Source organism: Streptomyces sp. NPDC096339 (assembly GCF_044762985.1).
In the GTDB taxonomy this organism is placed as follows: domain Bacteria; phylum Actinomycetota; class Actinomycetes; order Streptomycetales; family Streptomycetaceae; genus Streptomyces.
On sequence record NZ_JBIWFI010000016.1, the window covers coordinates 114,112 to 163,849 of the forward strand.

The window sequence follows — 49,738 nt, forward strand, 5'->3', positions numbered from 1 at the left end:
GCGGTCCGCTCTTCTGGATCGCAAGGTTCTCTTCATCAAGGAGCAGGATCTCAGCGTCGAAGAATTTGAGCGTTTTTGCCAGATATTTGGGGAATTGTTCGTCCATCCGACGATGCCGCAGCTGTCCGAGAGCCCGTACATCAACCCCGTGGCGACAGAGCATGGCCCCGCCAAGGACTGGCACATCGGCGGTCCATGGCGCAAGAACCCATTCGTTGCTGAACTCTTGCAACTCAAAATCACGCCGCCGGCAGGGGGTGACACGATGTGGGCTGACCTGCAAGCCGCCTACAGAGCCCTGTCACGCCCCATGCAACGCCTCTTCGATGAACTCACCGCTGTTTACCTGGGTGATCCTGCACAGTACTCGCCGACAACCCGAGCCAACGCGGGCGAGCGCCTCGAAGTCGAGCACCCTTTGGCGATCAATCACCCCGAAACCGGCGAACGTGGCCTGTACTACAGCACATCCGCCGTCCGCATCACCGGCCTGAGCGAGCTTGAGCAGGCCACGCTCAGGCGATTGCTTCTGGAGCACGCCACCCAGCCCCGGTTCGTGGTCCGGCACCGCTGGCAGCCAGGTGACATCGCGGTCTGGGACAATCGCGCGGTGTGGCACTCAGCGGTGGACGATTACGGCGATGCTCCCCGCCTCGGCTGGCACGCATCCGTGACCGCTGATTGGACCCCCAGTTCGCGCGCGGCGGCCGCAACGCGGTCGGAGTGATCCTGGAGTGAAGTCTGGTTGACGAGGGTCTCGCCGTCGTCAACCAGACCATCGGGGCGTTCAACGCTACTGATCGGGCTCCCGACGCAGGTTAGGACCCGAGAGCGGCGTGGTCTTGCGAGAAGAACCTCTGCATCGCCGCGGTATGCGCGGGGAAGGCGAGTTCCACAGCCTCGTCGAGCACGAGCCACTCCGTTGTCTCGGCCGTGGCCGCCGATGCGGGGAGGGACACTGCGTCACGTTCGGGTAGCAGGGCAAACAGGTCGAGGGTGTTGACCGTACTGCCGGCATCGAAGAGTCGGACACGATCCGCGGCAGCATCGAGCCCCGTCTCCTCCTTCAGCTCCCGGACGGCGGCCTGCTGCCAGGATTCGCCCACCTCTATGTATCCACCAGGAAGCGCCAACTGGCCGCGGCAGGGCTCGAGATCCCGCCGTACCACCACCAGTCCTCGCCTGCCGGCCTCGGTGATGACAGGCTGCACTGCGACTGCAACAGGCGCAGGATTGGCCCAGTTCGTCTCCCCGCATCCTGAACAGTCCCTGGGCCACTCGGTTCTTGCGGAGTAGGAAGTCCCGCAGTACGGGCAGTGCGTGACGCTCCGGCCCCGGGTGTATCCCATATCGAACTGTCCTTTCCTCGCCCACCCGACAGTTGGGCGGCATGGTCAAATCCGGCGCGATGCCCTCTGCCCTGTGCCATCAGACATGAGCCTTGGAACGCGTCTGCCCGCATGGGCGTGGACGCCATGCGGGCAGACGCTACAAGTCGGTACAGGTCAGCCGCGGGCCGGCACGAAGTTCACGAGCTTCGGAGCCCGCACGATCACCTTTGCCACGGCTGCGCCACCGAGAGCTGCTCGGACCTTCTCGGATTTCAGCGCCAGCTGCTCCAGGTCCTCTTCGCTGATGTCGGGGGAAACCTCAATGCGGTCGCGGAACTTACCCGCGACTTGAACAACGCAGGTCACCTGCTCCTCGACCAGAAGCGCAGGGTCCGCCTCCGGCCAGCCGGCCTTGAGTACAGAGGGCACCTGACCCAACCGGACCCAACTCTCCTCGGCTGTGAACGGGGCGATGCAGGCCAGCATGCGGACCAGTGCTGCAGCGCCCTCTTGGACGGCAGCATCCCCCGGACCCGGCTGCCGATCGACGGCCAGCCGGAGCATGTTGGTGAGCTGCATCAGGCGAGCGATGCCGACATTGAACCTCTTGCTGTCCATTGCCTGTGTGGTCTCGGCGATGAGTCGGTGAACCCCCCTGCGGAGCTCGAGGTCGCCCGTAGTGCCGACGGGCGCAGGGGCTGCGTTGCCGACGTCGCACGCCAAGCGCCAGACCCGTGCGAGCCACTTGACGGATCCAGCAGGCGACACATCCGCCCAGTCGATGTCGTCCTCGGGCGGGCTGGCGAAGAGCATCGTGACCCGCACCGCGTCCGGGCCGTGCTGGGTGATCTGCTCCTGGAGGTTCACCAAGTTGCCCAGGCTCTTGCTCATGGCCTTGCCGTTCATGATGACCTGACCCTGGTTGGTCAGGCGGGTGAACGGCTCGGTGAACGGGACCAGCCCGATGTCGTGGAGCGCCTTGGTGAGGAACCGGGCGTACATCAGGTGGCCGGTTGCGTGCTCCTTGCCGCCAATGTACTCGTCGACCGGGAGCCAAGCCGCGACACCTGTCGGGTCGAACGGGCCTTCTTCGTAGCCGGGGTTGGGGTACCGGAGGAAATACCACGAGGAGTCGACGAAGGTGTCCATCGTGTCGGTGTCCCGACGGGCCGTTCGACCGCATGAGGGGCAGTCGACCTTCACCCAGTCGGTGGCGGTCTCCAGAGGAGACTTGCCGCCCTCGGGGCGCAGCGTGTAGCCGGTCTCGGGAAGCTTGACCGGAAGTTGATCCTCCGGGACGGGGACCGCGCCACACGAGTCGCAGTAGACGATCGGGATCGGAGTTCCCCAGTACCGCTGTCGCGACAGGAGCCAGTCACGCAGACGGTAGGTGATGGCTCCCTTGCCGAGGCCTCGTTGCTCCAAGTCGGAAATGACAGCGGCGATGGCCTCGTCTTTGCGCAGTCCGTTGAGTGCGGCCGAGTTCATCAGCACACCATCACCGGCAGTCGCGATGCCGGTGTCGGCAGGGTCCGGCTCGCCGGTGTCGACAACAGCGCGGACGGGAAGGTCGAAGGCGCGGGCGAAGTTGAGGTCGCGCTGGTCGTGGGCCGGGACAGCCATGACAGCCCCGGTGCCGTAGTCAGCCAGCACGTAGTCGGAGGCGTACATGGGGAGCTTCTCCCCGCTGACCGGATTGACCGCGTAGCAGCCGAGGAACACGCCGGTCATGGGGCGGTCGATGGCCAGCCGCTCCATCTCGGCCTTGGAGACCAGGCCGGCCCGGTACTCGTCGAAGGCGGCCCTGTGTTCCGCGTCGCACAGTTCGTCGGCAAGTGCGGAGTCCGCGGCTACGACGAAGAACGTGGCCCCGTAGAGGGTGTCGGGCCGGGTGCTGAAGACGCGGACCGGCTCGTCGCGGCCTTCGACCTGGAAGTCGATGTGAGCACCGCTGGAGCGGCCGATCCAGTTCCGCTGCATGCTGAGGATCTCGTCGGGCCACTTGCCCTGCAGCTGGTCCATGTCGTCCAGCAGACGCTGGGCGTATTCCGTGGTGCGGAAGAACCACTGGGTCAGGTTGCGCTTCACCACGTCCGTGCCGCACCGCTCGCACTTGCCCTGGATGACCTGCTCGTTTGCCAGAACAGTCTCGTCGGTAGGACACCAGTTGACAGGGGCTTCCTTGCGGTAGGCGAGACCGCGCTCGAACAACTTCAGGAACAGCCACTGGTTCCATCGGTAGTACTCCGGGTCCGAGGTGTGGAACCTGGTGCGCCAGTCGAAGGAGATGCCCAGACGCTCGAACGACTCCGCCTGGATGTCGATGTTTCCGTAGGTCCAGTCGCGAGGGTCGAGGTTCCGCTTGCGGGCTGCGTTCTCGGCGGGCAGGCCGAAGGAGTCCCACGCGATGGGGTTGAGGACCTGCTGGCCGCGCATCCGCGCGAAGCGGGCCATCGTGTCGCTGATGCTGTACACCTCGGCGTGCCCCATGTGGAGGTCGCCAGAGGGGTAGGGGAACATGCTGACGACGAGGGTGCGCTTCTCGTCCTTCGGGCTTGCAGGCGTTAGCTCCTCCGCCTCGAAGAGTCGCTCTTCCCGCCACAGCCGAAGCCACCTGTCGATGCCGGCGTGGGGGTCGTAGGTCTCCCGGGCGGTGGACCCTTGCTCGTCAGCCATCTGTTCCAGTCCTTGTTGCGGAAAGTGATGAGTCCGTCCGGACTCGTGTGTTGGTCTTGGCTGGGTGTGCTCCGGAAATCACAGTTCGACCCAGCCGTCGCACGGATAGGATATCGCGGCCCACCTCGCTGAAAGGGCGTCATTATGGGCAGCCCTACCGGGTGCTGGGCGCGCGTCGGGGCCAAGCGTCCACGGTGTGAGATGGGGATCAGCCGCGAGGCCTCTCCAGAGCGTGTAGAGCGGGTAGTACCGCCTCGGTCGAAGACACGGGGGTAACCAGCGGATGCTGGTCTCTGCCTGGGGGTGACTGATCGGTGATCCAGACGGCCGGCACCTTGCAGGCCAGTGCACCGAGGACGTCACGGTCGTAGGTGTCGCCGACCATGATCGCCTCTTCGCGCCGGCCGCCCGCGCGCTCGATCGCGAGGGCGACAGCTCGTGGATCCGGCTTGGCGAACCCTGCCTCGGTAGAGATTACAAGATCACGAACGTGTTCCAGCAGGCCCGAACGTTCGAGCTTGCGTCGCTGCCCGTCTCCCGGACCGTTGGTCAGCACGACGAGGCGCCGCTCTTCTTGTACGAGCCTCCCGGTCAGTTCTGCGGCTCCGGGAAGAAGGCGTACGTTCTGGTGACGATGGTTCGCATAGCTGATGCCGACGGTTTCGGCCAGTGCCCGGTCGGAAACCCCGACCCTTTCAAGCGAAAGCCTCCAAGCAGCCCGTCGGAACGCCGGCAGCCACGCCCGTAGCCGGTCCAGAGCCGGGACGGCCCTCTCGAAGTCCTCTGAGAGCCCGTCCCATGCCGATATCCCGAACATGTCGCTGAGTGGGTCGATCCAGGTTGCCTTCCACCAGAGTCTCTGGGCAGTCACCCGAGCCGTGTGCGCGAACCGGTCGGCGTCGATACCGGCACGCTCGTGGACGACCCGCCCTGCGGCCAGGAATGACTGATCGACGGTTCCCCGCTCGTCGATCAGGGTCCCGTCCAGGTCCAGGATCACCACCTCTCTGCGTCTCAACGCGTGCGCAGCCTGTCCAGCCAGGCTGCGACCCCGGGGATCACGGCCTCGTAGCGAAGGTCCTCCGCGAATGCCGCCGCGGCCTTGCGCATCTTCGCCGCGGGTTCATCCTGCAAGCAGGAGAGCATCGCTGCCGCGACATCGTCCGCGGACAGGGAAGCAGTCGTCACACCGAACCCGTGTGCAGACACGAGGTCGCCCAACGCACCCCTGCGCGGGGCTACGACAGGAAGCTGGTAGAGCGCTGTCTCGCGAAGCCTCATGGGCGGGCAGAGGTCCCACAGCACGTGAGGTTCGTACAGGCAGAGCGAGGCCCGCGCCGTCTCCATGACCGCAATCCGGTCCGCCAGGGACAGGCCGCCCTGGCAGAAAGTGACTTGGCGGCCGAGGCGGGGATCCGCAGCCACAGCCTCTTGGACGGCTCGATAGGCCGCGGTCGGGGTGCCGCGCTGCGGGTACAGGAACCACAAGGACGCGTTGCGCCCCGCATCCAAAAGGGAACTCAACCCCCGTACGGCGGTCACCGGGGAGTAGTGGTTCCACAGGCCCCCGTTCCACACGAAGTCGGGACCCAGAGCAGCCGGCTCAGCCGACCTCTTCAACCCCGTCCGCTCGTTTCTGTCGCTGAAGCCCACCGGAAGCAGCCACATGAGATCGTCGAGCGACATGTCCCGGCCTGGCTCGAGGAGAACGTCGGGCCGGCAGGTGGTGAGCATCCCTGTCAGCACCTGCTTCTCCACCTCACTGGCCACGAGGTATCCATCGGCCGATCGCAGACGCGTCAGATATTCGTCTAGCAGCTCACTGTATTCCGCCGATCGATCGCTTGAATTGTGCACTCGCTGGTAGGTCGTGTACTCCAGGGCCCATACGATCGCATCGAATATGCAGGTCACCCCGGCTTCCTTGAATCGCCCGATGACATCTGTGGGGGTTGCAAATCCGTAGAGGTAGATGTCCCGCCCCTTCTTCGGGGTCGGGACGATCTCCTCGCTCCTGACCTGCCAGGGAACTCCGGCCCAGGTCTCCAGGACGTCCACGTGTGGTACGTCGGGCGTGAGTACCAACACTTCCTCGTATTTCGCCAGGGCGGAGGCGAGCTCCCAGGCCCTGAGGCCCACACCGTTCAGACCTGACGACATTTCCACGCCGAAGTCGACGTACAACACTTGGAGCCCCTAGCTTCGAATGCGTATGACCTATGGGTGGCGACTACCCGGCTATTTTCTGCAAACGCACCACCGGTATCACGCGGGATGTGCTGGCTTCATAGCGTGCGTACTCAAAATCGCGCGACACTTGCTGGGCGTAAATCCGATCGCGTTCCTCGCCCGAAAGGTCGACCGCGATTGCTTCGAAGGTTCGGGAGTCGATCTCCACGGTGACCTTCGGGTTGCCTCGAACGTTGTGATACCAATCCGGGGTCTTGTCGTTTCCGCCGTTCGAGGCGAAGACGAAGAGATCATCGCCGTCACGCGCGTAGGCCAGGGGTGTGGTGCGGGGCTGCCCGCTGCGTGCACCGGTGGTCGTGAGGAGGAGGATCTCCCACGATTCCCGGACGCCGCCCAGTCGCCCTCCGTTGGCCCGGAACTCCTCTATGAGCCGGGCTTGCCGGAGGCGGCCGTCGGCGCTCCGTTCACCGGAGGCGTCCGTGCCGAAGTGTGCGGGAAGCCCGTCGCTGAGGATGTCCGGCAGGTACTTCCCCGTGGCGGTCGTCGCGGGCAGCGTGAGTCCGAGACGCTTGGCGTAGGTGAGGGCGAGCGCAATCTCGCGGGCGGTCCGGTCCACGAAGGGATGACTGCCGATCCCCGCAACCAGCGCGTCGTCGTCCTTCTTGCCCCAGTGCTCGAGCACCCAGCTGCTGCCGGTGCTGGAGCGAACCCCGTCCAGCAGGGCTTCACGCGGCACGCCGGCCGCAGCAGCAATGTGCGCCACCTCCAGCATCGCCAGACGGTTGGAGTGAAGGAGCAGGTTGTTGCAGAGTTTGAGGACCATGCCGGCACCGACCGGGCCCGCGTGGACGATGTTGTTGCTGTACAGGTGGAGCGCCCGTCGTGCTTCTTCGATGGTCTCGGCATCACCTCCGACGAACAGGGTGAGGACGCCGTCACGCATGGAGCCGCGCCCGCGGCTCATGCCCGCGTCGATGAGCGTGACATCGTGGTCGGAGAGCTCGCTGGAGAGCGCCGTGCACGTCGCCGGGTCTACCGTCGAGTGGACGATCACGATGGTTCCCGGGCGTGCGGTCTCGATGAGTCCCCGCTCCCCGAAGATCACCTCCCGCACCTGCTCGTCGGTGTGCACGATGACGAGCACGACGTTGCAGCGCTCGGCGGCGTCTGCGGGGTACTGGGCGCGCTCGAAGTACGGGGAATCGAGATCCTCCATTTCCGGATCCATATCGACGCCGACCACTCCATGGCCGACGGAGAGGATCCGACGGGCGATCGTGCCGCCCATCTCACCGAGGCCGATCACGCCAATCGGTCGATCGCTGTTCATCGAGTCACTCCTTTGTGGGTGGCGTGGAGGGGCCGGGCGATGGCCTCCTGAGCCGATGGCGTGCCGGCGGCTCGGGCGAGAAGTTGGTGCCATTCGTCGAGGACGCTGTCGAGGCTGCCATCACCAACAGCACTACTGGGCCTACGAAGGGTGTGGGGCCAGGAGCTCTCCCAGAACTGGCGGACCACGGGTGGCATACGGTGGAGCTTCTCCGTCCGTACCTTTTCCGGGTCTAGGCAGAACAGGGTGGAGCGGTCTTCCGCACGAGCCATGCGGCCCGTTCCCGTGATCGACGGCGATGGCACGTGAGCGAGGTGGTCGATCCGGCCCTGGGCCCCGGTTGCTGTCGATACTGTCCGAGCCGCCCTGATGGCTTTGGCCTGATGGAGATTCTCGGCGACCACGACGTGCTGGACTTCGAGGCCGCCGACCAGCTCCGACAGCACAGACGGCAGGTATGTCACGATGCTTCGCTGGTACTGGCGAAGTCGGGCCGCACCGGGCGGATTCTGCCCGGACTGTGAGGGCCGGATCGTGTACAGGTCGTCCAGGTCCTTCACTGCGACCAGGCCGCTGATGGCATCCACGGCGGTGTCCAGCGTCGCCGACACCGCGTCTGAGTCCGTTCGGATCAGTATGGGTGGGCGCCCGTCCGGAATACAGGCGGCGATGCTGTTGACGAAGGCTTCGAGCCCGTCACCGAAGCGGCGCCACGCGTCAATGCCGATCGATGGGTCGCTGACGATGATCTCTTCACCGATCGGCAGGAACAGAACACAGGGCACTTGGGCCCATGCCGCCAGCAGCAGCGGCTGCACAGTATCGGCTACGAACTCGGCCCGCAGCCGGTCAAGTTGCGCGTCGGTGTTGGTGAGGCAGGCTCCGCCTACCACGACTGAACGGCCGCTGACCGGCGCCTTGAACTGAGGGTTCACGGCGAAGGCCATGCCGGCCTTCACCGGACCGTATTCGACCAGGTCTTGGGTCTCGGTGGCAGAGATGAGTCCGAGCTCGTCGAGGAGCCACGCGCCCGATCGCCTGTAGACGCCGCGTAACACACGATCAGCCATCCGCTCGCCCATCGTGTCTTCGCTGGTTCCGGACATCAGGCTGCCGAGCTCACGTAGGAGGCGATGGTCTCACTGATGAAGTCGACCTCGCCGTCACTGAGTTCCGGGTACACCGGGATGGAGATGACTTCGGCTGCCACCTCGGCGGCACGGCCGAAGCTGTGCGCCCGCAGAGCGTGCCCTTCGAATGCGGGCTGGTCGTGCAGCAGCCATGGGTAGCACACCAGGGTGCCGACTCCTTCGTCGGCAAGGTGCTTACGCAGCCCGTCGCGGTCCGGGACTCGGATCGTGTACTTGTGGTAAACGTGTGCCTCGGTCTCGGTGGCCGCAGGCGTGACGACGTCCGGGGACGAGGCAAAGTTCGTCGTGTAACGAGCGGCGATCTCCCGCCGCCGGGCTATCCATGAGTCCAGGTAGGGCAGCTTCGCCGACAGCAGGCCGGCCTCGAAGGGATTCAGCCTGCTGTTGATGCCCATGCGCGTGTGACGGAAGCCCCCGGCATTGCCGTGGCCGCGCAGGGAGCGGAGGCGAGCGGCGACCTCCTGGTCATTGGTGAGCACGGCTCCGCCGTTGGAGAAGCTGGAAAGGTGCTTCGACCAGTTGAAACTGATTGCGGAGGCAGTGCCGAAGGATCCGACGAGCTGGCCGCCGCTTCGGGCGCCGAGAGCCTGAGCAACGTCCTCGACGATGGCGATCGAGTGCTGGTCCGCGATCTGCTGGAGTGCCGACATGTCGATGGCCTCGCCGAAGAGGTGGACCGGCACGATGGCCGCAGTCTTCGGCGAGATGGCGTCGCGGACCGCGTCGAGGTCCATGACCATCCGGTCGGGTGCCACATCGACGAACACCGGCGTGAAGCCCGCCATGATGATGCTCGCGGCGGTGGCGTAGAAGCCGAAGTCGCAGGTGATGACCTCCGCACCGGGCGGTGCGTCCAGAGCGCGGAGAGCGATGATGAGCGCGTCGGTGCCTGAAGCGACAGCAACGGCGGACCCGACCTGGCAGTAGTCGGCCAGCATGCCCTCGAACCTCTCGACCGTCTGGCCGAAAGCGGTGTCGTCCTTGAGGTCGATGGCACCGAGAGACTCGGATATCACCTCCGAGAGCTCGTCGTGCTGCCTGCTGTTGGAGTGGAACGGGATCACTGCATTGCTCCTTCGGTCAGATGCTTGTGGCCAGTGAGACTTCAGCCTGCTTTACGCGGTCGACAACCAGCTGCCGGAGCACCTGGCAATCGGCAAGGTCACGGGAGAGCCGGGGATCAGAGCTCACCGCCGCTTGCGCCTTCTGCAGGAACTCGCGCCAGGGTCCCTCGATTTCGGTTCCGTACAACCCCAGGAGCCGCCGCCACGACTTCTCGTACGCAGTGACCGAGATCAGCCACTCCTCAAGGGTCCTGCGGGGTGTGTGGCCGCAGGGCAGGTGACTCGTAGCACGGATCGTGCGGCCGACGGCAAGCGCACTGGCTGACAGACTCGGCCCGATGAGGGTGCCGAGGTCCAGGGCCGTATCGATGGCGCGCTCGAAGGCCGGACGGCGAGCCAGGGTTCCGCCGGCCCCTCCTTGGATGTACGGCTTGTTCACGACGCCCCACGCACGTTCCAAGGTACGTATGAACTTCTGAGAGCTCGGGGTCTCCCACATCTCGCAGTGCTCGTGGACAACCATGCCGCTGATCGCGTCGAGGCTCGGCTCGGTGGCGAGGACGCGCTCCAAGTACTCCCAGTGGGCGGTGCCGTGCAGGACCGCATCCGCATCCAGGAAGCCGACCAGGTCCTGCCTGGCGGCCAGATGTGTGGCGAGCCCGATGCCTTCCTGGACGGCTCGGATGTAGCCGACATCATCAGGGATGATGGCCACAGCGAGTAGGGCGGGCTCCCCGCTGAATTCCTTGATCACGAGATCCGGGTCCACGGCGGGCTCACGAGTGCCGTTGAAGACGAGGATGTGGAGGGTCTGTGTGTGGGGGCGCGCCTCCGAAGCGGCGCGCAGGCTGGAGGCTATGGCCGGCCTCGGATCGTGATCCGGTCCGACCGGCACCACGATGGGAATGGCCGAACTCAGCGTCTCGCGTTGGGGAATGTGCAGCAATTCTACGGTCATGCCTGACCCCTTCTCTCGGATCAGCGGGCTTCGATGATGCGGCGTGCTGCGTCAAGGCCCTGTCGAATGGCTTGGTCCATGTTGATGTAGCTGTAGGTGGCGAGACGTCCGGCAGCCACGAGCGGATTCCGCGTGTCGGCAGAAAGCTTCGCCTCGTAGGCGAGTTGAAGCGCCCTGTTGGTCCCGGCGCTGTCGGGAACCGGGTAGTGCTTCGCCGGCGCGCCGGGGTACTCGCGCATGACAACGGTTCCGGGAGTGTCGTGAAGCTTCTCCAGGGCCCACTTGGTCTCGATGGTCCTGGTCCATGGGATGGACAGGTCTGGTTCGTTCACCACCATCGATGCCTGGGCGAGTCGGACATCCGGAATGAACTGGCTTTCAAGACGGACACCGCGCCATTCCAGCGGCCCCAGTTCACCGGTGAAGAAGTCGTCCAGCGCCGAGGTGACCACGACGGGCTCACCAGGAGACGTCAACTCCTCAAGGTCGGCGTAGGTCACATCTTGCCCGAGATTGATCCCTGCGGGTTCGAGGAGAGCTTCCACGAGGTCGGCGTACCCGCGCTCCGGCCACCCTTGATGGGGATCACGGAACAGTCCTCGGTATCCATCGGAGCGGAGTTCAACCCGGTTGGCTGCGACGGATGCCGAGAGTGTCTCGGGGTCGCGCCCCCACTGCTTCTGCGTGTAGTTGCGAACGCAGAGGTTGTAAAGGGTCTCTCCCATGATCGACCGGCAGTGGGTCTCGAAGTTGGTCGAGTCGGGTCGGTGTGGCAGTGACGCCAGTTCCTTCTCCACCTCCGGCCATTCCTCGAGCCGGGAAAGTTCGCTCCGCTGGAGCGGCCAGCTCAACTGGTGGGAACGCACACGGATCGTGACGCGGTGCTCGTACGGCACGAAGTCCGTAAGGCCGTTCACCAGTTGCCACACTTCGGTGTCGTGCGTGTGGAAAATGTGCGCTCCGTGCGGCTCGTAGGGAATGCCTCTGAGCCACTCGCTCCGCACATGCCCGCCGACCACGTCAGCTCGTTCGTAGACGCGAACTCGGTAGCCGTGGCGGGCCAGTTCCCACGCTGCGGTTGCACCGGTCAGGCCGGCCCCGATGATGGCGCAACTCTTGGATGCACTCATCGCGCTCCACCCGACTCGCCCGTAGGAGCGGCCCCTTGGCTGATCTCCGTGGAGGCATGGCCGAATCTATGCCCCTTGATGTGAGTGAGGTCCCCACAGGCCACCAGTGTCGTCATGCGTAGCAATGCCCGATTCTCCCCTTTGGTGCGGGTTCATTCACTCATGTCGTACGTACCGCTGCTGATCAAGGTTCTGAGGTGCGAGCTTACGAGGATGAGCGTCTCCACTCCAGACAAATTTGATCAAGAAACGCTGTTGATGTGATCCAGGTTGAGGTGGCGCTGGGCTCTCGTTCATGCGGCGCGCCCCGAGAGCATGGCCAGCCAGCGTGCTGCCAACTGGCCGCACCCGCCATCACGTTGGTGATATCACTTGCGTGATAACGGACTTGGGCAGACTCACACAGGATGGCCGCCGGACACGTTCAGGGCGCCCTGGGCACCGACGTGTAGACCGTCGCCGACCCGAGGGGGAACCTCCAACAGTGGACACGACTCAAGCGATGGGTGATCTCGGTGTGACCGGCGATCTGCTCGACAAGGAGACATCTCGCCAACTCGACGAGAGGGGCTTCGTTGTTCTCCGCGACCTCCTGTCGGTCCATCAAGTGGAGGAACTGCGCCGTCGGTTGGTCGATCTCCTGGCCGAGGAAGGCGAGAGCGCCGGCACTGAGGTCAACAAGGAGCCAGGTACCGAACGCGTCTCGGACCTGGTCAACAAGGGGGGAGTGTTCGAAGTCTGCTTCACTCACCCTCTCCTCCTTGCCGCGGTACATCGCGTGCTGGGGGAGTTCAAGCTGTCATCGTTGAGCAGTCGTTCGCCATCGACCAGCCAGGGTGATCAGCCGTTGCACGCCGACTGGGGCGGAACCGCACCGGAGCCGGGTGACTACCAGGTCTTCAACTCCATATGGGTGCTGGACGCCTTCACGGTTGACAACGGGGCGACGCGTGTCGTGCCCGGATCGCATCTCTGGGCACAATCTCCTGCCGACGTGATGATGGATCCGACAGCTCCTCATCCTGCAGAGGAGCTGGTCCTGGCGCCGAGTGGTTCCCTCGTTATTTTCAACGGGCACCTCTGGCACGGCGGTACGAGGAACCGTAGTGGCAGGCCCCGGCAGGCCCTCCACTCCTACTTCACCCGGCGATCCAATGCGCAGCAGCTCGACCAGGCTGCGTTCGCGCGCGCAGAGACGCTGGCACGCCTGAGTCTCGCCGCTCGGTTCATCCTCGACGTCTAGTGATGCTTTGTCAGGTCCTGTTCTAGGTATGTCAGGTGGAGGGTTTGGGGCGATGGCGGGCGAGGCGGGTCCGCAGTAGTGCGAGGTGCGAGCTCATCGCCGCTTTCGAGTCCTTGCGTCAGGTCACGGTCCAGACGCCGCTGCAGCCCGTGGCCGGCATGTGCTCATGCGAAGCTAGGGGTGCTGGGAGTGGACCCAGTGGATTGGTCGTCCCGACTGTCGGAGCCGACTCCGGTCCGCATGAGGACCGGCTTGTACTCCGAACAGCGTGAGGGACGCCGCGAGATCACTCTCGCGGGGTGGCACCAGGACTTTGCAGCCTGGTGTCTTCTCGGTTCAACGCTGCGCGCCCCAAACCCGAACGGGAATAGGGTCTTACCGCACCTCCACGAGCATTTATCGTCTCCCCGGTACCCTGGGTGACGTTTCCGATAGCCCGACGGCCGGCACGCATGATGTTGCGTGCCGCATTTCGCTGCCGGGCTATGTCCAGACCGCAATCGCGACAGGTGAACTTGCTGTCCAAGACGGTCACGCGTGAGTTTTGCGTGCCGCATCTCGAGCAGATCTGATGCACGGGTTCATCTGGTGCGAGAGTTATCAGGGTGGCTCCGTACCAAGGAGCCTTGTAGGAGAGTTGGCGCTTTACTTCTCCCAATGAGGCATCTGACAGGCGCCTGTTGAAAAGAGAATCGCTCTTGGTCCCCCGGCGCGGACGATTGGGTGCTGTCGTTCCCTGGGCGATCATGCCCCGGACGCTGATGCCCTCGATGGCAATGTGCGAGAAGCTGGACGTGAGACGCCTCGTGAACCTGTGAAGGTCTGTCGCTCGACGCTCGGCGATTTGGTGATGGATGCGCGCGAACTTGCTTGCCGCCTTCGCTCGCCGCGCTGACCCTTTGGCTGTCCGGGACAAGGCGCGCTGGGCCTTCACCAAGCGATCCATGGATTGATTCAGTCGCCGCGGATGCTCCACCACCGTGCTGCCAGGATCGTCTTGATGCAGCCGATCGGACAGGACGGCAAGGTATGTCGATCCGAGATCGACACCAACTAGCCCACCGGCGCGTTGGCGAGTGGTAGGTCGCTGTGGGAGCTCTTGCCGGACCTTGCACAGGACCGATGCGTTCCAACGGTTCCCGGTGCGTGACACCGTCACGGACTGGATCACTGCCCCATCCCGGGCGATGAGGCGCGCAAGGGGCTTTCCCGAGCCATGGAGCCGTACCTCGCCGAACTTGGGCAGGTTGAGCCTCCGATAGCCCACCAGGCGGATGGACGGACGCTTCGCGTCATGGTGCAGTCGGAAGGAGTCGCGACAACGGCCCTTCCTCCTGTAGCGGGGGTACCCTACCCTGGGCCCATTGCGATCCCCGCGGAAGGATGTGAGCCAGTTCCGCCAGGACGTATCCGCGTCGATGAAGCCCGACTGGAAACAGTAGTTGTTGACCTCTCGCCACCACGGGCAGGAGCCGTCCAAGTCGTGCCGACTGTCGCCTCTTTCAGCGACCCATGCCTTCTGGATGGCCGGCTTTGAAGGTATCGAGATCTTGACCCTCTTGCGGGCCTCCGGCTCGGAGATCCCGGACTCTACGAGGGCGCACACCTCAGCGCGCCACTGCTGGTGCGCCGCTTGTTTGATGCCCATCGCATGGTTGAAAGCCCACCGGGCCGCCCCGGCGTATCGAGCGAGGTTGATCAACTGGGCACTGGAGGGATCCAGGGCGAAGCGGTAGGCGCGCAAAACCTCTTGTGTCCCCATCGCCCCACCTCGATGCCCGGCTGTGCTTGAGACTGGATCATACTGCGCCTCGTCCTGGGCGAGGCCGCCTACAGCAGCAAGTTGCTCGGGGGAGCGTGCAGCAACAGTGTGCCTACGGGTGCAAGTTCATGCGGGCCGCAACGCTGGGCCTCTGTAGGCGGGGGTCAGCGTTGTGGTCGGTCAGCGTTGGGATCCGGGTACTCAATCGCACGGTCGGGCTTGTGGATCCGGACCATCTCCTCCTGAAGCGCTGTCCACGGGAAAGGGCTGGTCTGGTCTGCGGGGAGGAACTGAACCCCCCACTCTCGGAGGCCGGACATTGCCCGTACGTACGCAGGGTGCGCTCCCAGTTTGGGATTCGTCCACGGCACCACGAGTACGGGCACCCCTCCACCGACCGCCTCATTGATCACGGTGAGCGCCAATGTGTCTGCGATCCCGGCTGCGAGTTTCGTGATCGTATTGAACGATGCCGGCGCCACAGCGACCATGTGCGCGTGCGGCAACTCTCTCGCGTCATGCGGGTCCAAGTCCCAGCGCGCTGCCCGGCCTGAGTACTCATCGACCTCGTTGAGATCCAGGAATCGGCGTCCTACCGGGCTCAGGATGACGTAAGGATCCCATCCGTCGTTACCCAGTGCTGCCGCGAACCGAGGTAGGTCCTGGGTTGGACGTGCCCCACACCCGATGATGTGCACTACTGAATTCATGGTCGACCACCTTTGCTTCAGGGTGATCATGCCGCTGAGAATGTCCCGGGGCACGTCAGCGCGATATTGTCTTCCTATATTTCACCCATTCTGAGGACCGGCAGTCGGACCTGTCACCCAACCGTGCGGCAGACCCCGGGTGCCTGAGGTCGGGCTGCATCAGACGGGCGGAACGGCGGGTGAGGGTGAAGTGGCTCGCTCCCCAGCGGAGTGGATTCCCCCCCCAGATTCCCCCCAGGCCCTCGAAAGTGACCTTCTTGGTCGTTCGTGAATGTGAAGTTGATCAATGGAGTGGGCTACTGTCTATAGCCAGTCACGCTTCTTGAAGATGACATACAGGCTCACGCAGACCACTGCCATCAGCAGGATTGCGAAGGGGTAGCCGCCTGCCCACTTCAGCTCCGGCATGTCCTCGAAGTTCATGCCGTAAATGGTGCCGACCAGGGTGGGGGCGAAGAGGATGGCGGCCCAGGAGGAGATCTTCTTGAAGTCGTCGCCCTCGCGGCGCTGACCTGCGAGAATCGGCCGGACAGGCGCTCTGACCTGCGACGACCCGGCTTTCCGGCCCTTTCGCCGTACTGCCGATCGATGCGGCCGATCCTCCCCAGCCGCTCCCCAAGGGGCTTCATTCTCCCCAGACTCTCCCCAGCGGGGAGCGTTCGGAGACGACTTGGTGGTGCTCAGAGCGCGGCGGTCCGCGGTGGCGGGCTGGAGCGTGTCGTCCGGCTCGTACGGGTCCGGCGGTGCCTGCCTGTGTGCCAGTGCGGTGGGGGCCTGCCACGTTCCTGCTCCCCGACGAGAGCGTCGTTCGTTGGCCGCCCATGGTCACGCCAAGTCCGCCACGAGCAGGTCGAGCGTGGCTTCCTCGTGGAGGGCTATGCCGAGCGCGGCCATGGCTGGGGCGAGGCCCGGGTCCCAGTCCGCGGTGGTCGGTGGGCCGGTGAGCGGGTGCTGTGGGACGTTGCGGGCTTGGGTCTGAGCTGCGAGCTGTTCGTAGTCTTCGGCGCCCATCCGCCATGGCTCGGCGCGGTAGCGCTGGACCACGCGGTTGGCCAGAGCTATGCCCGGCCAGTCGAAGTCGCCGTGGTAGGCGAAGCGGCAGCCGGTGGCCGCGAGGGCGTCGAGGAGGGTGAGGACCACTGTCGCGGCACTCCCCGAGGTGCACACCAGAGGTTGTGAGCAGGCAGCGTCGGCTGCGGCCTCCACCACGCGTGGGTTCTCACAGATGCGGATGAGGGTGCCGGCCGACAGCGAGAGCCGCAGGGCGTGCAAGTCGCGCAGGGTTAGGTGGGTTTCCACGTGGTGGACCGCTCGTTCGTACAGGGAGCGTTCCCGCCAGCCTCCGCCGTCGGGGCGCAGGCCATAGGCGAGCACAGTGCTGGAGACCTCGTCCGGCGTGACGGATGCGAGCCGCCACAAGGCGCGGCGTCCGGCCGCGTCGTCGGGGAGCTCGCTGTCGTGGGCGAGGGCTATGCCCCGTTGGACGAGGCGAGCGAGCCAGGTCCCGTCGTCCAGGCCGTGGGCCGATCCGGTGGCTTCGGCGGCGAGGTCGCCCCGCCCCCAGGCGCTGGCCCGCCCGGGACCGAAGAGCAGGGTAAGGACGTGGACCGCCTGCTCGAGGGTACGAACCGCTGTTGCGGGTGTTACACCGTTGGGCACGCCCGTGCGGCGCAGCCCGTCGTACCATCGCCAGGCCCAATCCTCGTTGGTGAGTTGGCAGCCCTCCAGGGACGAGGCGAGTGAGGACCACACCTGATCGCGCCGTGCCTGGGCCTCCGTCCGAGCGGCGCGGCGGTCGGTGAGGGGCGGTCCGAGTTCCTGGAGGACGTCCCTGAGACCGAGGCCGGCGGCCGAGGACCGCAGCCGGGTGTCGAGTGAGTCGAGCTGCACCGTGGCGGTGGCTCCCGTGATCGGCTTACCGAGCAGGAGCGACAGGTCGTTCCTCTCCTGTACTGCCAGTCCTGACAGCCGCACCGAGCCGGTGGCCTGAAGCCCATTGCCCTCCAGGCGCTTGCGCGCTGATTCCCAGAGCCGAACGAGTCCCGGCCCGGCCAGCCAGTCATGTGTGGTGGCGGGGATCCGGCTCATACGGACACCAGGCGCCGGTGCCGGCCGTTCCAGGTGTAGTGCAAGGTGGCGACCCCGCGTGCGTGCGGGTCGCGGAGGCACTCGTAGATGTGCAGGGAGGGCACCTCGGGCCAATTGCCCATGAGTCTCTCGCTGGTGAGGACGAAGTCGAGGTCGAGGTCGACCAGGATGCGGCCGAGCCGGCCATGGGTGGGTTCGTCGACCTTGGCGAAGGCGTCGTCCAGGAGGATCAGCCGGGGAGCGTGCGGTGCGGACTCGCCGAGGGTCGTGAAGTGGGCGGCGGCTGCAGCGAAGAGCACGAGGTAGGAAAGCACGCGCTGTTCACCCTGGCTGAGTCCGGTGCGTCCGGTGAGCTTGCGTTTGCGGCCGGGGACGGCGTCCTCGACCACGAAGGTGTGGAAACGGAACCAGTCGCGGTAGTCCAACGCGGTGCGCAAGTGGGCGGCGTACCCGGCTGACGGATCGGTCCGGCGGGCGTCCTCGATCCGGCGCTGCAGCACCTCGCGCAGCTGCTCGCCCTGCTCACGGGTGCGCAGGCTCGAAGGACTGCGCAGTAGCTCGACGGCTGCCCGCACGTCGGCGTCGACGTCCTCGTCCAGCTTCCACTGCAGCTCCACGCCGAGCCCGTGTGAGGTCCGCACGGTCTTGAGCGTGTCGTTCAGTGCGGAGACGAGGTTGGCGGCGGTGACGACCTGCGTTGACAAGTGGTCGCCGAGTTCGCCAGTGAGGAAGCGCTGGAAGACCTCGCTCTCACGCTCGGTGAGCCGTCCGCGGGCTTCGGCGGCCCGATCAGCGATGCGTTCGCCGACGACGGCGACGTCATGCGGACCGTGGTCGTCGACCAGGCGGCAGATCTTGATCCCTGCGAGTTCCTCGAGTTGCGCGTCGTACCCGCCGGCCAACTGGTCGCGCAGTGCCGTGTGCCCGTTGAGGAGTGTGCTGTCAGAAACTTCCTTCCTCGAACGGTCGAGACCGCCCCGCACTGCATCGGCCAGCTCGCGCAGGGACCGGATGCGGACACGGACATCCGCGCCGGGGTCGTCCAACAGCAGTGTGGGTAGGGAGGAACGGTCGAGCCCGGCGCCACGGATTACCTCCGGACGACCGACCGCACTGCGTAGGGTGCTTCCGGCGGTGATGACGGCCGTCTGCTGTTCCAGCAACTCTTCGAGACTTCGCTTCTCGTCCTCCTCCGCGCGGACCCTCTGGTCGCGGAGGTCGTGGTGTCCCCGTTCGGCTCCCGGCAGCGCCTGGGCGGCGGCCGCGACGCGCTGCTTGGTCTCCTCTTCGCGGCTGAGGATCTCCTCTTCGGAGGAACCGATGGCTTCTTCACGGGTACGGAGGTCCTGCTGGGCCGAGCGCAGTTCGCCGAGTCGGAGTCCGTAGCTTTCCGCTGCCTCCAGGCGGTCGTGGCGGGCTCGTTCGTACCTCGTGTGACCCGCCCGGTGCCTGTCCAGCCCGTCGGCCACGCCGCAGATAGCCCGGCACATGCGTCCAATCCCGTCGAGCAGGGTTGCGAGGGCGGTTCGTACGCGATCCAGGGCGTCGGAGTCGGTGGGGAGGTCGTGGGCTGTTGCGGTTCCCTCTGCTTTGCTACGGGCGGCCACGGCCTCGGCACGTGCCTCCTCGGCCAGGCGTGCCGCCTTCGTCGCCTTGGCGGTCAAGTTCCGCAGGGCTTTCTCCCCGGAGTCGAGCTCGTGCCAGGCGCGGGTGAGTGACTGCGGCCGGGGGAAGTCGCGTTCTGCCGATGCCAGGTCCCGGCGGATGGTGTCGAGCCCGCCGAGTTGCCTGCGGTAGTCGGACAGCCGCTTCTCCGCTTCCGCCCACCGAACCTCCAGTTCGGCGATCTTCCGCCGTCGTGTCTCGGCTCGTACGGCGGCGCCCACGTACTCGGCACCGTCCTTGGAATGCCGGCCGCGGAGCGGGCCGAGGCGCCAGCTGCCGTCGTAGTACACCGCGCTGGTGGTGGCGACTTCCTGAGCTGGGGCGAGGGCGACGGCGGACAGGAGGTGTTGGACCCGTTCGCGTGCGATGCCGCCCTCCGGTTGCGCGGCGGGGCGCAGCGCGGCGGCCAGAGTCGAACCGTCCGGCAGTACGGCACCAGGCTGGAACAGGACGTCCCGCGTCAGGGGATCGAGGAGCGTTCCGTCCGAGGTCACCCAAGCGTCCAGAACCCCGCTCGCTTCGAGCGCTGCCTCCAGGCCTGCCCGGTCGGCGGAGGACAGGCCGTCAGCGAAGTCCACCAGCCGGTAGAAGGGCGCTCCGGTACTTGGATCGCGCTCGGCGGTGCGATGGTACGGGATGGGCGGCTCCGGATCGGTTCGCCGCTCCCACTCCTCCTTCTCCCTGGTCAGAAGGTCGCGTTCTTCGGTGAGTCGGGCTACGTGCAGCGCGAGGGTGTCCCGCTGTTGAGTCAGTTGCACACCGTACGGCTCCAGCACCGTCAGGGCGGTGCGCTTAGTCTGCCCGTCGATGTCGGGTGGCAGCACCCGCTCCGCGAAGGGGGCCTCCGGCGAGGTCTCACAGGCGACCGTCGCACGGACAGGATGCAAGGGAGGGCAGTCCGGGTCGGCCACGGCCCGGACGTGCTCCAGCCAAGCCTCCACCCGACGGAGGTAGCCACCGCTCTCCTCGGCTACCTTCTCCCGAAGGCCTTCGAGGCGGCCCGCAGCATCCTCCGCCTCCTCTTCAAGCCGTTCATGTTCGGCATCCGCAACAGCTGCCTGCCCCCGTGTCTCCACAACCTGTGCTACCAGGCCGACCACCTCTTGCACCGTCCGGGTCCGGTGCTTCACCACCGTGCCGGCGTCTTCCAGCTGTCCTCGCCAGGACCGCAGGGCGGATTCCGCCGCCGTGGCGTCCACGGCGATCACCCGTTGGTGCCGCACGATGTGGACTTCTGCGTCAGGCCCCGTGAGTTCCGCCGCCGAAGCTCCGGCCACATCCGTTCGGGGCAGGCCGACAGTCTCGCCGAGATGGCCTGTGGGGAGTCCCGCCTTCTCGGCCTGCACCACGAGCTCGCGATGATCCGTACCTAGTTCGCCAAGGCGTTCGCCCAGATGCTCGATGCCCTCGGCCAGGCGGTCTGCCGCACCCTCTTCCGCGTCGTGCGCCTTGGCGAGCGCGGCGAAGGACGTTCCGGCCGCTGTGCCCAGGGCGCCGACCGTGGTCCGGCGCTCGGACAACTCTTCCAAACTGCGGTATGCGCTACTCGCACGCAGGGCGTCGAGCTCGGTCCGGGCGGCTTGCTCCTCCTCGTGCAGCGCGCGTAGAAGTGCTTCAGCCTCGGCTTCCCGTGCCTTGAGGGCGCCTGTCTTCTTCGCAGCCTCTCCGGCCTGCAGGCGTCGCTGCGCCAGGGCGTCCAGTTCTCCGTCGACCTTCTTCGCAGTCCTGAGCAGTACTCCGGACAGGTAGCTGCGGTAGTCGCCTAGGAAGGTGCGAAGGGCCCGGTCGGTGCGCTCCAAGCGGCCGAGCTCCTCTCGAACGGCGTCGAGGTCGTGGAGGTTGCGTGCGACTTTCTCCACTACGTCGTCGTCGAGTCCTGGCAGCGTCTCGCTCAGGAGGGAGGCGAGTCCGCCGGACTCGATCCGGTCCCCGACGGTGGGACGTCGCAGCCGGTGGAGGAGCTGTGTGAGGTTGCGGTACCGCGTTGCGTCGGTGATGCCGAACAGTTCACGGGCGACCCGCGAGCGGTGGTGGACGGAACGGTCCGTGACGTTCTCCGCGCCGACAGCCTCTTTGAGGCGATCGACTGGCAGGGGCCTACCTGCCTCAACCAGGCGGAAGTCCTCGCCGACCCGCAGCGGGGTGACGAAGAAGACCGGCACGGCCTTCTTCGTCGACTTCGATGCCCGGATGGCCGCCCCAAGAGTGAGGTATCGGTCACCACCGTCGTCCGTCGTCATGTGGAACTCGACCCACAGGTATCCGAGGCGGTTCGTCTGCTCGAAGCCGTCCAGCATCAGCCAGACGAGGCTCGTTCGACCCGTACCCGTGGCGTCCAGAGCGCGGGAGTCGCCGTCCAGTAGGTACGGGAGCAACATCTCCAGGGCCTTGGACTTGCCTGCCCCGTTCTTGCCACGTAGCAGCAGTCGTCCGTCGCCGAAGTCGAATTCCTGTTCGTCGTACTGCCAGACGTTGAGGATGCCTGCGCGGTGCAGGCGGAAGCGCGTGCCGGCTGCAGTGGCGGATCGCTGAAGGGGGATGGGGCCGTTCGCGCCCGGGGTCATAGCGGCAGCTCCTGCTGTATGTCGATGCCGGGTGTCGCTCCGGCGGGCCGGCGTTCGGTGACGTGTGTGGCGTAGCGCGCAGCCGCGGCGAGGAGTACCCAGTCGGTGCCGGCGGCGCGGGCGCCCAGCACGTCGGTCACGGAGCGGCCCTCCGGGAGCGCGTCGTCGTACCCCTCGGGCAACCCCTGGCCCGTGGAACGGAGCGTGCTGTCGGGAGCCACCAGCCGCATCCGGCTCAGCAGGTCCAGAACTGCCTTCCGCAATGAGGAGGGATCCTCAAGGTAGTCGCGCTGCCAGTTGCCGCGCTGCCCGTACTCGGTGATGAGCTCGGCCAGCAGCTCATCCACCAGGCCGTCTGGAACGGCGACCCCGATGACGAGCCGCCCGCCAGTTGCCGGATGCCCTGGCTCGGCAGGCCGCAGCCGTTCCACTAGGCGCTCCACCAGGAGGAGCGAGGCTTGGGCGACGGTTCCGGTGCCGGGCAAGTGCAAGTCCGTCAGCTCCTCCTCAGGGTCCACCAGCGCCACGCCCTCGCCGCGAATCTCCGCCTCGAGTCCTAGAAGCTCGGAGAACGCCTGGGCCTCGCGGCGTTGCCTGGTCCGTAGCCAGTCCCTCTCGGCATCGGTCAGCTCATCCAGGTACACGACGGGCGTTTCCACGAGCATCCGGCGCACATAGGTGCGGGGACCGCCGAACCCGGGGTCGGCAGCCCGCCTCACCAGGTCCGTCCCGTCCAGGCTCTGCGTGAGCGGACCGGCAACGATGATCCGGGCGATCTCCCGGTCCACCGTGATCAGGGCCTCGCCGCCTTCCTCCTGCACGAGCGATCCCACACTGCCTTCGGTCTCCGTCAGGACACCCCAGTCGATCAACTGGCGAAGGGCGGCGACCAGAGTCCGCTTCTCCACGGCGCGGCCCGTTTCCTCTAGCTTGACACCTGCGTCGGCTGCTGCGGCCCGGATGTCAGCGACCAGTTGGGAAAGCAGTATCTGTTCCGGGGCGGTCACCAGCACGGAAAGCGCGAGCGCGAGACAGGAGTAAGTACGCGGGGTGAAGGCGGTACCGGTGGATCGCTCCAGCCGGTGCCCTGCGCCGACGCCCAATCCGGCCTTGAACAGTCTGGCGTACGAGGCGTCGACCAGGAGTCGGTAGCCGAGTACCTGCTGGAACCGCTTGCCCAACCAGTCGGCGTGGCGGCGTATCAAGGGGAACAAGTCTGCGTAGGGGCCGACCGACGTCACCAAAGGGTGGGCAAGTAGCAGCCGACCAGCGGCACGGCGTTCGGTGGCCAGGGCCACGTCGTGTGCCGAAGGAAGCGTCACGACACACTCACCTCGACCTCACGTCCGGCCGGGCCGGCTGCACGTCCGATATCCAGCTCCAGGTCACCCAGCACGAGGTCGCCGTCGGCGGAGTGCAGCACCGTCTCCGCACCGGAGGAACGACGTACGGTGAGTCGGATGCCGAGCTCGGCATCCTCGCTCTGTGCGGCCTCCAGGTCGAACTCCTGTGCCTCGTCCAGGTCTCCAACTCCAGTGCGCCGCAGCCGAGCGTTCCCCAGTGCTGTCGCCAGCAGTTCCAGTAGCAGTCCGAGGGCCGCCGAGGTGAGGCGTACGTCTGCGAAGCGACCCGCAGCGCTACGCAGTTCGTCTGCGGCCGCCCTTCTGGCCTCGGCCTGTGCACGGGCGACCTCCTGAAGGTGCCGCTTTTGCGCCGAGTGGTTCTCCATGGCCGAGGCCCGGCCTCGCTGCGCCCGACTGCCCCGCTCGCGTAGCGCCACCGGCACCTCGACCACCGGGCCGTTCCACCAACTGGTGTACGCGGGAACCGCCTCGTCAGAGGCCGACGGGATACCCAGGTGGCGGGCGCCGTAGAGGCCGAAGGCAGCGACCGCGATGTCGTGCGCTTCCTCCGGAGCTGCCTCGTCGAACCATCGGGCGAGCCGAAGGAGGTCCTTGCGCCTCGACATCTCCCCCGAGGCCGAGCGCAGCATCCGCTTGGCGTTGGCCAGCAAGGACTGAAGCGCGCGCATGGTGGCATCACGCAGCTGATCGACCTGGCTTCCCTGCCCGTCAACGTCGGTGAACCAGCCGCGGAGCCCCTCCCAATCGGCCTTCTCCCGGCCCCGGCTGCGCTGCACCCGGACCTCGGGCTGGCCGCCGGCCCCCGGAACCCCTGACAAACCGCGGGCGTGGGCGTCGAGGCGCTCCAGGAGGCCAGGGAGGTGCGGCCACAGAAGGTCGAGGATCGACGCGATTCGAGGGGCGCGGAAGGCCACGTCCTCCCTGATCGCCTCGACGTAGTCGAGCAGCAGTTCCTTGAAGCCCTGGTACTCGGCGCTGTCCAGGTCGTAGCGCGCCAGGACCTGACCGAGGTAGGCATAGAAGTCCCGCACGGAGTCCGCGAACTCGGTGAACTGAACGAACAGCGTGCTGACTCGCTCCAATGCGTTCTGCGGCTCTACCCCTCCGGGCTTTTGGACCAGCTCGCTCAGTTCGCGTAGTCCGCGCTCTACCAGCGCCAGCAGCTCGCTGCTCACCTCGCGGGCGGCGTCCGCCCCGGCCAGGACCTCGTCGGCGTCCCGCTGGATCCGCTCGCCCAGCTTCGACAGCTGGTAGCGGGACCGGGACCGCTGGTACTCGGTGATGCTCGACGCTTTCACCGAGTGACTGCTCCGTAGCAAGGCGCCCCAGTGCACCAGCCGCTCCAGCCGGGCGGTGAGTGTCTCTGCGTCCAGCGTGATCGTCGACCCACTGGACTCCGCCAGTTTCGTCAGCACGTCCGGCACCGCGAGGTCGGCAAGGAGGGTGCCGCAGAAGACCCGCATGATGGCTACGTACTCCAGCCGCTCTGGCGCACTGAGGTACGCGTATGCGTTCAGTCGCTGCCACGTATTGTCACGGTCGGTCTCTGATGATGAATCCCGCGCTTGCTCCCCCATGGCATTGAGACTACGCAGCGATAGTGGCGGTTTGCGGGGGTTCGGAGATGTTCTGTAGGGAGACACGCTGCGCAGAGTGGGGGATGCGACTCCAGCAGGCCGGTTGAGATCAGCGACGCACCCGCGCGCTGGGGGTGGGCGAGGTCATCTGCTGCTCGGTGGTGTAGGCCACGGGGTTGCACCGAGCGAAGCGTCGAGTACGTCTCCCAGGCGTAGCCAGGCTGTGGGCCCCGAGTAGGAGGCGGGACTCGAGGCGAAGCGGGCCCACGCGTCGTGATCGTCACCCAGGGTCCCGATCACGACCGCGGTGACGGCCTTGTGCGCGGACCTGAAGCGAGACTCTCCCCCGATCGTGAGAACGCTCCATGCGGGCAGTGCGCGAATCAGCTCTGCATCACAGGCCGGCAGGTCTAGTACTTCCCGAGTCCAGGCCTCTCGATGATTGGGGGAGCCACCGAGCCTGCCCCGGAGATCGATGGTGATGTTGAGCAGGGCGGTCCGGGGCTCCGAGTGGCGGGCCAGCACATCGGCGAAGGTGGGCTTTGACCGATGAGTCCGTGATGCGAAGGCGAGTAGCGTCTTCTCGATCAGATCGTCGTCTCCTGCGTGTCGCGTCAGATAGCTGTTCAGCACCTCGTCCGCTGCGCCGGCGAGATCTCGTACGGTGACGCTGCTCGGATCTCCGAGCGCGGACTTGCGGGTGGCTGTAGAAGGGTCGCCGATGATGCGCTCGATGGCCGAGCGCAGCTCCGAGAGCTCCCGCTCCCTTTTCAAGGCGGCATGGCCGTGGGTTCGCAGGTGTGTGTACGGGTCCGGGCGCGAGGCCTTGAGGATGGCACGCACTCGGGTCGCCACCTCGTCCGACACGGTAGGCAAGTGCAACAGCGTGGAGTGCACCCAGCGGAGGTCCGTAGGGCTTCCGTACTTCGCTTCCTCGTCGAGTTCCCACAGCATCAGGGCCGTGACGCCCGCCTCGGCGAAGCGCTGTCCCAGTGTGTGCAGCAGATCGTTCGACGAGCGCCAGGTGTGTGGTTCGCCGTAGCGGCTGCCGGCCTCGGTCGGGTTGAGGATGTGCCGCCAGCTGCCCTTCGCCGCACCCTCTACCCAGGAACTTGCGGCATGCACCCCGTACCGGCGAAAGAGCGGCCTGCCAGAGAAGTAGTTTTCGAGGTCCCGCCCACTCTCGGCTGTCAGCGTGGCGAGATCGTCGGCGAAATGAGCACGCACCTCTTCCTCCGAAGTGCCGTCCCGCAGCCTCTGGCATACACGCGTGACCAGGACTCGGTTACGGAACTGTGCGAGGTCATCGGCCGCGATCTCCTCCAAGAGGTCCGGCTCGACATCCCAAGGCAGGGTGCCGAGGAGATGCATCCGGATCACATAGTCGGCAGGCGAGCCGTGGGCCCAGTCGAGGAGTTGCCGATGGCGTGACGTGTGGTGGGACACCACTCCTCCCCACATCGTCTCCCACGCCCTCCGCGCGGCGTCGAAGGCGTCGTACGAGGAGTCCGCCCCCTCTTGCTCGCCGATCTCTTCCAGGCTGGGGAACACCGGCAGTAGATCGAGGGCGGCAGCGAACACATCCTCGTGGAGGTCCGGCTGCCGCAGGACCACCTGAGCATTTCCCGGTTCCTTGAGTAGTGCCGGTGTCATGGGTTGGTTGTCCGGCCCTCGGCGCCGCAGCTCGGACACGATCCCTCGGGCCACCAACTCTGTGCAGGTTGCATGACCGAGACGGCTGAGCTGGGGGACGGAACAACGGCGGAGTGCCTCTTTGCGCTGCTCTTCGGTGCACGAGTTGTGAGAGATGGCAGTTGAAGCGAGTTCCAGTGAAGGCCCGAGGTGGTACTGATCCTCTCGGACCTGGTCCATGTCGCGGTCGATGGCGGCCTGCAGCAACCACTGGGGGGCAGCCTCCCTGAGAGACCCACGCAGCAGTGCCAACATCAAGTCGTCGCGTGCCATGCCCTCCGGCATTGTGCGTACACGCTCAACGGTCGCACGAGTCGGAGGCGAATCGGGACCGGCCACAGAGACGACGGCACGAAGAAACTCAACAGGAAGCCCCGAACGCGGCTCAGTCCCACTCAATGCATCCCCCATCAGGTTCGCGAACTCTCTGCCCATCGTGTCGGACGGGTCCGACAAGCGAGGCTGTAGTCGGCAACAGCCAGTCGCGCTACTGAAGATGACGTATGGGCGAGAGTGATCTCGCACCAATTTCGCAAGGTCATGCTTCAGGTGTCCGAATCAGCTGTCTGTGGTACGAGCACGGTGACAATCTTGGCTGAGATCCATCTGCCTGAAGCGATCTGCGTCTCCCCGACACTGACAGGGTGGAGCAGCATCTGCGTCGCCGCCAGTACGGCCAGTACGGCGCTGCGGACACCAATGGCCGGCGCCAGGCTCTGGTAGAGATTCAACAGTTTGGCCGCTTCCCTGGCCAGAATTCTTCCTTCGAACCAGTCCTCGTCGTTGCGTGCCTGCTTGATGCCGCTGAGGACGCCGAGGACATCCTCGGGGTTCCAGCTGTCAGCCGTCGACAGCCACATGATCAGCTGCGCGAGCGGGTCATCGGCAGCGACCTCGAAGGGCTGCGGGTTCACGCACTGGGCAGACACTTCACGACGGGGTTCCGGAAGGCTTTCTTCCAGCTCCACCAAGCTGGTCTCGATCGGATGCAGGTTCAACACGTTGTAGAAGAGCGTTCGGGTCATCGCCGCGAGGCCGAGGCCTTGCACCTCGCCGAAGGGCTTGATCTCCCAGCCTGGCTCGTCAACCGCCCGCAGGGCATGTCCTTCGAACTGGTTGAGGGCATGGGTGCTCAGGTTGGCCCGCGGTGCCTGCGGGTTCTTCTGTGCAGCTTCTGCCGCGCCTCGAGTCACCCGCCACACGAGGTTGTAGACCTCCCCCAGGGGACGGCATTCAGTTACCTTGCCCATCGCTGTCCTGAGCCGTGCCACGTGATTGTCCGGTACTGCCGGCAGCCGTACTTCCTCAAGTCGGTGGCCGAAGTAGCGCAACCCTTCCGCAACCAGCAGCTCGTGGGCAACCGCCAGAAGCTCGCCCTGCTCGTCCGCCGTCATGCCCGTCGGAGCCAGCGCAGCGGCGAGATGCTCGTCGAGCCCCTCCACGGCCTTGGCCATACTCGTTCCGATGGGCGCGAAGTAGCGAGCCGCTGTGGGATAGAACTCGTGCGTCAGCTTGGGCTGGGGAATTGCGCCGCCGACGTCACCCCCAGCCTCACGCACAGCATCCTCGAAGGAAGCCGGCTCCCACACCACCGCACTTGCGGGGGTCGACGGATGGATAGCGATGACGGATGCTCGCACCAACGACCCGAGGAGCTCGGAGATCTCTTCGCTGTTTGGGTGCAGCGGTACTGGCCAAGAGCCCACACTCCTGAACGGATCCGATGCGGGCGCGTATCGCAGGAGCGCGAAAGCCCCGATCATCTCCCGGATCCCGGCCGTCGGCAGCTCCTGCGAAACGGAAGGAAACACGACGGGATACTCGGCGACCATCTCGTCCAACTGCTGCTGATGCCACCGGGACCGAGCCTCAGCAATGACCCGTTTAGCCGTCTCCGCCTCCTTTTGCTTCTCCCGCCTGGCCTTGCGCGCCGGATTCAGCACCACCTGCACTGCCGCCAGCAAAGACTCCTTGCAGTCGACGCAGTCCTGCTCCTCGCCGTCGCACAACTGCTGAAAAGCAGTGCGCGAAGTAAGGCTCAGCGGCCCTCCACACTTCACGCAGGCCACTCCCTCCACCACGGCCCGCACCCCGGCGGCGGCGACGGCATAGATCTGCCGACCCCAACCACATGTGTCGATCTGAGCCGTCTTCTCACACCACACCGCCGTCCCGAGCTCAGGGTGGAACCCGGCCAGGGCCCAGTAGCGCTCTCCAATGGAAACAAGCTCAGCATCAGCACCCGCCACCGGCACCAAGGTGGGGATGAGGGCAGTATGCGCGTCGGAGTTCGAGCGCACGTCGGGGGAATCAGTCACAACGATCAGCCTATGCAGCCGTGGCTCGGCCAGCCTCCGGATCAGCCGCCCAAGCCGGGCTCCGCCGACATCTGTGACCGACTGCTGGGGAGCCGGCACACCGCAACGTCCACGCAGTTGTACTGCTTCTTCCGATGGATGACCTGCGGCGTTCGCCGGTGCCTAGCTGATCAAGGATGTGGATCTGCTGGCTACAGCCAGTCGCGCTTCTTGAAGATGAGGTACAGGCTCGTGCAGACCACCGCCATCAGCAGGATCGCGAAGGGGTAGCCGCCCACCCAGTGCAGTTCTGGCATCACCTCGAAGTTCATGCCGTAGATCGTGCCGACGAGGGTGGGTGCGAACAGGATGGCGGCCCACGAGGAGATCTTCTTGATCTCCTCGTTCTGTTCGAAGCCGGCCTCCGCCAGGGCACGCATTTCCGCGTTCTGTTGCTGGGAGACCAGGGTGGCGTTCACCGTCAGGATTTCCGTGAGGGCCTGGCGGAAGCCGTCGACGCGTTCGCTGGTGTGCGTGACGTGGTCCGCCACGTCGCGGAGGTAGCGCTGGAGTTCCTCGTCCGTGCCGTACTTCGCGAAGCCGGCCATCAGGCCGTGGAGCATGCCGACCAGGGGGCGGGTGGCGCGCTGGAACTCGACCATTTCGCGGGAGAGTTCGTAGATGCGGCGGGATACCGCCGGGTCGCCGCGGAAGACTTCCGTTTCGATCTCGTCGATGTCGGTCTGGACGCCCTCGACGACGGGGGCGTAGCCGTCGACCACCGCGTCGAGGATCGCGTACAGGGCGGCCTCGGGGCCCAGGGAGAGGAGTTCCGGGGTCTCCTCCATGCGGTGGCGGACGGTGGAGAGGTCCGGGGCGCCGCCGTGGCGGACCGTGATCAGGAAGTCCGGGCCGACGAAGACGTGAAGTTCGCCGAATTCGACCTCCTCCTGGGCGTCGAGGTAGCGGGCTGCGCGCAACACGACGAAGAGGGTGTCGCCGTAGCGCTCCAGCTTGGGGCGCTGGTGGGCTTCCAGCGCGTCCTCGACGGCGAGTTCGTGGAGGTTGAACTCGGCGGCAAGGGAGTGGAGTTCGGGTTCGGTCGGACGGTGCAGGCCGATCCAGGCCATGCCGTCGGGTTCCTCGCGCAGCCGGCGGAAGGTGTCGGCCAGGGTGGTGGGGGAGGCGATGCGGAGGCCGTCGCGGTAGACGGCCGAATCGATCACGCTGCGGTGGTTCGGGGGAGCGGACGCGGGCGCCCCCGGTGGGGGCGCGGGCGGGGAGGCGGGGCGGCGCCGGCCCGTCCGCTTCGCGGCGGACGGCGAGGGGCGACGGTCTGGGCGCTCCGACATCGCAGTTCTGCTCCCGGGCGGACGTGTGTGGTTCTGGGTTTGAGGGCAATGGGCAGGATATCGGGTGAAAGGGGGAGGGGGTGGGGGTGGGGTGGGGAGTTGCGGACAGTGGGTGTCCGCAAGGGGGGTTAGTTTGCAGTCATGGCCTCCAGGACAGCACTTCCCGTACTCGGCACCCGCGCTCTGAACCGTGCCACGCTCGCCCGCCAGTTGCTGCTGAGCCGCGCCGAGATGTCCGCGCGTGACGCCGTCGCGCACCTCGTCGGGTTGCAGGCGCAGAACGTGAAGCCCCCGTACTTCCAGCTCCATGCCCGCCTCGCCGGGTTCCGGCCCGCCGAGCTGGCCGGGCTCATGGAGTCCCGCGAAGTGGTCCGCATGGTCACCATGCGCTCCACCATCCACACCCACACGGCGGACGATGCCCTGACCCTGCGCCCACTGGTCCAGCCCGCCCGGGACCGGGAGGTCAACTACTTCCGGAAGGGGTTGGTGGGGGTGGACCTGGACCGGCTGGCGGCACGGGCCCGTGCGTTCGTCGAGAGCGAGCCCCGCACCATGGCCGAGATCCGGGAGGAGCTGCTCAAGGAGTGGCCGGACGCCGACCCGCAGTCCCTGTCCGTCGCCGCCCGCTGCAGGCTGCCGCTGGTCCAGGTCACGCCGCGGGGGGTGTGGGGACGCGCGGGACAGGTCCGGCTGACCACGGTGGAGAACTGGCTCGGGCGGCCCGCCTCCGCGTCCTCCGCGTCGCAGGCCGTGGACGACGTCGTGCTGCGCTACCTCGCCGCCTTCGGGCCGGCCTCCGTCAAGGACATGCAGACCTGGGCCGGGCTGACCCGGCTGCGCGAGGCCTTCGAGCGGTTGCGGGACGGACTGGTCGTGTTCCGGGACGAGAACGGCGTCGAGTTGTTCGATCTGCCCGACGCGCCCCGGCCCGATGAGGACACGCCGGCTCCGCCCCGCTTCCTCCCCGAGTTCGACAACCTGCTCCTCTCGCACGCCGACCGCGGTCGAGTGATCACCCCTGAGGGGAAGGGGCGCTCCTGGACCGGCAATCAGGCCCACTGCGTGCTGCTCGTCGACGGGTTCCTCGCCGGACTCTGGAAGCTGGACGAGGGGCTGCTCACCGTCGAGCTGTTCGACGAGAAGCCGTCCAAGGCGCGGCGGGCGGAGATCGTCGCCGAGGGGGAGTCCGTGATCGAGGAGATGGTCGACGGGAGTGGGTCCGGCGTGCGGTTCGCGTCAATCCGGGGCTGACGGGGGCCTGGTGGCGATTCCCCCGTACGCGGCACGATGCCTGCCATGACGGCCGTCATTCGTTATCAATGGCAGCTGAGTGGTTCATGTCGTTGTCCCGTATACGCAGGAGAGAGCAATGCGGATTCCGATGACCGTCGCGGACTTCCTCGACCGGGCCGAACTGGGGTTCTCCTCCAGCCCGGGCGTGGTCGACGAGCCCGACCAGCCCGCCCCGCCGGTGCCCGTGTCGACGTACGGGCAGCTGGGTGACCGGGTCCGGGCCTGGCAGGCGGGGTTCGACCGGCTCGGTGTCGGGGAGGGCGAGCGGGTGGCCGTGGTCAGCCACAACTCGTCACGGCTGCTGGAGCTGCTGTTCGCGGTGCCGATGAGCGGCCGGATCTGCGTGCCGGTCAACTTCCGCCTCAAGCCCGAAGAGATCGAGTACGTGGTGCGGCAGAGCGGGGCCTCCGTACTGCTGGTCGACCCGGAGTTGGACGAGGCGCTCGCCGGCGTCACGGCGCGCCACCGGTTCGTACTCGGCGCGCAGACCGAGAGCGAGCTGATGCGCTTCGGCGTCGAACCGCGCCCCTGGTCGAGGCCGGACGAGGACGCCACCGCGACGATCAACTACACCTCGGGCACCACCGCCCGACCCAAGGGCGTACAGCTCACCCACCGCAACATCTGGGTCAACGGTCTGACCTTCGGGCTGCACACCCGCGTGTGGGAGCGCGACGTGTACATGCACACGCTGCCGATGTTCCACTGCAACGGCTGGGGAATGCCGTACGTGATGGCCGGCCTCGGCGTGAAGCAGGTCGTGCTGCGCAAGGTCGACGGCGCCGAAATCCTCCGTCGGGTGGAGGAGCACGGCGTCACGCTCATGTGCGGCGCACCGGCGGTCTGGAACGCGGTGCTCGACGCGGCGGCCGGCTGGGAGGGCGAGATCCCGGGCCGTGACCGCGTACGGATCGTCTGTGCGGGGGCACCGCCGCCGAGCAAGATGATCCAGCGGGTGGACGAGGTGCTGGGCTGGGAGTTCACGCAGATCTACGGGCTGACCGAGACCTCCCCGCTGCTCACCTTCAACCGCGCCCGGCCGTCCGACGCGGACCTGCCGGCGGAGGAGCGGGCGCACAAGCTGTCCCGCGCGGGACTGCCCGCGCTCGGGGTCAAGCTGAAGGTGTCGGAAGGCGGCGAGGTCCTGGCCCGCTCGAACGTCGTGCTCGACGGGTACTGGGACAAGCCCGAGGAGACCTCGGCGGCCCTGGAGGGAGGCTGGTTCCACACGGGCGACGGCGGCACGGTCGACGACGAGGACGGGCACCTGACGATCTCCGACCGGAAGAAGGACGTGATCATCACCGGTGGCGAGAACGTCTCGTCGATCGAGGTGGAGGACACGATCTTCAGCCACCCGGCGGTAGCCGAGGTCGCCGTCATCGGGGTGCCGCACGAGAAGTGGGGCGAGACGATCAAGGCCCTGGTGGTCCTCGCCGAGGGCGCGACGGCGGACGAGGCCGAGATCATCGCGCACTGCAAGCAGCGGATGGCCGGCTACAAGGCGCCGACCTCGGTCGAGTTCCGCGCCGCCATCCCGCGCACGGCCACCGGAAAGATCCAGAAGTTCAAGCTTCGGGAGCCGTACTGGGCCGGCCTCGACCGCGGGATCAACTGAGGGGCGGGTCGCGAGTCGGGCGTGGGTCGGGAGCCGGGCCGTGGGTCGGGAGCCGTTGTCGGCCCTCGGACGGTCCCCGTCGGCCGCCCGGCCGGCTCTCGGCCGTCGCTTCGCCGCGTGGAGCTCACCGCGGCCGACCCGGTCGGCCTGCGGTGATGCGCCACGGGCAGGGCGGGTCAGGCCGGCAGGTGAGCCTCGATCGCGGCGATGACCTCGGGGGCCTCGGGCTCGGTGCGCGGGCGGAAGCGAGCCACGACCTCACCGGCGGGGGAGATCAGGAACTTCTCGAAGTTCCACTGGATGTCGCCCGCCTCGCCGTCCGCGTCCGCGACCTTCACGAGCTCCTGGTAGAGGGGGTGCCGGTTCTCACCGTTGACCTCGGACTTCTCCAGCATCGGGAAGGTGACGCCGAAGCCGGCCGCGCAGAACGTCTGGATGTCCTCCGCGTTGCCGGGCTCCTGCTCGTTGAACTGGTTGCAGGGCACGCCGATGACGGTGAAGCCCTTCGCCTCGTACTTGAACTGCAGGCGGGCCAGTCCGGAGTACTGCGGGGTGAGCCCGCACTGCGAGGCGGTGTTCACCAGCAGGATCGCCTTGCCCTTGTGGGCCCCCAGGGTGGTGGGCTCGTCGCTCAGGGTGGTCAGCGGGATGTCGTACAGGCTCATCGGGTTCTCCTCGGCAGGAAGGAACGACTCAAAGGGATCGACGCGATCGACGTGATCAAGGTGATCAAGGTGATCGACGTGATCGACGTGATCGACGTGATCAAGGGGAAAGGCTAAGCTCCCGCGCCGATCAGCTCGTCCGCCGGGTCGTTCACCGGCTGCGGCATGCCCGTGAGGTCCATCACGAACAGCGGTATCCCCAGATCGTCGGCCCGGGCCCGGGCCGCCTCCGTATAGCCGGCGAGCGCGAAGTAGACGCTGGTCGCGGACGCCGTGAGTCCGTTCAGCCATACGCACTCCACCGCTCGCAGCCCGGCCGGAGCGGTGGTCGGGTCCACCTGGGCGACCAGGCCCGGAGCCCGCAGGTCCACGGCCGCCGAGGGAATCGGGCGCCCGTCGGGCTGTCGTACGTCCTGGAAGCCCAGCCAGCGCAGGTACAGCGCGGCCGTGGCCACCGCGTCCCGGGCCGTACGGATGGTCACCGGGCGGAAAGCGGGGCGCGGCACCGGCACCGGCACCGGCTGGGGGACGGTGTGGGGCGGCGGCGATGCCTGATCCGATGCCTGCTCCGACGACGGTGGCGCGTCCGGGGCCGACGGCCGCTGCCCGGCGGCGGCTCCGCCGCCTACCGGGCCCGCGCCCGGGTCCGTGGACGCGTCCGAGGATGCGTCCGAGGGCGCCGCCCCCGCCCCGCCCTCCGCACTCCCGCCGCGCGCGTCCGGCCGCCGGGCCGGTGCCACGCCGCCCACCGGGTGCACCGGCAGCCGCACCACCGTGCCGCACGAACCGCACCCCAGCTCCGGATGCGGCCACTCGCTCTCCCTGCCGCAGGACTCGCACCGCACCGCCACCCAGCTGTCCGACCAGGTGCGGTGCGTCAGCGGCAGCGGTGGCGCCGACAGGTCCAGCGGCGGGTGGACCGGGCTCCCGCAGGCGCAGGGGAAGACCGGGGCGGTGTAGCCGTTCTCGCGCAGGCACGCCGGGCAGCGCACCGGTACCGCTTCCGCCATGAGACCTGGACCCCCTCCGTCGCTGTGCGTAGGTCCATGCTCCACCACCGGCGACCGCCGGGGCGAGTGACGGGCCATTTCCGGTCGACGGCTCGGTCATTTGTGTAAGTCACCGAGCGAGACGCGGCTTTTGGTGGCATCCGTGCCGCCCCGCCGCCTTGACGTGGGAGGACCCGCCGCTTAGCTTGTTCCGTATAGCAGAACAAAACTTCCGGATGACGGAAAAGCCTGACCGCCACACCCGCAGGAGAACCTGATGCCTCGTATGACAGCCGCCGCTGCTGCAGTTGAGATCCTCAAGCTTGAGGGTGTCGAACAAGCGTTCGGCGTGCCCGGTGCTGCGATCAACCCGTTCTACCGCGAGCTGAAGAACGTGGGCGGGATCGCCCACACCCTGGCCCGTCACGTCGAGGGTGCCTCGCACATGGCCGAGGGTTACACCCGCGCCAAGGCCGGCAACATCGGCGTCTGCATCGGTACCTCGGGCCCGGCCGGCACCGACATGATCACCGGCCTGTACTCCGCCATCGCGGACTCGATCCCGATCCTCTGCATCACCGGTCAGGCTCCGGTCTCGAAGCTCCACAAGGAGGACTTCCAGGCCGTCGACATCGCGTCGATCGCCAAGCCCGTCACCAAGGCCGCCACGACGGTCCTCGAGGCCGCGCAGGTCCCCGGTGTCTTCCAGCAGGCGTTCCACCTGATGCGCTCCGGCCGTCCGGGCCCGGTCCTCATCGACCTGCCGATCGACGTCCAGCTGACCGAGATCGAGTTCGACCCCGAGACCTACACCCCGCTGCCGGTCTACAAGCCGCAGGCCAGCCGCGCCCAGGCCGAGAAGGCCCTCGGGTTCCTCCTCGAGGCCGAGCGTCCGCTGATCGTCGCCGGTGGCGGCATCATCAACGCCGACGCCTCCGACCTGCTGGTCGAGTTCGCCGAGCTGACCGGCATCCCGGTCATCTCCACCCTGATGGGCTGGGGCACCATCCCGGACGACCACGAGCTGGCCGCCGGCATGGTCGGTGTGCAGACCGCCCACCGCTACGGTAACGCGACCTTCCTCGAGTCGGACACCGTCATCGGTATCGGTAACCGCTGGGCAAACCGTCACACCGGTTACAACCTGGACGCCTACACCAAGGGCCGCAAGTTCGTCCACGTCGACATCGAGCCCACCCAGCTCGGCAAGATCTTCGCCCCGGACTTCGGCATCGCCTCCGACGCCAAGGTCGCCCTGGAGCTCTTCATCGAGGTCGCGAAGGAGTGGAAGGCCGAGGGCAAGCTCCCGGACTTCTCCGCCTGGGCCGCCTCCGCGCAGGAGCGCAAGGCCACCCTGCAGCGCCGTACGCACTTCGAGAACATCCCCATGAAGCCGCAGCGCGTCTACGAGGAGATGAACAAGGCGTTCGGCCCGGAGACCCGCTACGTCACCACCATCGGTCTCTCCCAGATCGCGGCCGCGCAGTTCCTGCACGTCTACAAGCCGCGCCACTGGGTCAACTGCGGCCAGGCCGGCCCGCTCGGCTGGACCATCCCGGCCGCCATCGGTGCCGCCACCGCGCAGCCCGAGACCCCCGTCGTCGCCCTCTCCGGTGACTACGACTTCCAGTTCATGATCGAGGAGCTGGCGGTCGCCGCCCAGCACAAGGTCCCCTACGTCCACGTCCTCGTGAACAACGCCTACCTGGGTCTGATCCGCCAGGCGCAGGGCGGCCTCGGCATCAACTTCGAGGTCAACCTCGAGTTCGAGAACATCAACACCCCGGAGCTCGGCGTCTACGGCGTCGACCACGTCAAGGTCGCCGAGGGCCTGGGCGTCAAGGCCATCCGCGTCACCGACCCGGACAAGCTGGGCGAGGCCTTCGAGGAGGCCAAGAAGCTGGCGCAGGAGTTCCAGGTTCCGGTCGTCGTCGAGGCCATCCTCGAGCGCGTCACCAACATCGCGATGAGCAAGACGGTCGACATGAGCGACGTCACCGAGTTCGAAGAGCTCGCGACCGAGCCGGGCCACGCCCCGACCGCGATCAAGCCCATCCAGGCCTGATCCCCCCCCCCGCAGCACCAGCAGTAGCCGGCGGCCCCCGCTCCTCCTTCCCGGGAGGGGCGGGGGCCGCTCTGCGTTCCGTGGGGCGGGACGCCCGTGTCCCAGGCAGGAAAAGGGGGCCATGGCTCGGTCGAAAGGCCGAGCCATGGCCCCCGTCATGTTCAGTAGGTCAGATACCACACCTGGTCGGCGAAGTCCTTGCAGTGGTACTGGAAGGGGTTCGTGCCGTTGTTCGTGCCCTGAGAGACGAGGCACTTGCCGTTGTTGGTGTTCATCAGCCGGAATGTCGTGCCGTTGTCGTACCAGCCCGTATACCACTTCTGGTCGGCGAAGTTCGCGCAGTTGTACTGGAACGGAATGGTGCCGTTCTCGCCGCCCTGCAGCACGAGGCACTTACCGCTGTTGAGGTTCCTCAGTTGGTAGGGGCCGTAGACCGCGTCGGCGGCGGCCGGGGCCACTGCCGAGCCGGCCAGGTCCTGCTTTGTGACAACTGACTCCGAGCCCTCGCTGAACTGCGCCGGGGCGGGGTGGGAGCCGCTGAAGCGGTGCCCGTGAACGCGGTGCGCGTTTGCGCGTCGTCCCCGCGAACTTGCCGACGCCGAAGAAGAGCGGGCGCGCGACGGGGGCCGCCGAAACGGGGCCGAAACAGACGTCGTCCCGGCGCCGGTCCGCCGCCTGGTCCTGTACGGCTCGTCCGTTCGGGCCTCCGTCACGTGCGTCGGCCGTCACCGCCCGCGCCGGGGTGGCCCTGCCGAGGACACTGGCCGGGGTCCTGCCGCTGCCGTGGCAGGCAGATGGCGAGAGCGGGGTGGCCGGGGTTGGCGCGGGCTCTTACGGGCGGGCAGGACGGACACGGCGGAGACAGCGGCGACGGCGGCGACAGGCGGTCCGTCGGGACCGAGGCCGCCGCGGGCGATGTCGAGCGCGGGGGCTACCGGCAGGAGCTGAAGCGCACCCTGGGTCCGTTCCAGGTGTTCGCGATCTCGTTCGCCTTCATCTCGGTGGCGGTCGGTGTCTTCGGGACGTACGACGACGTCCTCCGGAACGCGGGACCGGTGGGGATCTGGCTGTGGCTGATCGCCGCCGCGGGGCAGACCCTGGTGGCGCTGGTGGTGGCCCAGTTCGCGGCCCGCATCGCGCTCAGCGGCTCCTCCTACCAGTGGGCCTCGCGGCTGGCCGACCCGCGAACCGGGTGGTGGTTCGGCTGGCTGACCTTCTGCTTCCTGTCCATCGCCGTCCTCGCGGTCGACAACGCGCTGGCGAGCCAGGCCTTCATGCCGCTCGTCGGTATGGCGCAGGACGAGGGCACCGCGCGGGTGATCACGCTGGTGGTGCTGCTCGTCCAGGCCGTCGTCGCCATCGCCTCGACGCGCCTGGTCGGCTGGATCAACTCGGCGGCGGTGGGGCTGGAGGTGGCGCTCGTCGTAGTGGTGGCGATCGCCCTCCTCGTCGTCGTGCTGGTGACGGGCGACGGCGAGGCGGCCAACCTCACCTCGCGCGGCGTCACCGCGGACGCGCCCGACTACTTCGCCGTCGGCGGCGGGCTGATGGCGGCGATGATCATGGGTCTCGCCACGCTCGTCGGCTTCGATTCCGCCGCCAACCTGGCAGAGGAGGCCAAGGACCCCCACCGCGTCGTTCCGCGGGCGATCGTGGGGTCGGTCGTCGCCGCGGGGATCCTCGGGATGCTCTTCCTGATCGCGCTCACCGTCGCCATCGAAGACGTGGCGCGTATCAGCGCCGACGGGTCGCCGGTCGCGGCGATCATGCGCGAACGGCTCGGTCCGGTCGCCGAGAAGGTGCTCCTCGTCGCGGTCTCGTTCGCGTTCTTCGGCGCCGGGATCGTCACGATGGTCTCCTGGTCCCGGCTGATCTACGCGATGTCGCGCGACGCACGCTTCCCCGGGCACCAGGTGATGCGGAAGGTCGACCCCCGCACCCGGACGCCGGTCCCGGCGACGCTGCTGATCCTCGCGCTCGGGTGCGTCCTGATGGTCGCACTGCCCGGCCAGGCCCTGCTGGAGCTGATCACCGCGTCGACGATCCTGCCGGCCCTGATCTACGGCGCGATCATCGTCCTCTACCTGGCCGTGCGCGGGCGCCTGGGCCGCCAGGAGGGCGCCTTCGACCTCGGCCGCCTGGAACTGCCGGTGGCGGTCTGCGCGCTGCTCTGGACCCTGCTCGCACTGTTCGTCCTCGTGACGCCGAAGGAGGCGGTGGTCCCCGTCGTGGTCGTGGGCGGCCTGCTCGTGCTGGGAGGGCTGTTCTTCCTCGGCATGCTGGTCTTCGACCGCGAGGCGCTGGACACCGAGCCGGGGGAGGACTCCTTCCGGTAGGGCGCGTGCGCAGGCCCCGGTCAGGTCAGGAAGCGCTCCAGGGCCTCGCGGGCGCGGGCGTTGGAGGCGGCGGCCTCGGCGAGGCCGCGGGCCAGGGCGTCGATCCACTCGTCCAGGCCCACCGGGCGCCGCGACAGCACGATGCCCCGCACCTCGTGGCGGATCTCCCCGGTCGTTCGCCCCCCGTCCACCCGCAGTGACAGCCGCTGCTCGCCGAGTACGACCTCCAGTTCGGCGACGGCGCCCTCACGCCCGGCCAGGCGCTGCGCGAGGGACCGCCTGCGGCCGACCCGCACGGCGCCGGGCGGCAGGGACTCCGCCAGCGTCGCCGACAGCACCCCGGTGTAGAGGTCCAGGTCCGCGCTGTCCCGGCGCAGCGCCGCCGCCAGCAGCTCCACCTCCATGGCAGGCACCTCCTCAGGCATCGAGGCTCAGCACCATGGCCGGCCGGTCGATGACGTGGTCGTCGCGGAGCGGGCGCACCGCCGTCCCGATGGCGAAGAACTCGGTGGTGTGGCTGCCCCACGAATGCGTGTGCTGCCTCAGCTGCACCGCGACGATCCCCTCCGCCTCCAGGGCCCGCCCCTCCGCCTGCATGCGGCTCATGGCCAGCTCGCGGGCCTCGTAGAGGGCCTGGGTGAAGGGTTCGAGCTCGACGTTGCGGCCGGCGTTGTTCAGGACCTGGGAGAAGCGCTGGTGCGCCACGTGGTAGACGCACGACCCCATGACGAGGTCCAGCGGGGCGTACCCGGCCCGGATCAGCGTCCAGAAGTCCTGGCCGGACAGGTCCGAGGTGAACGGCTTGCCCTTGTTGTTGAGCCAGGTCCCGCCAGGCCCGGGGTCCGCCCCGGCCGCCTTCACGGCCGTGCCGACCGCGATGAACTCGGCGATGTCCGAGCCGAACTCCTTGAACTCGATGTCCAGCCGAACCCCGACGATCCCGTCCGCCCCGAGCGCGCTCGCCTCCGCCTCCATCCGGCTCATCGCCAGCTCGCGGGCGTGGTACATGGCCTGCGACAGCTTGGTCAGCTCCTGGTTCTTCGACCAGCGGCCCAGCTGGATCCCGACGTGGTAGACGGAGCAGCCGAGGACCAGGCCGAGGGGGCGGAAGCCCGCTTCGCGCACCAGTAGGAACTCGTTCACCGTCAGGTCCGAGGTGAACATCCGCTTCTGCTCGCCCGGTTCGAGGCGCGCCAGACGCCGCATCGCGTCCTCGGACAGCCCTTCGCCACCCGGTTCCGGTCCCGTCATCCCGTTCATGTCAGCGCTCGTCCCCCAGTCTCATGATGGTCAGTGGTCTCAGCCCGGCAGGCCGTTCGGAGCGGCCGAACCGGGCGATGGAGGTGCCGATGAGGACCGCCTCCGCGGTGAGGTCGCGAGAGCCTTCGACGGAGGAGCACTCGCTCTCGTCCACCTTCAGTTCCACCTCGTCCACCACCACCCCGTCACCGCCGTGCTCGGCCGCGTTGAAGGCGAGGTGATGGCGGGCGTTCCGGCGGACCCGGTTGATCAGCCGGGTGTAGCAGTCGACTTCCTGGTTCCCGGTGAACCGGGGGAGCAGGCGGGTGCCGCGCCAGTCGTCGTGCCCGATGGCGAGGGAGATGCCGAAGGCGAGGCCGGTGGGCACCCACCCGGAGTGGATGAGCCTGGCGAAGTCCTGGCCGTTCAGGTGCGAGGTGAAGGGCCGGCCCGGCCGGACGCGCGACCGGGCGCGGACCGCGGTGGCGCGTACGGTGAACTCCACGCCACCTGCCGGGAAGCGGCCGGTGTGCAGGCCCACCCCGACGATCCCGTCACCGCCGAGCGCGACGCATTCGGCCACGGCGCGGGACAGTGCCTGCCTGCGGGCCGTGTACAGGGTCCGCTGTAGTCCGGACAAGGAGGGAGTCCACGCCGCTTGCAGCAACTGCGGTGCGGGAGCAGCCCACTTGGAGGAGGACAGGGCGTTGAGGTCGGTGGCGTACGGCGAGCTGTCCGGGCAGCTCCAGGGGCCGGTGTACCCGATGTTGAAGACGGCCGTGCCGAGCACCTGCCCGACCGGCTCAAAGCCGGCCCCCTTGACCGCCGCGAACTCCTCATGAGGCAGTGCCGAGTTCCAGGTGCCGGCGGTCCCGGGCGGAGCGGCATCAGGTCGGTGTGTCATCGTCCGTCAGCTTATGTGACCACGAGGACCCGGGTCAGGATCTTGGTCAGGATCTTGCCGGGAACGACAAAGCGCCGAGTCACGGGACCGTCCGTGACTCGGCGCTCTGGTTGTTACCGCCCGACGGTGCGAGGCTGGCGCGACAGGACGTTCGCACCGCCGGGCGGAGTAGGAGGCTCCTTCGCCTCGTGCAGGGGACTCTGTGCGTAGCCCCTGCACGAAGAGAAGGAGTTGGATGGGACCGTGGCGAACGGCGACGAGAACTCCGGCTTCGTCTCCCTCAGGTCAAGAGACGGGCCTCGGAACCCATTACCACCGCACTGGCTCGCACGCTCGCCACGGTCCTCGTCCTGCCCTCACCGCGTACCACCCCTCATCCGGGTAAGCGGGTCGGGCTCGGTACCCGGGACCTGACCTCCCGTCAGGCCCCCGGTACAGCTTTGCGGCTCTCAGGCGTCGCGCAGGGCGCGGACGGCCTCCTCGACGCGACGGCCGTAGTCGGCGTCGGCGGCGTGGAAGTGAGCCAGGTTCTTCTCGATGACGTCCTCGAGGGTGACCTGAGACAGGCCGCCGGCGATGTTCGCCACCAGACGCTGCTTCTCGGCCTCCGACATCAGGCGGTAGAGCTCACCGGCCTGGAAGAAGTCGTCGTCCTTGGTGTGGGCCGGCGCGGCGTGGGTGCCCGTGTAGCCGGAGACGGCCTTCGGGGCGCCGAGCGCGAGACCGGTCTCGGCCGGACCCTGGTACGAGTTGGGCTCGTAGTTCTTGTCGTGGCGCGAGCCGTTGCGCAGCGCCATGACGCCGTCGCGGCCGTAGTTCTCGGCCTTCGTCGCCTTCGGGGCGTTGACCGGCAGCAGGGTGTGGTTCACACCGAGGCGGTAGCGCTGGGCGTCGGCGTACGCGAACAGACGGCCCTGGAGCATCTTGTCCGGCGAAGCGGTGATGCCCGGGACGAAGTTGTTCGGCGAGAAGGCGGACTGCTCGACCTCGGCGAAGACGTTGTCGGGGTTCCGGTCCAGGACCAGGCGGCCGACGCGCTGCAGCGGGTAGTCCGAGTGCGGCCACACCTTGGTGAGGTCGAACGGGTTGAAGCGGTAGTCCGCGGCCTCGGCGGCGGGCATGATCTGCACGTACAGGGTCCACGAGGGGTTCACACCGCGCTCGATGGCCTGCAGCAGGTCGGTCTGGTGCGAGTTGGCGTCGGAACCGACGATCTCGGCGGCCTGCTCGCCCGAGAGGGAGCGGATGCCCTGGTTCGTCTTGAAGTGGTACTTGACGAAGAAGGCCTCGCCGGACTCGTTGGTCCACTGGTACGTGTGGGAGCCGTAGCCGTTCATGTGACGGTACGACGCCGGGATACCGCGGTCACCCATGAGCCAGGTGATCTGGTGCGTCGCCTCGGGGGCGTGCGCCCAGAAGTCCCAGACGTTGTCCGGCTCCTGCTTGCCCGTGAAGGGGTCGCGCTTCTGGGAGTGGATGAAGTCGGGGAACTTGATCGGGTCCTTGATGAAGAACACCGGGGTGTTGTTGCCGACGAGGTCGTAGTTGCCCTCTTCGGTGTAGAACTTCAGCGCGAAGCCGCGCGGGTCACGGACGGCGTCCGCGCCACCGAGCGAGTCCGCCACGGTGGAGAACCGCAGGAAGGTCTCGGTCTTCTTGCCGACGGTGTTCAGGAACGCGGCGCTGGTGTACGCGGTGACGTCGTCGGTCACCTCGAAGTAGCCGTACGCGGCGGAACCGCGGGCGTGCACCACGCGCTCCGGGATGCGCTCCCGGTTGAAGCGGGCAAGCTTCTCGATCAGCTGCTGGTCCTGGACCAGCAGGGGGCCACCGACGCCGGCGGTGGCGGAGTTCTGGTTGTCGGCGACCGGGGCGCCGGACTCGGTCGTCAGCGTGCGCTTCGACATGGTGACCTTCCGTACGGGTAACTGCTGACGGAAAGTGTCTTCCGCCATGCGGAGCCTAATTTCGGCATGAACTAAACGTCAACAGTTTGTTGAACAAAGTTGAGGAGAGGTAATCCGGACGGCGTCGGCACTTGGGCGCGACAGGACAGGTGTCAGCACCGACGCCATCCGGAAACTCAGGTCCCCCTAGGGGGAGGGGTGCTCTGGAAGATCAGAGCTGGGCGCCGGAGAGGCGCTCGACCGCACGGAGCAGGGCCGAGTGGTCCAGGCCACCGTCACCCTGGGCGCGCAGCGAGGCGACCAGCTGGGCGACGACCGCGCCGACCGGGAGGGCCGCACCGACGTTGCGGGCGGCGTCGGTGACGATGCCCATGTCCTTGTGGTGCAGGTCGATCCGGAAACCGGGCTTGAAGTCGCGGTTCAGGAAGTTGTCCTTCTTGCGGGTCAGGACCGTGGAGCCGGCCAGACCACCGTTGAGGACGTCCAGGGCGGCCTCGAGGTTCACGCCGGACTTCTCGAGGAAGACGACGGCCTCGGCGCAAGCCTGGATGTTCACCGCGACGATGAGCTGGTTGGCGGCCTTCACCGTCTGGCCGGAGCCGTGCGGACCGCACAGGACGATGACCTTGCCGAGGGCCTCGAGGATCGGCAGGGCCGCGTCGAAGTCGGCCTGCTCGCCACCCACCATGATCGACAGGACGGCCTCGATGGCGCCGGCCTCGCCGCCGGAGACGGGCGCGTCGATGACGCGGATGCCCTTCTCGGCAGCGTTCTTCGCCAGGTCGACCGAGGTCTGCGGGGTGATCGACGACATGTCGATGATCAGCGCGCCGGACTTGGCGTTCTCGAGGATGCCGTTCGGGCCGTAGTTGATGGCCTCGACCTGCGGGGACGCGGGCACCATCGTGATGATGACGTCGGCGTCGGCGACGGCCTCGGCGATCGAGCCGGCCGCGGAACCGCCGGCGGCGGCCAGACGGTCCAGCTTGTCCTGCTCAAGGGTGAAACCGGTGACCGAGTAGCCGGCCTTCAGGAGGTTCTCGGACATGGGGGAGCCCATGATGCCGAGACCGATCCACGCGATCTTGGGGAGGTTGCTCATGATGAGGGTCCTTCTCTTAATGCTTCGTACGAAAAGTGCGAGAGGTGCCTGGCCGATCGCCCGGACTTTGTCCTCTTACTTGGCGGCGCGGGCCTCGGCCGGCAGCCATTCGAAGGACGCGGCGGCGTCGGCCGCCTTGTACTCCAGGCCCACGTAGCCCTGGTAACCGGCCTTCTTCAGCTGGTCGAGCAGGTCTTCCAGGGGCAGCTCTCCGGTGCCGGGGGCACCGCGTCCGGGCTTGTCCGCGATCTGGACGTGCCCGGTCTTGGCGGCGTACTTTTCGATGACCTCGGAGAGGTCCTCATCGTTCATCGCCAGGTGGTACAGGTCGAGCAGGAACTTGGCGTTGCCGAGGCCGGTGGCCTCGTTCACCTTGTCCACTACCTCGATGCCGGCCGGGGCGCTCACCAGGGGGTAGAGCGGCGACTCGGGCTTGTTGAGGGTCTCGATCAGGAGGATCGCGCCGACGCGGTCCGCGGCCTGGGCCGCGACGACCAGGTTCTTCAGCGCGAGCTCGTCCTGGACGGCCGGGTCCACGCCTTCGACGCGGTTGCCGTACAGGGCGTTCAGCGCCTTGCAGCCGACCGAGGCGGCGAAGTCCGCCGCCACGTTGATGTTGGCGTTGAAGCGCTCCGACTCCTCACCGGGAACCGAGACCGCGCCGCGGTCCGGGCCCGGCAGCTGGCCGGCGTAGAAGTTCAGGCCCACCAGCTGCGTGCCGGCGTCCTCAAGAGCCTTCTTGAGGGCGTCCAGCTCTTCCTGGGCGGGGGTGGGGGTCTCGATCCAGGGCCACCACAGCTCGACCGCCGTGAAGCCCGCCGCGGCGGCAGCCGCGGGGCGCTCCAGGAGCGGGAGTTCCGTGAAGAGGATCGAAAGGTTCACATCGAAGCGCTGGTCCGTGTATCCCATGAGGGGTGTGCGCTCCTTCCGTATTGCGGAAGTTAGTTTCTGCTTGATGGAAGACTGCATGGGCTTGCGCGCGGATGTCAAGTACGGACTCTCGAAAAATCGCGACCGAGAGGTAGCTTGACCGCGTGCGATTGAGAGTGGAGTTCACGACCGAGCCCTTCGACCTCGAAGAGGCCCCCGCCCACGCCGTGGCCGCCCGTGAGGTCATCCAGAAGGCCCAACTGGACGCGGTGGATGTCGGCCCGTTCGGCAACACCGCCGAGGGCGAGGCCGAACGCGTGCTGGACGCCGTGCGCGCACTGCTGCACGACTCCCTGAGGGCCGGCGCCACGCGCGTCTCGCTCCAGGTCAACGTGATCGGGGAGGAGAAGCCATGACCGAGCCCCGCGACCACCCCTTCATCACCGCGGTCAAGCCGCTGATCGACGCCATGGGCGGCGAGCTGATGGATCCGGCCCGGGCCGAGCCCGACGACGTCGTGCTCACGTGGGAGGGCGAGGAGCTGCTCGCCGTGCGCCTGCCCCAGCTCTCGGACTCGCTGGACCACATCCTGGCCGCCCTGGAGCGCCGACACGGCGTACCGTTGTCACAGCTCGACCGGAAGTCCAAGCAGGACGTCGTACGCGTACTGGAGGCGCGTGGCGCCTTCTCGGTGCGGCACGGTGTGGAAACGGTCGCGGGCGCACTGGGCGTAAGCCGATTCACGGTCTACAACTACCTGAACCGGGACGCCGGAGCTCAAAAGGGATCCGGCAAAAACAGCCAAACGTGAACGTAAACTCACCCACAGTGACGAGCCGCCGCCCAATTCACCCGGGCGGCGGCTTTTGTGTACGCGAAGTTTCAACAAAGTGTTGACGCCGTGTTGTCGAGGGCGTTAGCTATGCGGAGCCCGTCAAAGCAACAACAGGCCACGGAGGCCTACCGTGACTTCGAGTCCGACCCCGGGTCTCACCCGGTTCAACGCCTTGGATGACAGCGCGGCCACGGCCGAGCTGCACGAGGTGTGCGCCAGTTCGGCATGGGGGAGCAAGATGCTCGCCCAGCGCCCCTTCGCCACTGCCGAGTCCCTGTTCGCCGCGAACGCAGCCGCCATGGCGGAGCTCACCGCGGACGACCTGGGCGAGGCCATGGGAGGCCACGCGCCGATCGGCCGGCCGAAGCCGGGAGACCCGACCTCCGCCCGCGAGCAGCGTGGCATGGCCGGTGCCTCGGAGGAGCTCAAGAACGAGCTCCTCGAACTGAACCTGGCCTACCAGGAGAAGTTCGGCCACGTCTTCCTCATCTGCGCCACCGGTGCGACCGGTGAGTTCATGCGGGACTCGGTGAAGGTCCGGATCGACAACTCGCCGGAGCAGGAGCGAGAGATCGCTCGCGGCGAGCTCGTCAAGATCAACAACATCCGCCTGACCCGTCTCGTCGAATCCGCAGAAGAAGGAGAGTGAGCATGAGCACCGAGACCACCGCGTCGGTGTCCACGCACATCCTGGACACCAGCATCGGAAAGCCCGCCGAGGGCGTCGCCATCTCCCTGTCGGCCCGCACGGGTCTTGACGGCGAGTGGGCGGCCCTGGGTGGCTCCGCCACCGATGCGGACGGGCGCTGCAAGGACCTGCCGGCCCTGCCGGAGGGCACCACACACGTGCGTCTCGACTTCGAGACCGAGACGTACTTTTCCAAGAAGCAAGCCGCCGAGGCGCAGCAGGACGCCCCCCGCGTAAGGGACAGCAGTACGTTTTTCCCCGAGGTCACCATCACCTTCGCGGTGAACCCGGGCGAGCACTACCACGTACCGCTGCTGCTCAACCCGTTCGGCTACTCCGTTTACCGAGGGAGCTAGCATGGCCACGATTCTGGGCCAGAACCAGTACGGCAAAGCAGAGAACCGCGTAGTCAAGATCACGCGGGACGGCGACACCCACCACATCAAGGACCTGAACGTCTCGGTCGCCCTCTCCGGCGACATGGACGACGTCCACTACAACGGTTCGAACGCCAACTGCCTTCCGACCGACACCACCAAGAACACGGTGTACGCGTTCGCCAAGGAATACGGCATCGAGTCCGCCGAGCAGTTCGGCATCCACCTGGCGCGCTGGTTCGTCACCAGCCAGGAGCCGATCAAGCGCGCGCGCATCCGGATCGAGGAGTACGCCTGGGACCGGATCGCCACGTCCGACGCCAACTCCAAGTTCATCGGCGCCGATGAGGTGAACCACTCCTTCGTCCGCAAGGGCATGGAGACCCGCGTCACCCAGATCACGTACGACGGTCAGAACTGGGAGGTCATCTCCGGCCTCAAGGACCTGATCGTCATGAACTCCACGAACTCCGAGTTCTGGGGTTACGTGAAGGACAAGTACACGACCCTGCAGGAGGCGTACGACCGCATCCTGGCCACCCAGGTGTCGGGTCGCTGGCGCTTCAACTGGTCGGACGACGAGCAGCGGATGCCCAACTGGGAGAAGTCCTACGGCGAGGTCAAGAAGCACATGCTTCAGGCCTTCGCGGAGACCTACTCCCTCTCGCTGCAGCAGACCCTGTACCAGATGGGTTCGCGCATCATCAACCACCGTTCGGAGATCGACGAGGTTCGCTTCTCGCTCCCGAACAAGCACCACTTCCTGGTCGACCTTGAGCCCTTCGGCCTCAAGAACGACAATGAGGTGTACTTCGCCGCGGACCGTCCGTACGGTCTCATCGAGGCCACGATCCTCCGCGACGGCGTGGATGCCCGCATTCCCGTGGACATGACCAACCTCTAAGGGTCCGGTCGAAGCTCGGCACGTGCCGTCCCGGGGCTCCGCAGTGGCCCCGGGACAGCGCGACACTCTTCAACTTCATGATCAAAATCATGAATCGGCACCCGGCAGCATCATATGGGGCGGCAGTACTGTCAGCTGCCAAGGCCCCCGGCTCCGGCACTCAAATCCCCAGGGTTTTGCCGTGCCCGCATCGCCACCAAAGCACAAGGATGTCTCATGGCAGCTTCGTCCTCGCATGACGGCTCGGTAGAGCGGATCGTCATCGAAAACTGTGCGATTGCAACTGTCGACGCGAATGACACCGAGTACGCCTCGGGTCACGTGGTCGTCGCAGGCAACAAGATCGAGTTCATCGGCGCGGGCGCTGCCCCCGAGAACCTCGACAACGTCGTCCGTCGGATCGACGGCACCGGGCACCTCGTGACCCCCGGTCTGGTCAACACGCACCACCACTTCTACCAGTGGATCACCCGCGGCCTGGCCACCGACCACAACCTGTTCAACTGGCTCGTCGCGCTGTACCCGACATGGGCGCGCATCGACGAGCAGATGACGTACACGGCCGCGCAGGGCTCCCTCGCCGCGATGGCCAAGGGTGGCGTCACCACTGCGATGGACCACCACTACGTCTTCCCCAAGGGCTCCGGTGACCTCTCCGGCTCGATCATCCGAGCCGCGTCCGAGATGGGCGTCCGCTTCACCCTCGCCCGCGGTTCCATGGACCGCAGCGTGAAGGACGGCGGCCTGCCCCCGGACCACGCCGTCGAGACCCTCGAGGGTGCGCTCGCCGACACCGAGGCGACGGTCAAGAAGCACCACGACGCCTCCTTCGACTCGATGACCCAGGTCGCCGTCGCTCCGTGCTCCCCCTTCTCGGTCTCCACCGAGCTGCTGAAGCAGGGTGCCGAGCTGGCCCGTCGCCTGGGTGTGCGGATGCACACGCACGGTTCCGAGACCGTCGAGGAAGAGCAGTTCTGCAAGGAACTGTTCGGCATGGGCCCCACCGACTACTTCGAGTCGACCGGCTGGCTGGGCGAGGACGTGTGGATGGCGCACAGCGTCCACATGAACGACTCAGACATCGACGCGTTCGCCCGGACCAAGACCGGTGTGGCGCACTGCCCGTCCTCCAACGCCCGTCTGGCCGCCGGTATCGCCCGCGTCCCGGACATGCTCGCCGCCGGTGTCCCGGTCGGCCTCGGCGTGGACGGCACCGCCTCCAACGAGTCCGGTGAGCTGCACACCGAGCTGCGCAACGCGCTCCTGATCAACCGCCTGAACCCGATCCACCGCGAGCGCGCCCTGAACGCGCGCCAGGCCCTGCGCCTGGGTACGTACGGTGGAGCCCAGGTCCTCGGCCGCGCCGACAACATCGGTTCGCTGGAGGTCGGCAAGTGCGCCGACCTGGTGCTGTGGAACCTGAGCACGTTCATGCACTCCTCGATCGCCGACCCGGTGACCGCGCTGGTCTTCGGCGCGGCCGCCCCGGTGACGGCCTCGTTCGTCAACGGGAAGCAGATCGTGGAGAACAACCGACTCCTCTTCGTCGACGAGGACGCCATCGCGGTGTCCACGCGGGAAGAGGCCCAGCGCCTCGCGCGGATTTCCGCGCAGGCCTGATCCCACGGAGTCCGGCCGGGGGGGACGGCCCCCGGCCGGCCGCCGCCGCCCCCCGCGGGGGCCCCGGCCCCCCGTACCCGGCGCGCCCCGGGGTCACCACCCGCCCACCTGGGGGCGGTGAAACAGTACAAACCCCCTAACCTAGACCCACCGCCCAGCCACAACGCCATGCCCATGTG

The 49,738-nt window shown here is 67.1% G+C and carries 39 protein-coding genes and 1 pseudogene (1 of these 40 cut by a window edge); 12 read left to right on the top strand and 28 right to left on the bottom strand.

Annotated features, from left to right (window positions below):
* Positions 1–727: the 3' portion of a TauD/TfdA dioxygenase family protein gene (locus tag ACIQ5Y_RS21500; RefSeq protein ID WP_403882557.1), read on the top strand. The gene continues 119 nt to the left of window position 1, outside the view; 727 of the gene's 846 nt are visible here — the last part of the coding sequence; its start codon lies off the left edge, out of view; it ends in the stop codon at positions 725–727.
* Between the two features lie 91 nt (positions 728–818).
* On the opposite strand, the gene ACIQ5Y_RS21505 is transcribed toward ACIQ5Y_RS21500, so the two are convergent.
* The 9 genes from ACIQ5Y_RS21505 to ACIQ5Y_RS21545 form a co-directional block, all read right to left on the bottom strand.
* Positions 819–1,211, bottom strand: coding sequence for an NUDIX domain-containing protein (locus ACIQ5Y_RS21505; RefSeq protein ID WP_403882560.1), 393 nt, complete (start codon positions 1,209–1,211; stop codon positions 819–821).
* Positions 1,212–1,505: 294 nt separating this feature from the next.
* Positions 1,506–4,007, bottom strand: a complete 2,502-nt coding sequence (gene leuS, locus ACIQ5Y_RS21510) for a leucine--tRNA ligase (RefSeq protein ID WP_403882563.1) — start codon at positions 4,005–4,007, stop codon at positions 1,506–1,508.
* A 208-nt stretch (positions 4,008–4,215) separates the two neighbouring features.
* On the bottom strand, positions 4,216–5,007 hold the full coding sequence (locus ACIQ5Y_RS21515; RefSeq protein ID WP_403882566.1) for an HAD family hydrolase: 792 nt from the start codon (positions 5,005–5,007) through the stop codon (positions 4,216–4,218).
* A 14-nt stretch (positions 5,008–5,021) separates the two neighbouring features.
* Positions 5,022–6,194 (bottom strand): hypothetical protein, encoded by a 1,173-nt coding sequence (locus ACIQ5Y_RS21520; protein WP_403882568.1) that lies wholly within the window; start codon positions 6,192–6,194, stop codon positions 5,022–5,024.
* Positions 6,195–6,237: 43 nt separating this feature from the next.
* The gene (locus tag ACIQ5Y_RS21525) at positions 6,238–7,527 is read right to left on the bottom strand and encodes a nitroreductase/quinone reductase family protein (protein ID WP_403882571.1); all 1,290 of its coding nucleotides are present in this window, start codon (positions 7,525–7,527) and stop codon (positions 6,238–6,240) included.
* A complete protein-coding gene (locus ACIQ5Y_RS21530; RefSeq protein WP_403882573.1) occupies positions 7,524–8,633 on the bottom strand; it encodes a hypothetical protein in 1,110 nt (369 codons plus the stop codon). The genes ACIQ5Y_RS21525 and ACIQ5Y_RS21530 overlap by 4 nt, the downstream gene beginning before the upstream one ends.
* Positions 8,633–9,742 (bottom strand): DegT/DnrJ/EryC1/StrS family aminotransferase, encoded by a 1,110-nt coding sequence (locus tag ACIQ5Y_RS21535; protein ID WP_403882576.1) that lies wholly within the window; start codon positions 9,740–9,742, stop codon positions 8,633–8,635. Before ACIQ5Y_RS21535 ends, ACIQ5Y_RS21530 begins: the two co-directional genes overlap by 1 nt.
* 16 nt (positions 9,743–9,758) lie before the next feature.
* Positions 9,759–10,700 carry a hypothetical protein gene (locus tag ACIQ5Y_RS21540; RefSeq protein WP_403882579.1) on the bottom strand — a complete coding sequence of 314 codons (942 nt, stop codon included), beginning with the start codon at positions 10,698–10,700 and terminating at the stop codon, positions 9,759–9,761.
* A 20-nt stretch (positions 10,701–10,720) separates the two neighbouring features.
* Positions 10,721–11,830, bottom strand: a complete 1,110-nt coding sequence (locus ACIQ5Y_RS21545) for an FAD-dependent oxidoreductase (protein WP_403882582.1) — start codon at positions 11,828–11,830, stop codon at positions 10,721–10,723.
* 484 nt (positions 11,831–12,314) lie between these two features.
* On the opposite strand from ACIQ5Y_RS21545, the gene ACIQ5Y_RS21550 reads away from it, so the two are divergent.
* Positions 12,315–13,073 (top strand): phytanoyl-CoA dioxygenase family protein, encoded by a 759-nt coding sequence (locus ACIQ5Y_RS21550; protein WP_403882585.1) that lies wholly within the window; start codon positions 12,315–12,317, stop codon positions 13,071–13,073.
* A 286-nt stretch (positions 13,074–13,359) separates the two neighbouring features.
* Here the strand turns inward: ACIQ5Y_RS21550 and ACIQ5Y_RS21555 are convergent, their stop codons facing one another.
* The 10 genes and pseudogenes from ACIQ5Y_RS21555 to ACIQ5Y_RS21600 form a co-directional block, all read right to left on the bottom strand.
* The gene (locus ACIQ5Y_RS21555; RefSeq protein ID WP_403882588.1) at positions 13,360–14,835 is read right to left on the bottom strand and encodes an RNA-guided endonuclease InsQ/TnpB family protein; all 1,476 of its coding nucleotides are present in this window, start codon (positions 14,833–14,835) and stop codon (positions 13,360–13,362) included.
* A gap of 164 nt (positions 14,836–14,999) precedes the next feature.
* Positions 15,000–15,575, bottom strand: a complete 576-nt coding sequence (locus ACIQ5Y_RS21560; RefSeq protein ID WP_403882590.1) for a flavoprotein — start codon at positions 15,573–15,575, stop codon at positions 15,000–15,002.
* 273 nt (positions 15,576–15,848) lie between these two features.
* Positions 15,849–16,034 (bottom strand): annotated as a pseudogene (locus ACIQ5Y_RS21565) (CorA family divalent cation transporter); the annotation flags it as partial.
* A 336-nt stretch (positions 16,035–16,370) separates the two neighbouring features.
* Positions 16,371–17,633 carry a TIGR02679 family protein gene (locus tag ACIQ5Y_RS21570; protein WP_403882593.1) on the bottom strand — a complete coding sequence of 421 codons (1,263 nt, stop codon included), beginning with the start codon at positions 17,631–17,633 and terminating at the stop codon, positions 16,371–16,373.
* Complete coding sequence (locus ACIQ5Y_RS21575; RefSeq protein WP_403882596.1) at positions 17,630–21,862, bottom strand: TIGR02680 family protein; 4,233 nt, start codon at positions 21,860–21,862, stop codon at positions 17,630–17,632. The genes ACIQ5Y_RS21570 and ACIQ5Y_RS21575 overlap by 4 nt, the downstream gene beginning before the upstream one ends.
* Positions 21,859–23,184, bottom strand: a complete 1,326-nt coding sequence (locus tag ACIQ5Y_RS21580; protein ID WP_403882599.1) for a TIGR02678 family protein — start codon at positions 23,182–23,184, stop codon at positions 21,859–21,861. Before ACIQ5Y_RS21580 ends, ACIQ5Y_RS21575 begins: the two co-directional genes overlap by 4 nt.
* Positions 23,181–24,803, bottom strand: a complete 1,623-nt coding sequence (locus tag ACIQ5Y_RS21585) for a TIGR02677 family protein (protein WP_403882602.1) — start codon at positions 24,801–24,803, stop codon at positions 23,181–23,183. Before ACIQ5Y_RS21585 ends, ACIQ5Y_RS21580 begins: the two co-directional genes overlap by 4 nt.
* 144 nt (positions 24,804–24,947) lie before the next feature.
* Positions 24,948–26,768 (bottom strand): hypothetical protein, encoded by a 1,821-nt coding sequence (locus ACIQ5Y_RS21590; RefSeq protein ID WP_403882605.1) that lies wholly within the window; start codon positions 26,766–26,768, stop codon positions 24,948–24,950.
* A 272-nt stretch (positions 26,769–27,040) separates the two neighbouring features.
* Positions 27,041–28,813 (bottom strand): hypothetical protein, encoded by a 1,773-nt coding sequence (locus ACIQ5Y_RS21595; protein WP_403882608.1) that lies wholly within the window; start codon positions 28,811–28,813, stop codon positions 27,041–27,043.
* A gap of 191 nt (positions 28,814–29,004) precedes the next feature.
* Positions 29,005–30,144, bottom strand: a complete 1,140-nt coding sequence (locus tag ACIQ5Y_RS21600; RefSeq protein ID WP_403882611.1) for a magnesium and cobalt transport protein CorA — start codon at positions 30,142–30,144, stop codon at positions 29,005–29,007.
* A 141-nt stretch (positions 30,145–30,285) separates the two neighbouring features.
* On the opposite strand from ACIQ5Y_RS21600, the gene ACIQ5Y_RS21605 reads away from it, so the two are divergent.
* Both ACIQ5Y_RS21605 and ACIQ5Y_RS21610 read left to right on the top strand, forming a co-directional pair.
* A complete protein-coding gene (locus ACIQ5Y_RS21605; protein ID WP_403882613.1) occupies positions 30,286–31,398 on the top strand; it encodes a winged helix DNA-binding domain-containing protein in 1,113 nt (370 codons plus the stop codon).
* A gap of 118 nt (positions 31,399–31,516) precedes the next feature.
* Positions 31,517–33,058, top strand: a complete 1,542-nt coding sequence (locus tag ACIQ5Y_RS21610) for an AMP-binding protein (protein WP_403882616.1) — start codon at positions 31,517–31,519, stop codon at positions 33,056–33,058.
* A 176-nt stretch (positions 33,059–33,234) separates the two neighbouring features.
* On the opposite strand, the gene ACIQ5Y_RS21615 is transcribed toward ACIQ5Y_RS21610, so the two are convergent.
* Both ACIQ5Y_RS21615 and ACIQ5Y_RS21620 read right to left on the bottom strand, forming a co-directional pair.
* Positions 33,235–33,723 (bottom strand): glutathione peroxidase, encoded by a 489-nt coding sequence (locus ACIQ5Y_RS21615; protein WP_403882619.1) that lies wholly within the window; start codon positions 33,721–33,723, stop codon positions 33,235–33,237.
* A 113-nt stretch (positions 33,724–33,836) separates the two neighbouring features.
* On the bottom strand, positions 33,837–34,733 hold the full coding sequence (locus ACIQ5Y_RS21620; RefSeq protein ID WP_403882622.1) for a hypothetical protein: 897 nt from the start codon (positions 34,731–34,733) through the stop codon (positions 33,837–33,839).
* Positions 34,734–34,989: 256 nt separating this feature from the next.
* Between ACIQ5Y_RS21620 and gcl the strand changes: the two genes are divergently transcribed.
* Positions 34,990–36,777 carry a glyoxylate carboligase gene (gene gcl, locus ACIQ5Y_RS21625; RefSeq protein WP_403882625.1) on the top strand — a complete coding sequence of 596 codons (1,788 nt, stop codon included), beginning with the start codon at positions 34,990–34,992 and terminating at the stop codon, positions 36,775–36,777.
* 161 nt (positions 36,778–36,938) lie between these two features.
* Here the strand turns inward: gcl and ACIQ5Y_RS21630 are convergent, their stop codons facing one another.
* A complete protein-coding gene (locus tag ACIQ5Y_RS21630; protein ID WP_403882628.1) occupies positions 36,939–37,235 on the bottom strand; it encodes an RICIN domain-containing protein in 297 nt (98 codons plus the stop codon).
* A gap of 360 nt (positions 37,236–37,595) precedes the next feature.
* On the opposite strand from ACIQ5Y_RS21630, the gene ACIQ5Y_RS21635 reads away from it, so the two are divergent.
* Entirely contained in the window at positions 37,596–39,113 is a 1,518-nt protein-coding gene (locus ACIQ5Y_RS21635) for an APC family permease (RefSeq protein ID WP_403882631.1), read from the top strand.
* 20 nt (positions 39,114–39,133) lie between these two features.
* Here ACIQ5Y_RS21635 and ACIQ5Y_RS21640 read toward each other — a convergent pair whose 3' ends face one another.
* From ACIQ5Y_RS21640 to ACIQ5Y_RS21665, 6 genes are all read right to left on the bottom strand, one after another.
* Positions 39,134–39,538: a hypothetical protein gene (locus ACIQ5Y_RS21640; RefSeq protein ID WP_403882633.1), complete on the bottom strand. Its 405-nt coding sequence runs from the start codon at positions 39,536–39,538 to the stop codon at positions 39,134–39,136.
* The gene (locus tag ACIQ5Y_RS21645) at positions 39,531–40,373 is read right to left on the bottom strand and encodes a heavy metal-binding domain-containing protein (RefSeq protein ID WP_403882636.1); all 843 of its coding nucleotides are present in this window, start codon (positions 40,371–40,373) and stop codon (positions 39,531–39,533) included. The genes ACIQ5Y_RS21640 and ACIQ5Y_RS21645 overlap by 8 nt, the downstream gene beginning before the upstream one ends.
* A gap of 1 nt (position 40,374) precedes the next feature.
* Positions 40,375–41,256, bottom strand: coding sequence for a heavy metal-binding domain-containing protein (locus tag ACIQ5Y_RS21650; RefSeq protein ID WP_403882639.1), 882 nt, complete (start codon positions 41,254–41,256; stop codon positions 40,375–40,377).
* 449 nt (positions 41,257–41,705) lie between these two features.
* Positions 41,706–43,163 (bottom strand): catalase, encoded by a 1,458-nt coding sequence (locus tag ACIQ5Y_RS21655; RefSeq protein ID WP_403882641.1) that lies wholly within the window; start codon positions 43,161–43,163, stop codon positions 41,706–41,708.
* Positions 43,164–43,374: 211 nt separating this feature from the next.
* Entirely contained in the window at positions 43,375–44,265 is an 891-nt protein-coding gene (locus tag ACIQ5Y_RS21660; protein ID WP_384592787.1) for a 2-hydroxy-3-oxopropionate reductase, read from the bottom strand.
* A 75-nt stretch (positions 44,266–44,340) separates the two neighbouring features.
* Positions 44,341–45,174: a TIM barrel protein gene (locus tag ACIQ5Y_RS21665; RefSeq protein WP_362068400.1), complete on the bottom strand. Its 834-nt coding sequence runs from the start codon at positions 45,172–45,174 to the stop codon at positions 44,341–44,343.
* 125 nt (positions 45,175–45,299) lie between these two features.
* Here ACIQ5Y_RS21665 and ACIQ5Y_RS21670 point away from each other — a divergent pair, with 125 nt between their 5' ends.
* From ACIQ5Y_RS21670 to ACIQ5Y_RS21695, 6 genes are all read left to right on the top strand, one after another.
* Complete coding sequence (locus ACIQ5Y_RS21670) at positions 45,300–45,551, top strand: thiamine-binding protein (RefSeq protein ID WP_403882645.1); 252 nt, start codon at positions 45,300–45,302, stop codon at positions 45,549–45,551.
* Positions 45,548–45,946, top strand: a complete 399-nt coding sequence (locus ACIQ5Y_RS21675; protein WP_403882647.1) for a helix-turn-helix domain-containing protein — start codon at positions 45,548–45,550, stop codon at positions 45,944–45,946. Before ACIQ5Y_RS21670 ends, ACIQ5Y_RS21675 begins: the two co-directional genes overlap by 4 nt.
* A 154-nt stretch (positions 45,947–46,100) precedes the next feature.
* Positions 46,101–46,619: a 2-oxo-4-hydroxy-4-carboxy-5-ureidoimidazoline decarboxylase gene (gene uraD / locus ACIQ5Y_RS21680; protein WP_403882650.1), complete on the top strand. Its 519-nt coding sequence runs from the start codon at positions 46,101–46,103 to the stop codon at positions 46,617–46,619.
* A 2-nt stretch (positions 46,620–46,621) separates the two neighbouring features.
* On the top strand, positions 46,622–47,014 hold the full coding sequence (uraH, locus tag ACIQ5Y_RS21685) for a hydroxyisourate hydrolase (RefSeq protein WP_376658319.1): 393 nt from the start codon (positions 46,622–46,624) through the stop codon (positions 47,012–47,014).
* Position 47,015: 1 nt separating this feature from the next.
* Complete coding sequence (pucL, locus tag ACIQ5Y_RS21690) at positions 47,016–47,939, top strand: factor-independent urate hydroxylase (protein WP_384592803.1); 924 nt, start codon at positions 47,016–47,018, stop codon at positions 47,937–47,939.
* 216 nt (positions 47,940–48,155) lie between these two features.
* Positions 48,156–49,559, top strand: a complete 1,404-nt coding sequence (locus tag ACIQ5Y_RS21695) for an 8-oxoguanine deaminase (RefSeq protein WP_403882654.1) — start codon at positions 48,156–48,158, stop codon at positions 49,557–49,559.
* The last annotated feature ends 179 nt before the right edge of the window (positions 49,560–49,738 follow it).

Coding starts and splice junctions, on each gene's coding strand:
- ACIQ5Y_RS21560 (WP_403882590.1), bottom strand. CDS start 15,575: ATGATCACCCTGAAGCAAAGGTGGTCGACCATGAATTCAGTAGTGCAC.
- ACIQ5Y_RS21585 (WP_403882602.1), bottom strand. CDS start 24,803: ATGGGGGAGCAAGCGCGGGATTCATCATCAGAGACCGACCGTGACAAT.
- ACIQ5Y_RS21575 (WP_403882596.1), bottom strand. CDS start 21,862: ATGACCCCGGGCGCGAACGGCCCCATCCCCCTTCAGCGATCCGCCACT.
- ACIQ5Y_RS21695 (WP_403882654.1), top strand. CDS start 48,156: ATGGCAGCTTCGTCCTCGCATGACGGCTCGGTAGAGCGGATCGTCATC.
- ACIQ5Y_RS21650 (WP_403882639.1), bottom strand. CDS start 41,256: ATGACACACCGACCTGATGCCGCTCCGCCCGGGACCGCCGGCACCTGG.
- ACIQ5Y_RS21660 (WP_384592787.1), bottom strand. CDS start 44,265: ATGAGCAACCTCCCCAAGATCGCGTGGATCGGTCTCGGCATCATGGGC.
- ACIQ5Y_RS21640 (WP_403882633.1), bottom strand. CDS start 39,538: ATGCCTGAGGAGGTGCCTGCCATGGAGGTGGAGCTGCTGGCGGCGGCG.
- ACIQ5Y_RS21590 (WP_403882605.1), bottom strand. CDS start 26,768: ATGGCACGCGACGACTTGATGTTGGCACTGCTGCGTGGGTCTCTCAGG.
- ACIQ5Y_RS21655 (WP_403882641.1), bottom strand. CDS start 43,163: ATGTCGAAGCGCACGCTGACGACCGAGTCCGGCGCCCCGGTCGCCGAC.
- ACIQ5Y_RS21675 (WP_403882647.1), top strand. CDS start 45,548: ATGACCGAGCCCCGCGACCACCCCTTCATCACCGCGGTCAAGCCGCTG.
- ACIQ5Y_RS21530 (WP_403882573.1), bottom strand. CDS start 8,633: ATGTCCGGAACCAGCGAAGACACGATGGGCGAGCGGATGGCTGATCGT.
- ACIQ5Y_RS21615 (WP_403882619.1), bottom strand. CDS start 33,723: ATGAGCCTGTACGACATCCCGCTGACCACCCTGAGCGACGAGCCCACC.
- ACIQ5Y_RS21545 (WP_403882582.1), bottom strand. CDS start 11,830: ATGAGTGCATCCAAGAGTTGCGCCATCATCGGGGCCGGCCTGACCGGT.
- leuS (WP_403882563.1), bottom strand. CDS start 4,007: ATGGCTGACGAGCAAGGGTCCACCGCCCGGGAGACCTACGACCCCCAC.
- ACIQ5Y_RS21600 (WP_403882611.1), bottom strand. CDS start 30,144: ATGTCGGAGCGCCCAGACCGTCGCCCCTCGCCGTCCGCCGCGAAGCGG.
- pucL (WP_384592803.1), top strand. CDS start 47,016: ATGGCCACGATTCTGGGCCAGAACCAGTACGGCAAAGCAGAGAACCGC.
- ACIQ5Y_RS21645 (WP_403882636.1), bottom strand. CDS start 40,373: ATGAACGGGATGACGGGACCGGAACCGGGTGGCGAAGGGCTGTCCGAG.
- ACIQ5Y_RS21570 (WP_403882593.1), bottom strand. CDS start 17,633: ATGAGCCGGATCCCCGCCACCACACATGACTGGCTGGCCGGGCCGGGA.
- uraH (WP_376658319.1), top strand. CDS start 46,622: ATGAGCACCGAGACCACCGCGTCGGTGTCCACGCACATCCTGGACACC.
- ACIQ5Y_RS21610 (WP_403882616.1), top strand. CDS start 31,517: ATGCGGATTCCGATGACCGTCGCGGACTTCCTCGACCGGGCCGAACTG.
- ACIQ5Y_RS21620 (WP_403882622.1), bottom strand. CDS start 34,733: ATGGCGGAAGCGGTACCGGTGCGCTGCCCGGCGTGCCTGCGCGAGAAC.
- ACIQ5Y_RS21665 (WP_362068400.1), bottom strand. CDS start 45,174: ATGGGATACACGGACCAGCGCTTCGATGTGAACCTTTCGATCCTCTTC.
- gcl (WP_403882625.1), top strand. CDS start 34,990: ATGCCTCGTATGACAGCCGCCGCTGCTGCAGTTGAGATCCTCAAGCTT.
- ACIQ5Y_RS21605 (WP_403882613.1), top strand. CDS start 30,286: ATGGCCTCCAGGACAGCACTTCCCGTACTCGGCACCCGCGCTCTGAAC.
- ACIQ5Y_RS21540 (WP_403882579.1), bottom strand. CDS start 10,700: ATGACCGTAGAATTGCTGCACATTCCCCAACGCGAGACGCTGAGTTCG.
- ACIQ5Y_RS21555 (WP_403882588.1), bottom strand. CDS start 14,835: ATGGGGACACAAGAGGTTTTGCGCGCCTACCGCTTCGCCCTGGATCCC.
- ACIQ5Y_RS21525 (WP_403882571.1), bottom strand. CDS start 7,527: ATGAACAGCGATCGACCGATTGGCGTGATCGGCCTCGGTGAGATGGGC.